Origin of the sequence: Sporosarcina pasteurii (genome assembly GCF_041295575.1) — a bacterium.
GTDB classification, from domain to species: domain Bacteria; phylum Bacillota; class Bacilli; order Bacillales_A; family Planococcaceae; genus Sporosarcina; species Sporosarcina pasteurii.
In genome coordinates this window covers 57,672-115,342 of sequence record NZ_CP160452.1, presented here as the reverse complement: position 1 = coordinate 115,342, position 57,671 = coordinate 57,672, and the positions used below count along the sequence as shown (strand labels likewise).

Annotated in this window: 47 protein-coding genes, 6 tRNA genes and 3 rRNA genes (2 of these 56 cut by a window edge); 3 read left to right on the top strand and 53 right to left on the bottom strand. The window is 40.6% G+C overall.

Annotated elements, in window-relative coordinates; genetic code table 11:
- The 21 genes from AB1H92_RS00545 to AB1H92_RS00445 form a co-directional block, all read right to left on the bottom strand.
- A tRNA-Leu gene (locus AB1H92_RS00545) sits at nucleotides 1-34 on the bottom strand (it extends 48 nt beyond the left edge of the window).
- Between the two features lie 27 nt (nucleotides 35-61).
- Nucleotides 62-137: transfer RNA gene (locus tag AB1H92_RS00540), tRNA-Lys, on the bottom strand.
- A 6-nt stretch (nucleotides 138-143) separates the two neighbouring features.
- Nucleotides 144-219 (bottom strand) — tRNA-Thr (locus AB1H92_RS00535).
- A gap of 10 nt (nucleotides 220-229) precedes the next feature.
- Nucleotides 230-305: transfer RNA gene (locus AB1H92_RS00530), tRNA-Val, on the bottom strand.
- 42 nt (nucleotides 306-347) lie between these two features.
- Nucleotides 348-462: ribosomal RNA gene (gene rrf / locus AB1H92_RS00525) — 5S ribosomal RNA — on the bottom strand.
- A 135-nt stretch (nucleotides 463-597) separates the two neighbouring features.
- Nucleotides 598-3,549 (bottom strand): 23S ribosomal RNA (locus AB1H92_RS00520).
- Nucleotides 3,550-3,739: 190 nt separating this feature from the next.
- A 16S ribosomal RNA gene (locus AB1H92_RS00515) occupies nucleotides 3,740-5,293 on the bottom strand.
- The 16S, 23S and 5S rRNA genes sit together here with 4 tRNA genes alongside, the layout of an rRNA operon.
- Nucleotides 5,294-6,063: 770 nt before the next feature.
- Nucleotides 6,064-7,554 carry a lysine--tRNA ligase gene (gene lysS, locus AB1H92_RS00510; RefSeq protein ID WP_115359680.1) on the bottom strand — a complete coding sequence of 497 codons (1,491 nt, stop codon included), beginning with the start codon at nucleotides 7,552-7,554 and terminating at the stop codon, nucleotides 6,064-6,066.
- Between the two features lie 263 nt (nucleotides 7,555-7,817).
- Nucleotides 7,818-8,297, bottom strand: a complete 480-nt coding sequence (folK, locus tag AB1H92_RS00505; protein ID WP_115359679.1) for a 2-amino-4-hydroxy-6-hydroxymethyldihydropteridine diphosphokinase — start codon at nucleotides 8,295-8,297, stop codon at nucleotides 7,818-7,820.
- On the bottom strand, nucleotides 8,294-8,662 hold the full coding sequence (folB, locus tag AB1H92_RS00500; RefSeq protein ID WP_115359678.1) for a dihydroneopterin aldolase: 369 nt from the start codon (nucleotides 8,660-8,662) through the stop codon (nucleotides 8,294-8,296). Before folB ends, folK begins: the two co-directional genes overlap by 4 nt.
- A 12-nt stretch (nucleotides 8,663-8,674) precedes the next feature.
- Nucleotides 8,675-9,526 (bottom strand): dihydropteroate synthase, encoded by an 852-nt coding sequence (gene folP / locus AB1H92_RS00495; RefSeq protein ID WP_115359677.1) that lies wholly within the window; start codon nucleotides 9,524-9,526, stop codon nucleotides 8,675-8,677.
- Complete coding sequence (gene pabC, locus AB1H92_RS00490) at nucleotides 9,517-10,377, bottom strand: aminodeoxychorismate lyase (RefSeq protein WP_115359676.1); 861 nt, start codon at nucleotides 10,375-10,377, stop codon at nucleotides 9,517-9,519. Before pabC ends, folP begins: the two co-directional genes overlap by 10 nt.
- Before the next feature lie 19 nt (nucleotides 10,378-10,396).
- Nucleotides 10,397-11,803, bottom strand: a complete 1,407-nt coding sequence (locus AB1H92_RS00485) for an anthranilate synthase component I family protein (protein WP_243835625.1) — start codon at nucleotides 11,801-11,803, stop codon at nucleotides 10,397-10,399.
- A gap of 159 nt (nucleotides 11,804-11,962) precedes the next feature.
- Nucleotides 11,963-12,889: a cysteine synthase A gene (gene cysK, locus AB1H92_RS00480; protein WP_115359675.1), complete on the bottom strand. Its 927-nt coding sequence runs from the start codon at nucleotides 12,887-12,889 to the stop codon at nucleotides 11,963-11,965.
- Between the two features lie 233 nt (nucleotides 12,890-13,122).
- Nucleotides 13,123-14,046 carry a peptidyl-prolyl cis-trans isomerase gene (locus AB1H92_RS00475; protein ID WP_115359674.1) on the bottom strand — a complete coding sequence of 308 codons (924 nt, stop codon included), beginning with the start codon at nucleotides 14,044-14,046 and terminating at the stop codon, nucleotides 13,123-13,125.
- A complete protein-coding gene (hslO, locus tag AB1H92_RS00470; protein ID WP_115359673.1) occupies nucleotides 14,018-14,911 on the bottom strand; it encodes an Hsp33 family molecular chaperone HslO in 894 nt (297 codons plus the stop codon). Before hslO ends, AB1H92_RS00475 begins: the two co-directional genes overlap by 29 nt.
- 17 nt (nucleotides 14,912-14,928) lie before the next feature.
- A complete protein-coding gene (locus AB1H92_RS00465) occupies nucleotides 14,929-15,693 on the bottom strand; it encodes a type III pantothenate kinase (RefSeq protein WP_115363974.1) in 765 nt (254 codons plus the stop codon).
- A 184-nt stretch (nucleotides 15,694-15,877) separates the two neighbouring features.
- Nucleotides 15,878-17,893 (bottom strand): ATP-dependent zinc metalloprotease FtsH, encoded by a 2,016-nt coding sequence (gene ftsH, locus AB1H92_RS00460; RefSeq protein ID WP_115359672.1) that lies wholly within the window; start codon nucleotides 17,891-17,893, stop codon nucleotides 15,878-15,880.
- A 324-nt stretch (nucleotides 17,894-18,217) separates the two neighbouring features.
- Nucleotides 18,218-18,760 (bottom strand): hypoxanthine phosphoribosyltransferase, encoded by a 543-nt coding sequence (gene hpt / locus AB1H92_RS00455; protein WP_115359671.1) that lies wholly within the window; start codon nucleotides 18,758-18,760, stop codon nucleotides 18,218-18,220.
- Nucleotides 18,761-18,776: 16 nt separating this feature from the next.
- The gene (tilS, locus tag AB1H92_RS00450; protein ID WP_115359670.1) at nucleotides 18,777-20,174 is read right to left on the bottom strand and encodes a tRNA lysidine(34) synthetase TilS; all 1,398 of its coding nucleotides are present in this window, start codon (nucleotides 20,172-20,174) and stop codon (nucleotides 18,777-18,779) included.
- A gap of 75 nt (nucleotides 20,175-20,249) precedes the next feature.
- Complete coding sequence (locus AB1H92_RS00445) at nucleotides 20,250-22,646, bottom strand: SpoIIE family protein phosphatase (RefSeq protein ID WP_115359669.1); 2,397 nt, start codon at nucleotides 22,644-22,646, stop codon at nucleotides 20,250-20,252.
- 178 nt (nucleotides 22,647-22,824) lie between these two features.
- Here AB1H92_RS00445 and AB1H92_RS00440 point away from each other — a divergent pair.
- Both AB1H92_RS00440 and AB1H92_RS00435 read left to right on the top strand, forming a co-directional pair.
- Nucleotides 22,825-22,898 (top strand) — tRNA-Met (locus AB1H92_RS00440).
- A gap of 284 nt (nucleotides 22,899-23,182) precedes the next feature.
- Nucleotides 23,183-23,254 (top strand) — tRNA-Glu (locus AB1H92_RS00435).
- 214 nt (nucleotides 23,255-23,468) lie between these two features.
- Here AB1H92_RS00435 and AB1H92_RS00430 read toward each other — a convergent pair.
- The 21 genes from AB1H92_RS00430 to AB1H92_RS00330 all read right to left on the bottom strand — a co-directional run bounded on the left by AB1H92_RS00430 (nucleotide 23,469) and on the right by AB1H92_RS00330 (nucleotide 45,163).
- Nucleotides 23,469-23,771 carry a hypothetical protein gene (locus AB1H92_RS00430; protein WP_115359668.1) on the bottom strand — a complete coding sequence of 101 codons (303 nt, stop codon included), beginning with the start codon at nucleotides 23,769-23,771 and terminating at the stop codon, nucleotides 23,469-23,471.
- A 100-nt stretch (nucleotides 23,772-23,871) separates the two neighbouring features.
- Entirely contained in the window at nucleotides 23,872-24,303 is a 432-nt protein-coding gene (locus tag AB1H92_RS00425; protein WP_134268513.1) for a hypothetical protein, read from the bottom strand.
- Between the two features lie 218 nt (nucleotides 24,304-24,521).
- Nucleotides 24,522-24,995: an SMI1/KNR4 family protein gene (locus AB1H92_RS00420; RefSeq protein WP_115359666.1), complete on the bottom strand. Its 474-nt coding sequence runs from the start codon at nucleotides 24,993-24,995 to the stop codon at nucleotides 24,522-24,524.
- A 26-nt stretch (nucleotides 24,996-25,021) separates the two neighbouring features.
- Nucleotides 25,022-26,773 (bottom strand): HNH endonuclease, encoded by a 1,752-nt coding sequence (locus AB1H92_RS00415; protein WP_243835626.1) that lies wholly within the window; start codon nucleotides 26,771-26,773, stop codon nucleotides 25,022-25,024.
- Between the two features lie 156 nt (nucleotides 26,774-26,929).
- Nucleotides 26,930-27,271 carry a hypothetical protein gene (locus AB1H92_RS00410; RefSeq protein WP_115359665.1) on the bottom strand — a complete coding sequence of 114 codons (342 nt, stop codon included), beginning with the start codon at nucleotides 27,269-27,271 and terminating at the stop codon, nucleotides 26,930-26,932.
- Entirely contained in the window at nucleotides 27,264-27,971 is a 708-nt protein-coding gene (locus AB1H92_RS00405; protein WP_115359664.1) for a DUF5081 family protein, read from the bottom strand. The genes AB1H92_RS00410 and AB1H92_RS00405 overlap by 8 nt, the downstream gene beginning before the upstream one ends.
- Complete coding sequence (locus AB1H92_RS00400; protein WP_115359663.1) at nucleotides 27,972-28,271, bottom strand: WXG100 family type VII secretion target; 300 nt, start codon at nucleotides 28,269-28,271, stop codon at nucleotides 27,972-27,974.
- Nucleotides 28,258-28,647: a hypothetical protein gene (locus tag AB1H92_RS00395; RefSeq protein ID WP_115359662.1), complete on the bottom strand. Its 390-nt coding sequence runs from the start codon at nucleotides 28,645-28,647 to the stop codon at nucleotides 28,258-28,260. Before AB1H92_RS00395 ends, AB1H92_RS00400 begins: the two co-directional genes overlap by 14 nt.
- A gap of 29 nt (nucleotides 28,648-28,676) precedes the next feature.
- Entirely contained in the window at nucleotides 28,677-33,179 is a 4,503-nt protein-coding gene (gene essC / locus AB1H92_RS00390; protein ID WP_243835627.1) for a type VII secretion protein EssC, read from the bottom strand.
- Between the two features lie 196 nt (nucleotides 33,180-33,375).
- A complete protein-coding gene (gene essB / locus AB1H92_RS00385; RefSeq protein ID WP_115359661.1) occupies nucleotides 33,376-34,596 on the bottom strand; it encodes a type VII secretion protein EssB in 1,221 nt (406 codons plus the stop codon).
- A 39-nt stretch (nucleotides 34,597-34,635) separates the two neighbouring features.
- Entirely contained in the window at nucleotides 34,636-34,887 is a 252-nt protein-coding gene (locus AB1H92_RS00380; protein ID WP_115359660.1) for an EsaB/YukD family protein, read from the bottom strand.
- Between the two features lie 15 nt (nucleotides 34,888-34,902).
- Nucleotides 34,903-35,394, bottom strand: coding sequence for a type VII secretion protein EssA (gene essA / locus AB1H92_RS00375; protein ID WP_115359659.1), 492 nt, complete (start codon nucleotides 35,392-35,394; stop codon nucleotides 34,903-34,905).
- Nucleotides 35,369-38,803 carry a type VII secretion protein EsaA gene (gene esaA / locus AB1H92_RS00370; protein ID WP_115359658.1) on the bottom strand — a complete coding sequence of 1,145 codons (3,435 nt, stop codon included), beginning with the start codon at nucleotides 38,801-38,803 and terminating at the stop codon, nucleotides 35,369-35,371. Before esaA ends, essA begins: the two co-directional genes overlap by 26 nt.
- Before the next feature lie 202 nt (nucleotides 38,804-39,005).
- The gene (locus AB1H92_RS00365) at nucleotides 39,006-39,302 is read right to left on the bottom strand and encodes a WXG100 family type VII secretion target (RefSeq protein ID WP_115359657.1); all 297 of its coding nucleotides are present in this window, start codon (nucleotides 39,300-39,302) and stop codon (nucleotides 39,006-39,008) included.
- A gap of 558 nt (nucleotides 39,303-39,860) precedes the next feature.
- The gene (locus AB1H92_RS00360) at nucleotides 39,861-40,313 is read right to left on the bottom strand and encodes a S1 domain-containing RNA-binding protein (RefSeq protein ID WP_115359656.1); all 453 of its coding nucleotides are present in this window, start codon (nucleotides 40,311-40,313) and stop codon (nucleotides 39,861-39,863) included.
- A 133-nt stretch (nucleotides 40,314-40,446) separates the two neighbouring features.
- On the bottom strand, nucleotides 40,447-40,920 hold the full coding sequence (locus tag AB1H92_RS00355; RefSeq protein ID WP_243835628.1) for a septum formation initiator family protein: 474 nt from the start codon (nucleotides 40,918-40,920) through the stop codon (nucleotides 40,447-40,449).
- Complete coding sequence (gene yabQ, locus AB1H92_RS00350) at nucleotides 40,920-41,387, bottom strand: spore cortex biosynthesis protein YabQ (protein ID WP_115359654.1); 468 nt, start codon at nucleotides 41,385-41,387, stop codon at nucleotides 40,920-40,922. Before yabQ ends, AB1H92_RS00355 begins: the two co-directional genes overlap by 1 nt.
- Nucleotides 41,384-41,680, bottom strand: a complete 297-nt coding sequence (gene yabP / locus AB1H92_RS00345; RefSeq protein ID WP_075526397.1) for a sporulation protein YabP — start codon at nucleotides 41,678-41,680, stop codon at nucleotides 41,384-41,386. Before yabP ends, yabQ begins: the two co-directional genes overlap by 4 nt.
- A gap of 174 nt (nucleotides 41,681-41,854) precedes the next feature.
- The gene (locus tag AB1H92_RS00340) at nucleotides 41,855-42,112 is read right to left on the bottom strand and encodes an RNA-binding S4 domain-containing protein (protein WP_115359653.1); all 258 of its coding nucleotides are present in this window, start codon (nucleotides 42,110-42,112) and stop codon (nucleotides 41,855-41,857) included.
- A complete protein-coding gene (gene mazG, locus AB1H92_RS00335; RefSeq protein WP_115359652.1) occupies nucleotides 42,109-43,569 on the bottom strand; it encodes a nucleoside triphosphate pyrophosphohydrolase in 1,461 nt (486 codons plus the stop codon). Before mazG ends, AB1H92_RS00340 begins: the two co-directional genes overlap by 4 nt.
- Nucleotide 43,570: 1 nt before the next feature.
- Entirely contained in the window at nucleotides 43,571-45,163 is a 1,593-nt protein-coding gene (locus tag AB1H92_RS00330; RefSeq protein WP_115359651.1) for a polysaccharide biosynthesis protein, read from the bottom strand.
- A gap of 412 nt (nucleotides 45,164-45,575) precedes the next feature.
- Here AB1H92_RS00330 and AB1H92_RS00325 point away from each other — a divergent pair, with 412 nt between their 5' ends.
- A complete protein-coding gene (locus tag AB1H92_RS00325; RefSeq protein ID WP_115359650.1) occupies nucleotides 45,576-45,722 on the top strand; it encodes an aspartyl-phosphate phosphatase Spo0E family protein in 147 nt (48 codons plus the stop codon).
- A 92-nt stretch (nucleotides 45,723-45,814) separates the two neighbouring features.
- On the opposite strand, the gene spoVT is transcribed toward AB1H92_RS00325, so the two are convergent.
- The 11 genes from spoVT to ispE form a co-directional block, all read right to left on the bottom strand.
- Nucleotides 45,815-46,351, bottom strand: coding sequence for a stage V sporulation protein T (gene spoVT, locus AB1H92_RS00320; RefSeq protein WP_115359649.1), 537 nt, complete (start codon nucleotides 46,349-46,351; stop codon nucleotides 45,815-45,817).
- Nucleotides 46,352-46,442: 91 nt separating this feature from the next.
- Complete coding sequence (mfd, locus tag AB1H92_RS00315; RefSeq protein ID WP_115359648.1) at nucleotides 46,443-49,976, bottom strand: transcription-repair coupling factor; 3,534 nt, start codon at nucleotides 49,974-49,976, stop codon at nucleotides 46,443-46,445.
- A gap of 183 nt (nucleotides 49,977-50,159) precedes the next feature.
- A complete protein-coding gene (locus tag AB1H92_RS00310) occupies nucleotides 50,160-50,393 on the bottom strand; it encodes an anti-sigma-F factor Fin (protein ID WP_115359647.1) in 234 nt (77 codons plus the stop codon).
- Between the two features lie 127 nt (nucleotides 50,394-50,520).
- Nucleotides 50,521-51,078 (bottom strand): aminoacyl-tRNA hydrolase, encoded by a 558-nt coding sequence (gene pth / locus AB1H92_RS00305; protein WP_115359646.1) that lies wholly within the window; start codon nucleotides 51,076-51,078, stop codon nucleotides 50,521-50,523.
- Between the two features lie 216 nt (nucleotides 51,079-51,294).
- A complete protein-coding gene (locus AB1H92_RS00300; protein ID WP_115359645.1) occupies nucleotides 51,295-51,927 on the bottom strand; it encodes a 50S ribosomal protein L25/general stress protein Ctc in 633 nt (210 codons plus the stop codon).
- Nucleotides 51,928-52,014: 87 nt separating this feature from the next.
- Complete coding sequence (locus AB1H92_RS00295; protein ID WP_115359644.1) at nucleotides 52,015-52,974, bottom strand: ribose-phosphate diphosphokinase; 960 nt, start codon at nucleotides 52,972-52,974, stop codon at nucleotides 52,015-52,017.
- 17 nt (nucleotides 52,975-52,991) lie between these two features.
- Nucleotides 52,992-54,362 carry a bifunctional UDP-N-acetylglucosamine diphosphorylase/glucosamine-1-phosphate N-acetyltransferase GlmU gene (gene glmU / locus AB1H92_RS00290; RefSeq protein WP_115359643.1) on the bottom strand — a complete coding sequence of 457 codons (1,371 nt, stop codon included), beginning with the start codon at nucleotides 54,360-54,362 and terminating at the stop codon, nucleotides 52,992-52,994.
- A 522-nt stretch (nucleotides 54,363-54,884) separates the two neighbouring features.
- Entirely contained in the window at nucleotides 54,885-55,172 is a 288-nt protein-coding gene (gene spoVG, locus AB1H92_RS00285) for a septation regulator SpoVG (RefSeq protein ID WP_115359642.1), read from the bottom strand.
- A gap of 394 nt (nucleotides 55,173-55,566) precedes the next feature.
- Nucleotides 55,567-55,944, bottom strand: coding sequence for a RidA family protein (locus AB1H92_RS00280; RefSeq protein ID WP_115359641.1), 378 nt, complete (start codon nucleotides 55,942-55,944; stop codon nucleotides 55,567-55,569).
- Nucleotides 55,945-55,946: 2 nt separating this feature from the next.
- A complete protein-coding gene (gene purR, locus AB1H92_RS00275) occupies nucleotides 55,947-56,774 on the bottom strand; it encodes a pur operon repressor (protein ID WP_115359640.1) in 828 nt (275 codons plus the stop codon).
- Between the two features lie 70 nt (nucleotides 56,775-56,844).
- Nucleotides 56,845-57,671, bottom strand: the 3' portion of a protein-coding gene (ispE, locus tag AB1H92_RS00270; RefSeq protein WP_115359639.1) for a 4-(cytidine 5'-diphospho)-2-C-methyl-D-erythritol kinase. Its footprint extends 25 nt past the window's final position; the window shows 827 of its 852 coding nt (coding positions 26-852); its start codon lies beyond the right edge, outside the window — the gene reads right to left on this strand; it ends in the stop codon at nucleotides 56,845-56,847.

The following is a 57,671-nucleotide window of genomic DNA, read 5'->3' as shown; positions in this document are numbered from 1 at the left end:
AGTCTAGCGTGTCTGCCAGTTCCACCACACCCGCAAATATTCATGAAATAAGGTCATAAAATGGTGAGCCATACAGGATTCGAACCTGTGACCCTCTGATTAAAAGTCAGATGCTCTACCGACTGAGCTAATGGCTCGAAAGATGGTGCCGGAGAAAGGACTTGAACCCTCAACCTACTGATTACAAGTCAGTTGCTCTACCAGTTGAGCTACTCCGGCATTCATAAAATGGTGGAGGATGACGGGATCGAACCGCCGACCCCCTGCTTGTAAGGCAGGTGCTCTCCCAGCTGAGCTAATCCTCCATATTAAAGTTCATATTTATGTTTATGAAGTGAATTTCACAAGACTGGCAACGTCCTACTCTTGCAGGGGCTAACCCCAACTACCATCGGCGCTGAAGAGCTTAACTTCCGTGTTCGGTATGGGAACGGGTGTGACCTCTTCGCTATCGCCACCAGACTTGGTTGTCCATTAGTTAAGGACACTATTCATTATAACAGCATTTTAAAATAATGCAAGCACTATTTTTTATTGAGCTTGTTCACTCAAAACTGGATAAACAAAACATTGAATACAACAAACTGCAATGTATTTAAGGATAAGTCCTCAATCGATTAGTATCCGTCAGCTGCACATGTCGCCATGCTTCCACCTCGGACCTATCAACCTCATCATCTTTGAGGGATTTTACTTACTTGCGTAATGGGAAATCTCATCTTGAGGGGGGCTTCATGCTTAGATGCTTTCAGCATTTATCCCGTCCATACGTAGCTACCCAGCTATGCCTTTGGCAAGACAACTGGTACACCAGCGGTATGTCCATCCCGGTCCTCTCGTACTAAGGACAGCTCCTCTCAAATTTCCTGCGCCCGCGACGGATAGGGACCGAACTGTCTCACGACGTTCTGAACCCAGCTCGCGTACCGCTTTAATGGGCGAACAGCCCAACCCTTGGGACCGACTACAGCCCCAGGATGCGATGAGCCGACATCGAGGTGCCAAACCTCCCCGTCGATGTGAACTCTTGGGAGAGATAAGCCTGTTATCCCCGGGGTAGCTTTTATCCGTTGAGCGATGGCCCTTCCATGCGGAACCACCGGATCACTAAGCCCGTCTTTCGACCCTGCTCGACTTGTAGGTCTCGCAGTCAAGCTCCCTTATGCCTTTGCACTCTACGAATGATGTCCAACCATTCTGAGGGAACCTTTGGGCGCCTCCGTTACTCTTTAGGAGGCGACCGCCCCAGTCAAACTGCCCGCCTGACACTGTCTCCTACCCCGCTAAGGGGCATGGGTTAGAATTCCAATACAGTCAGGGTAGTATCCCACCGATGCCTCCACCGAAGCTGGCGCTCCGGTTTCAAAGGCTCCTACCTATCCTGTACAGACTGCATCAGAATTCAATATCAGGTTGCAGTAAAGCTCCACGGGGTCTTTCCGTCCTGTCGCGGGTAACCTGCATCTTCACAGGTACTATAATTTCACCGAGTCTCTCGTTGAGACAGTGCCCAGATCGTTACGCCTTTCGTGCGGGTCGGAACTTACCCGACAAGGAATTTCGCTACCTTAGGACCGTTATAGTTACGGCCGCCGTTTACTGGGGCTTCGGTTCAAAGCTTCGCTTGCGCTAACCTCTCCCCTTAACCTTCCAGCACCGGGCAGGCGTCAGCCCCTATACGTCACCTTACGGTTTTGCAGAGACCTGTGTTTTTGCTAAACAGTCGCCTGGGCCTATTCACTGCGGCTCTCTCGGGCTTTAACACCCTATCAGAGCACCCCTTCTCCCGAAGTTACGGGGTCATTTTGCCGAGTTCCTTAACGAGAGTTCTCTCGATCACCTTAGGATTCTCTCCTCGCCTACCTGTGTCGGTTTGCGGTACGGGCACCTCCCGCCTCGTTAGAGGCTTTTCTTGGCAGCGTGAAATCAGGGACTCCGGGGAAAATTCCCCTTGCTATCACAGCTCAATGTTATAGAAACGGGATTTGCCTCGTTTCACACCTTACTGCTTAGACGCACATTACCAACCGTGCGCTCACCCTATCCTACTGCGTCCCCCCATTACTCAAACGGCGGGGAGGTGGTACAGGAATATCAACCTGTTGTCCATCGTCTACGCCTTTCGGCCTCGACTTAGGTCCCGACTAACCCTGAGCGGACGAGCCTTCCTCAGGAAACCTTAGGCATTCGGTGGAAGGGATTCTCACCCTTCTTTCGCTACTCATACCGGCATTCTCACTTCTAGGCGCTCCACTAGTCCTTACAGTCTAGCTTCGACGCCCCTAGAACGCTCTCCTACCACTGACACCAAAGGTGTCAATCCACAGTTTCGGTGATTCGTTTAGCCCCGGTACATTTTCGGCGCAGCGCCACTCGACCAGTGAGCTATTACGCACTCTTTAAATGGTGGCTGCTTCTAAGCCAACATCCTGGTTGTCTGGGCAACGCCACATCCTTTTCCACTTAACGAATACTTGGGGACCTTAACTGGTGGTCTGGGTTGTTTCCCTCTCGACTACGAATCTTATCACCCGCAGTCTGACTCCCAAACAAAAATCATCGGCATTCGGAGTTTGTCTGAATTCGGTAACCCGGGATGGGCCCCTAGTCCAAACAGTGCTCTACCTCCGAGATTCTAACGTTTGAGGCTAGCCCTAAAGCTATTTCGGAGAGAACCAGCTATCTCCAGGTTCGATTGGAATTTCACCGCTACCCACACCTCATCCCCGCATTTTTCAACATACGTGGGTTCGGGCCTCCAGTAAGTGTTACCTTACCTTCACCCTGGACATGGGTAGATCACCTGGTTTCGGGTCTACGACTACATACTAAAACGCCCTATTCAGACTCGCTTTCGCTGCGGCTCCGCATTCTCTGCTTAACCTTGCATGTAATCAGTAACTCGCCGGTTCATTCTACAAAAGGCACGCCATCACTCAGCTTGTTTCCGAAGAAACAGCATCGAGCTCTGACTACTTGTAGGCACACGGTTTCAGGATCTATTTCACTCCCCTTCCGGGGTGCTTTTCACCTTTCCCTCACGGTACTGGTTCACTATCGGTCACTAGGAAGTATTTAGCCTTGGGAGATGGTCCTCCCGGATTCCAACGGAATTTCACGTGTTCCGTCGTACTCAGGATCCACTCTGGAGAGAATACACTTTTGATTACGGGGCTATTACCCACTATGGCAGACCTTTCCAGGTCGCTTCATCTAATGCATTCCTTTGTAACTCCGTATAGAGTGTCCTACAACCCCAGGAAGCAAGCTTCCTGGTTTGGGCTGTTCCCGTTTCGCTCGCCGCTACTCAGGGAATCGATTTTCTTTCTCTTCCTCCGGGTACTTAGATGTTTCAGTTCTCCGGGTGTGCCTCATATACGCTATGTATTCACGTATATGTACTGTTCCATTACGAACAGTGGGTTTCCCCATTCGGAAATCTCTGGATCAAAGCTTACTTACAGCTCCCCAGAGCATATCGGTGTTAGTGCCGTCCTTCATAGGCTCCTAGTGCCAAGGCATCCGCCGTGCGCCCTTTCTAACTTAACCTTAAAACCAACGTTGTATAGCGATATACAACAATTGATTCATACATTACTACATTTGTGTTTATTTCAATGTCGTTTTATCCAGTTTTCAAAGAACAAGTAATGAAAGTTCAAATGAATGAACCCTCAAAACTGAACGCAAAACGTCAAGTTGAAGAGAACTTTCTCTTCATTCCGTTAAATATCCTTAGAAAGGAGGTGATCCAGCCGCACCTTCCGATACGGCTACCTTGTTACGACTTCACCCCAATCATCTGTCCCACCTTCGGCGGCTGGCTCCCAAAAGGGTTACCCCACCGACTTCGGGTGTTACAAACTCTCGTGGTGTGACGGGCGGTGTGTACAAGACCCGGGAACGTATTCACCGTGGCATGCTGATCCACGATTACTAGCGATTCCTGCTTCATGCAGGCGAGTTGCAGCCTGCAATCCGAACTGGGAACGGTTTTATGGGATTAGCTCCCCCTCGCGGGTTGGCAACCCTCTGTACCGTCCATTGTAGCACGTGTGTAGCCCAGGTCATAAGGGGCATGATGATTTGACGTCATCCCCACCTTCCTCCGGTTTGTCACCGGCAGTCACCTTAGAGTGCCCAACTGAATGCTGGCAACTAAGGTCAAGGGTTGCGCTCGTTACGGGACTTAACCCAACATCTCACGACACGAGCTGACGACAACCATGCACCACCTGTCACCGCTGTCCCCGAAGGGAAAGGTATATCTCTATACCGGTCAGCGGGATGTCAAGACCTGGTAAGGTTCTTCGCGTAGCTTCGAATTAAACCACATGCTCCACCGCTTGTGCGGGTCCCCGTCAATTCCTTTGAGTTTCAGCCTTGCGGCCGTACTCCCCAGGCGGAGTGCTTAATGCGTTTGCTCCAGCACTAAGGGGCGGAAACCCCCTAACACTTAGCACTCATCGTTTACGGCATGGACTACCAGGGTATCTAATCCTGTTTGCTCCCCATGCTTTCGCGCCTCAGCGTCAGTTACAGACCAGAAAGCCGCCTTCGCCACTGGTGTTCCTCCACATCTCTACGCATTTCACCGCTACACGTGGAATTCCGCTTTCCTCTTCTGTACTCAAGCCTTCCAGTTTCCAATGACCTTCCACGGTTAAGCCGTGGGCTTTCACATCAGACTTAAAAGGCCGCCTGCGCGCGCTTTACGCCCAATAATTCCGGACAACGCTTGCCACCTACGTATTACCGCGGCTGCTGGCACGTAGTTAGCCGTGGCTTTCTAATGAGGTACCGTCAAGGTACAGGCAGTTACTCCTGTACTTGTTCTTCCCTCACAACAGAGCTTTACGATCCGAAAACCTTCTTCGCTCACGCGGCGTTGCTCCATCAGACTTTCGTCCATTGTGGAAGATTCCCTACTGCTGCCTCCCGTAGGAGTCTGGGCCGTGTCTCAGTCCCAGTGTGGCCGATCACCCTCTCAGGTCGGCTACGCATCGTCGCCTTGGTAAGCCGTTACCTCACCAACTAGCTAATGCGCCGCGGGCCCATCCTGCAGTGACAGCATAGCCGTCTTTCAGAGTTCCTTCATGCGAAGGAACTGATTATTCGGTATTAGCCCCGGTTTCCCGGAGTTATCCCCAACTGCAGGGCAGGTTGCCCACGTGTTACTCACCCATCCGCCGCTAACAAAGGAAGAAACAAGTTTCTTCCTTGTTCGCTCGACTTGCATGTATTAGGCACGCCGCCAGCGTTCGTCCTGAGCCAGGATCAAACTCTCCATAATAGAGAAATTCGATTAGCTCGATTTCTTTGCTGGCATCATTAAGATGTCCAATTTTGAATCCGAAGATTCTTTTCCTACAAACCAACAAGTTGATTTGTAGTTGTTATATCTTGACGTTTTGCTGTTCAGTTTTCAAGGTTCACATTAAAGAAGAAATCTTTCATCGTTTCTTCCGGCTGCTTCTTTCGTTCTCCCGAAGCAACTCTTATATCATATCAAGTATCAAACTCGATGTCAACAACTTTTTAAAATTTCTTTTTAGTTGTTTTTGTTATTTGTGTTGCTCGAATTGGCAACGTTAATAACTATACCACCTACCATTTTAGAATGCAACCCTTTTTCTAAAAAAGTTTCACATTCTATCGTTAGACGATAATAACCGCTACTACCAGCCTCTTTTGATTAAACAAATCCCCTTAGTTACCTAAACATTTCATCTTCCTGGAATGATCAAGTCGATATAAACGGGATATCTCTTCTTCTTTTCCGGTAACGAAATGACTTCGTTCATTACACTACTCTACTTTTAATAGACATCTTATAGTAGTGACATGATTACTATAGAAGGTGTTAATTAAATAACGTTTTCCCTAATCGTGATCTACCTATTTATTTATATCTATTATTGTTATTTCACAAACCTTAACATTCCCGTAAAAAAATCGCCCTTATAATGAAGGAAAGTTACTGATTGTCCACGCCATTTATTTGTATCCATAAAAAAGCCTTGTGAACCAACATTAATTCGATTCACAAGGTTTCTATATATGTTATTCTTTAGGGCGCATCTGAGGGAACAATAGAATATCACGAATAGATGGAGCATTCGTTAGTAACATGACAAGACGATCGATACCGATTCCAAGTCCTCCTGTTGGTGGTAGTCCATATTCTAACGCTTCAATGAAATCTTCATCCATATCATGCGCTTCGTCATTACCTTGTTCTTTCTCAACAAGTTGCGCTTCGAAACGTTCACGTTGGTCAATTGGGTCGTTTAATTCTGTAAATGCGTTTGCATGTTCACGACGAACAATGAACAATTCGAAACGATCGGTAAATCTTTCATCTTTCGGATTCTTCTTCGCAAGTGGAGATATTTCAACTGGATGACCGTATATAAATGTTGGTTGCACTAGCTCTTCTTCAACTTTTTGTTCGAAGAATTCATTGATGACATGTCCTACTTCCATCATTTCAGCGACTTCAACATTATGTTCTTTCGCTAATGCATGTGCTTCTTCTTTCGTCATCTCTTTCCAGAAGTCAACGCCAGTATATTCTTTTACCGCATCTACCATATGCAGTCGTTTCCAACCAGGGGCTAAATCAATGACATCGTCACCATATGTTACTTGAGTTGTGCCAAGAACATCCTGTGCGATATGTGCCACCATATTCTCCGTTAGCGCCATAATATCCTCGTAATCCGCATACGCTTCATATAATTCGATCATTGTAAACTCAGGGTTGTGGCGCGTAGAGATTCCTTCATTACGGAAAACACGACCAATTTCATATACCTTTTCTAATCCGCCTACAATAAGACGTTTTAAATGTAACTCAATTGCGATGCGCATATAAAGCGTCATGTCCAAAGCATTATGGTGCGTGACAAATGGACGCGCTGTTGCTCCGCCAGCAATCGCATGCAGCATCGGTGTTTCAACTTCAAGGAATCCCTGGTCATCTAGATAACGACGCATAGATTGGATAATTTTACTGCGTAAAATAAACGTTTCCTTACTACCTTCAGTAGAAATTAAGTCTAGGTAACGTTGACGGTAACGCTGTTCGATATCTTGTAAGCCATGGAACTTCTCCGGCAAAGGACGAAGCGCTTTTGTTAAGAACGTAAACTCCTCTACTTTAATAGATAATTCGCCAACTTTTGTTTTGAATACCGTCCCGCTCACGCCTACGATATCGCCAAGGTCCGTTGTTTTATATAATGCATAAGCCTCTTCACCAATTGCATCTTGTCTTACGTAAATTTGAATTTGGCCACCCAAATCTTGAATATGCGCAAAACCAGCTTTTCCTTGCCCTCGTTTTGTCATAAGACGGCCTGCAATCGTTACCTTGTAAGACGCTTCTTCAAGCTCCTCTTTTGTAAGTTCTTCATACTCATTTCGAACGGCATCAGACAAATGCGTCCGCTTAAATTTTGAACCAAATGGATCGAGACCACTTTCTCTAATATCCGTCATCTTCTGGCGTCTCACCAGAAGTTGGTCGTTTAATTCGTCAAGATGAGACATTTCATACACTCCTCCAGTTAAGTCTATTCGTATATTCTAACTGCATTACACAGAATTTCCTAATTTAAATCGACTGTATCTATTGTACACAAAGAAAAGAGCTATCACAATTCGCGACAGCCCAACATTCAAAATCAACGCGCGTGAACGTTTACTGCCCTACGTTCACGCTTCATCACTTCTTCAGCAAAGCAATAAAACAGACCTCTTAATTCGACTTCTGTTTTAATTGTACCATTGACTTTCATTTTAAGGTCGTAAATTCATTGCCAAATCCGTACGCCCTTATCATGCATCGCTGCCATTTCTGAAAATCGTTTTCCACTGACAGGATCCACCATATCAGGTGCAATTTCAAGAAGCGGAATAAGAACAAAAGCGCGTTCACCCATACGTGGATGTGGCACAATTAAGTTCTCCGTTTCAATATTGTCTTGATTAAAGAGTAAAATGTCAAGGTCTACAGTTCGAGGTCCCCAACGAATTGTGCGTTCTCGCCCAAGCTCTAGCTCGATTTGCTGGCAAGCAATAAGCAATTCATGTGCGGAAAACTCAGTTTTAACGGAAACAACAACGTTTAAAAAATTAGCCTGGTCTGTATAACCAACCGGCTCAGTTTCATATATAGAAGAAACCTTCTCGACCGATACCTTGTCCAGTTCATCTAACGCTTGTATGGCACTTCGTAAATAAATATGACGTTCTCCGATATTCGAGCCGATTGAAATGAACGCTTCAGTCACGCAAAATGCCCCCTAGTAATGTCAATTGCTACAGAATCATAATGCCCTGCAATTGGCGGATCCGGTTTAATTAACTGTACACGAACGCCTGAGACTTTATCGGCATAGTTAAACAATATGCGATCCGCGATATTTTCCGCAACCGTTTCAATTAATTGAAACGGAGGGCCTTCCACGATTCCTTTACATAATTCATACACTTCCGCGTAATTCACTGTTTTCGACAAATCATCCGTCTTGCCTGCTTCCTTAAGGTTTGTAGCAAGTGAAACAGTGACACGGAACCTTTGCCCAAGCTTTGTTTCTTCTCGCAAAACCCCGTGATACCCATAAAAAGCCATCTCATTTAAATGAATATAATCCATTTGTTGATCCCCCTACCCGCTGAACTTTGCTTTTCCTACCAATACATCCATCATTTTTGCCGCACGGGCGATTTCTTTCACATCATGAACACGCATAATATGACAGCCTTTTTCAATTCCATAACAAACCGTTGCACTTGTACCTGCCAAACGTTCTTCTACCGGCAAATTCAGCACATTTCCAATAAGTGATTTACGAGACGTCCCAAGTAACACCGGGTAACCCATTCTTGAAATCACTTGTAAACTTTGCATCGCGATAATGTTTTGAGCCGTGTCCTTAGCAAAACCAACACCCGGATCTAACCAAATATTTTCCTGCCGTACACCTGCGGCTAAAGCAATATCGATACTCTCCTGTAAATCTTTTTGCATTTCTTCAGGCAAAGTAGTTTCATATTCAGCAACTTCCCGGTTATGCATTAATATAATCGGAACGCCGTACTTAGCTGCAATTTCAGCAATTTTCGGTTCTCGCTTTGCACCCCAAATATCATTAATTATATGCGCACCTGCTTGAACTGCCGCCTCAGCAACTTCAGCTTTATATGTATCAATCGAAACAATGCAATCGAATTCACGTGTAATTGCTTCAACTACTAGAACCGTTCTTTCAAGTTCTTCTTCCAATGAAACCGGCGCATGACCTGGACGCGTCGATTCACCACCAATATCGATAATTTTCGCGCCATCACGAAGCATTTCTTCTGCATGTTTTAAGGCCATATCGATATGCCCATATTTCCCTCCGTCTGAAAACGAATCCGGCGTGACATTTAATATACCCATTATGATCGTTTCATGTCGAAAGTCTATTTCTTGATTCCCAAGTCGATAAATATCTTTTGCAAACGCTAATTCCATTCTTTAAAACCCTCTCTCTCTTCTATTGCTTTGTGATAATGCGCAATCAATCTTCTATAATAAGGACCCTCAGCACCAGGCATTTTCACTTCTGCAATGCTATGTAACGGAACCAGTTCTTGAATTGCATTCGTCACAAACAATTCATCAGCCGCTTCTACATCTTCCTTCAAATAAAAACCTTCGTGAACAGGTACCCCAATACTTTCTGCTATACGCATCACGAACTTCCTCGTTGTGCCAGGCAAAATGCCAGTTTCTATACTCGGAGTATACAACTCACCATCTTTCACCCAAAACACATTAGACGTAACGCCTTCCGCAACAAAGCCAGCTTTCGTAAGAAATAATCCTTCGTACTCCTTTAAAGAAGGTAACTCTAAACGTCCGCCAATATTGTTTAAAAAATGATGGGATTTATGACGTACAGAACTTTCTGGTTCATTGCGCGGTGTAGTTAACCAAACACCTTCTTTCGAAGCCTCTTGCTTTACATTCGGCAACTCTTTTCGAAAAACAATCACATTCGGCTTCGTATAAGCGTTTGGGGCAAGCCCGATATCATGGACACCAGCAGAAACATTTAACCGAAAATAACCATCTCGACCGTCTGCTGCTTCATCCAATTTACGAATCACCGTTAATATCTCATCATCTTCGTAAGGCATCGCAATTCGATAATCTGCCAGCGCCTGTTTTAAGCGATTCATATGTTCTGTAAATAAAAACACATGTCCTTCATATGTTCGAAACGTCTCAAAAAAACCTGCCCCATACAAAAAACCATGATCAAAAGGGGATATGCTCAACTCATCAGCAGGCATATAAGCACCATTCATCCAACATAACACGAACGCCACTTCCTCTACATTACCTTTTATTCAATTCCGCAGTTGCTTTTGCTTGCCAAAGCGCCCGCCCTTTCGCAAGGGATTCAATATATTCATTTTTCGGAACGGAATCAGCAACCAACCCTGCTCCCGCTTGAATATGAACAACTTCATCTTGAATAAACGCCGTTCGAATCACGACATTTAATTCAAAATCACCATTAAAACCGAACCAGCCGATTGAACCTGTATACAAACCTCTCTTTTCCGGTTCAAGTTCTTCAATAATCTCCATCGTACGAACTTTTGGCGCACCTGTAATCGTACCGCCAGGAAAAACTGCTTTCACAATATCCGCATTTGTTTGACCTTCCGCTACAATACCTCTTACATTCGAGACGAGGTGCATAACATGCGAATAGCGTTCTACAACCATAAATTCATTTGTTTCTACAGTTTCTGGTTCACAAACACGAGAAAAATCTTCTTTTTCCAATTCCACCAGCATGATATGTTCGGCTTTTTCTTTTTCATCCGATAACAAATCATTCTCATTCTTCAAATCCTCTGCTTCCGACGCGCCTCTTCGTCTCGTTCCACCAATTGGACGAGTTGCAAGCTGGTCTCCTCGTTTTTTTACTAATAATTCAGGTGAACTCGAAGCAACTGAAAACTTTTCAGCTCCAATAAAGGCCATATACGGCGACGGATTCACTTGTCGCAATGCCTCGTAATAGGTCAACGGCATTACATGGAGTGGTTTTGATTGTCGAACAGATAAATTCACTTGAACCACATCCCCTTTTTCAATATACGCCTGTACAGCTTCTACCATTTCCTCGAATTCCGGCCCAGTAACTGACACTTGCAAGTCGTCTGTCGGCACTTCTTCCTGTGATTTAAATACATTGTGTTCCGCTACTTCAGCAGCATCCAGCCATTTTTTAGCCACTGTCTTCGTATCGATCGCACTTTCAGGAAGCGCCATGAAATAAGCTTTTTCTTTTTGGATGTCGAGCACCGCCCATTCATCAAATAAATAAAAATACAAATCAGGCGTCTCGGCGAACTGCTTTGTTAAGTTCGGTAAACTTTCATAACGGCGCACGTAATCATAGCTAATAAATCCAATAACCCCACCTTGAAAAACAGGTAACTCTGGTATCGCTTCAATCTTGTAAGACTGAACGAGTTTCGTTAGGTTCTCTAATGGATCACCTTTTAAGACCTCTTCTTTTCCGTCACGCCAAACGACTTGTAAAAGTTCTCCGTCTAGCGCTTCTATTTTTGCAAGTGGATTTACACCAGCGATAGAAAACTTTCCATCACGCCCACTTTCCAATAAGATGTGTTCTTGCTCATTTTGAGCGAGTTGCTGATATGCATCAAAAAATTGTTCTTTTGACATTTCTTTAGCCGTATAGGCCGGTACTTGTTGCTTTTTCATGTATGTCCTCCCGGTACCGATAGTACTTTCATTTTACCGTACAACAGACCTTTTATGCACGACAAAAGTTGAGGGAATTACAAATAAACAAAAATGCGAGGACACTTTATTTTAGAAATCAAAAAAAGAAGGCATTATCGCCTTCTCTTGAATGTATTATTATTCTTCTTCAAATGCATATAACGGTGTACTTAAATAACGTTCTCCGTTGGATGGAAGAACAGCTACCACTTTCTTCCCTTTTCCAAGTTCTTTCGCAACTTGAAGCGCTGCATAAATGGCAGCCCCTGAAGATACACCACCAAGAATCCCTTCTTCACGTGCTGCACGTCTAGCTGTTTCATAAGCGTCTTCTCCTGAAACTTGAATGAGCTCATCATAAATATCCGTATCTAAAACTTTCGGTACGAAACCAGCCCCGATTCCTTGAATTTTATGTGGCCCTGGTTGCTGACCAGATAAAACAGCAGATTCTTCCGGCTCTACTGCAACAATCCTCACATCTGGAAAACGCTCTTTTAGAACTAAACCTGCTCCCGTAATTGTCCCACCAGTTCCGATTCCTGAAACGAATGCATCAACCCTATCTAGCGCATCTGCAATTTCAGGTCCCGTCGTTAAACGATGGACTTCCGGGTTTGCTCCATTGTTAAATTGTTGCGGCATAAACCATCCATTTTCTTTCGAAAGTTCTTCCGCCTTAGTAATGGCACCTTTCATTCCCTCTACTCCAGGCGTTAACACTAAGTCCGCACCATAAGCACGAAGCAAATTTCGGCGTTCTAAACTCATTGTATCTGGCATCACAAGAACTGCTTTATAGCCTTTCGCAGCAGCGATCATCGCAAGTCCAATCCCTGTGTTTCCGCTCGTCGGTTCGATAATGGTACTATCTTTTTGTAGCTCCCCCGACTTTTCCGCCGCTTCAATCATTGCAAGCGCAATACGATCTTTTACACTTGAACCAGGGTTAAAATATTCCAACTTTAAATAAATATCCGCGTCATTTTCACCATTTAATCGATTTACTTTCACAAGAGGAGTCTTACCAACCAAATCCGCTATTGTATTCCCAACGATTGTCATGTGCCTCTCTCCTAATCCCTACTATTTTGGTATGCTTTAATGTATTAATCTTACTATTAAAACGTGCCGGTTGTCAATCTTTTATATGGTTTTTGTAACAATATTTATATCAATAACACTCTTAAAACACGTTAAAATGACTCAAGCTTAGCCTCCACTTATTTCCCAGAAAATAATTACACAAAATAAAAAACACCTTAAACGAAACGAATCGTTTAAAGTGTTTTTTGTCATTACTCGTCATAAAACCACTTTGCATCAAAGTCTTTCCAAAAAGTTTCCGGACTCACCGTTTGCGGCAACTGCGCTAATGCAAGTTCACGTTTAATATGTTCTTTTACTTCTTTCAACTTGAAGTTTCGACCTTTCAATTTATCACTCACATAGATAACCGCATATGTGCCATCTTTTAACGCCACGGGTTCACTTATTGTATCTTCCATTAACTTGGACGCGGCTTGAACGATAGAGGCGTCAACAAAATCCGTCGATTCATTAATATATCCTATATCTCCACCAAGATTCGCCGAGGCCATGTCGATAGATCGTTCTTTCGCCAAAACCGAAAAACTTGAACCTTCCTTCAACTCTCTCAATGTTTGGTTTGCCTCATCTATTGTCTTTACTATGATAATTGAGGTTCGATTGGCATCTTTAGTGTTATATAACGCTGCATTCTGTTCATAGTTTTCCTGAATCGCCTTATCTTCAATTACAATATCTTTCGTTAACACCTTTGTTAATATAAGATTTGACCGGATTTTTTCACGCTCTTTGTCCGTATCCAAACCTGTGTAAGCCTGATTATCGCTTGCGTGAATAAGCGCCAGCTCCAGGTCAATTTCTTTCTCGGATACTACAATTCCATATTCTTTCGCCGCTTCCTCCATTACTTTATCGTTTATTAACTCTCGTAACGTTTCGCGTCCAATTTCCCCTTCCATAGCGGCCATCCATTCTTCGCGTGTAATTGCATTATCATTGACAGATGCAACTTCTTCGTTACTTTTTTTAGACCCTGAAGGAATAAGCCAAGCAATAAACCATAGAAGGTTGCAGACGAAAAGAATGCCAATGATGATTAGCAACGGCTTCGTTTTCAGTCTGCGTTGTTGAGGTAGAGTCGGTTCACTCTTTCGATTGTGTCCGTATCTCATCTAAGAAACCTTCCAGCTCTTCTTTTGGATAAACGTATGTCTCCAAACAGAAATGGCAATTCGCCTCGGCTTGTCCTTCATGTTCAATCATCTCGTTAATTTCTTTTTCTCCAAGACCAATAATTGCATTGCCAAAACGTTCTCTTGAACAGTTACATGAAAATTGAACGTCCATTTTATCTAGAACTTGCACTTGTTCAGCACCAAGCACTTCATTTAAAATTTCTTCCGGTGTCAAACCGTTATCTACCATTTTTGAGATTGGTTCCATATTAGCAATTTGCTTTTCTAACGTGCTAATTGTTTCTTCAGTAGCCCCCGGCATCACTTGAATAATAAAGCCGCCAGCCGCTTTTACAGTATTATCTGGATTCACAAGAACACCCAGTGCAACCGCAGAAGGAACTTGCTCCGAAACAGCAAAGTACTCTGTAAAGTCTTCAGCGATTTCGCCTGAAACAAGTGGCACTTGTCCCGTAAAGAAATCTTTCATATTTAAATCTTTAACAACCGTTAACATACCGTCTGTTCCTACAACACCACGTACATCTAATTTACCAACTTCATTTAAATCAACATGTGTTTGCGGGTTGGTTACGTAACCACGAACTTCACCGTGTCCATTGGCATCTACGATCATTGCACCAATTGGACCGTTCCCTTCAATTTTCACCGTTAACTTATCGTCACCCTTGGACATAGCACCCATCATCACAGCCGCAGTCATCGTTCTTCCAAGCGCAGCTGTTGCAGTTGGCCATGTAGCGTGACGTCGTTGTGCTTCCGCAATCGTTTCCGTTGACCGAACAGCATATGCACGGATTTCCCCGTTATAAGCAATCGCTTTTACTAAATAATCTTCCATAGTATATTTCTTCTCCTTTATTTGTTTCTCTTGTAAATCAGATGAAGTCCTTTCAGTGTTAGGAAATTATCAACGACATCAATTGCATTGGACTCACTTGCAATTAAATCTGCCATACCACCTGTTGCAATTACTTTAGGCTCTTCCTTACTCTGTGCTTTTAGACGCGCAACAATCCCTTCAACTTGACCAACATAACCGAAGACGATTCCCGATTGCATTGCTGTCACCGTATTTTTACCAACAACATTGTCAGGTCGCGTTAATTCGATTCGCGGTAACTTCGATGCACGGTCAAATAACGCCTCCATTGAAATGCCAATCCCTGGTGCAATTGCACCGCCCATATAACCACCATTTTCATTAACATAACAATAGGTAGTTGCCGTTCCAAAGTCTACAATGATTAGCGGGCTTCCGTATTCTTCAATTGCTGCAACCGCGTTCACAATTCTGTCCGCTCCAACTTCACGTGGATTTTCATACTGAATATTGAGCCCCGTTTTAATGCCTGGCCCAACGACTACCGGTTTTATATTAAAGTACTTCTGACACATTTGCTCAAGCGGAAACATTACCGGTGGGACAACGGATGAGATAATAATTCCATGAATATCCTCAAAACGTAGACCGACATGTGTAAACAACGATTTTACCTGCATTGCATATTCATCTTCCGTTTTATGTCTATACGTTTCCATACGCCAATGATATTTAAGTTCATTTCCCTCATAAACACCGAGGACAATATTCGTATTCCCTGTATCCATCACTAGTATCATATTCGATTCCTCGCTAACTTCGACATTTTCCCATATCATACCACACTTATGGAACGAAAAAGAACCGACTGCTTCAAAAAAGGAAACAGTCAGTTCTCTGGTCAATCACGCCCTCGTGTGATTGCGTTTGTTTGAATTGTGCAAGCAGATTACAATTCAAATTTTTATCATTTGTTGAATTAAATTAATCTCTACGCTCTTCCTGAATAGGGTTAGATGGCTTATCACCATCGAACTCTTTTGGTAGGTCACCAATGGACGGATCATTTGGTGCACCTGTTGAATCGGGCATAGTTTCTTTCTGATCAACTTCGGTAGACGAATCAATCACTTTCCCGTTTCCACCATTATTATCATAAGAACGTTCAGGTAATGTACCGTGATCTTTCAAATGATTAATTTGCTCCGCATCGAGCGTTTCAACTTCAAGTAATGTTGTTGCAATCAAGTCTAAAAGATCTCTTTTTTCCGTCAGAATTTCTTTTGTTCGGTCATACTGCTCTTTAATAATACGTTGCATTTCTTGGTCAATTTCATACGCTATAGACTCTGAATAGTTTTGTTCAGAACTAAAATCACGGCCAAGGAAAACTTCACCTTGAGACTGACCAAATTGCAATGGACCAAGTTTCTCACTCATTCCATATTCAGTTACCATTGAACGTGCAATTCCTGTTGCGCGTTGGAAGTCATTATGTGCACCTGTCGAAACTTCACCAAGTGCAATTTCTTCCGCAACACGTCCACCCAGTAAACCAGCAATCTTATCTAGAAGCTCCGGCTTCGTCATGAAGTAACGGTCTTCTTTCGGAAGCATAACCGCATAACCGCCGGCTTGCCCACGCGGAACAATCGTTACTTTATGGACGATGTCTGCTTCGTCAAGTGTAAGGCCGATAACTACGTGTCCCGCCTCATGGAAGGCAACGATATTTCGTTCCTTTTCTGATATGACCCGACTCGTTTTAGCTGGCCCCGCGATCACACGGTCTGTCGCCTCATCGATATCGGCCATATCAATCTTCACTTTATTTCGTCTTGCCGCAACTAACGCAGCCTCGTTTAATAAGTTTTCAAGGTCTGCACCTGAGAACCCAGGCGTACGTTGTGCAAGCGCTTTTAAGTTCACTGAATCATCTAACGGTTTGTTTCTCGCATGTACTTTTAATACTGCCTCTCTACCTCTTACATCTGGGCGACCAACAGTGATTTGACGGTCAAAACGTCCCGGACGTAAAAGTGCAGGGTCTAAAATATCTGGTCGGTTCGTAGCAGCTACGATAATAATGCCTTCGTTTTCACCAAAACCATCCATTTCAACAAGAAGTTGGTTAAGTGTTTGCTCACGCTCATCGTGTCCGCCACCAAGTCCTGCGCCACGTTGACGACCAACTGCGTCAATCTCGTCAATGAAAATAATACAAGGTGAATTCTTCTTCGCATTTTCAAAAAGGTCACGTACACGTGATGCCCCGACACCTACGAACATTTCAACAAAATCAGAACCTGAAATTGAGAAAAACGGTACACCCGCCTCACCTGCAACTGCACGTGCTAACAACGTCTTACCTGTTCCAGGAGGTCCTACGAGCAAAATCCCTTTAGGAATACGAGCACCGACTTCTATAAATTTACGTGGGTCTTTCAAAAAGTCAACGACCTCAACGAGTTCTTGTTTCTCTTCGTCTGCTCCCGCGACATCTTTAAAGCCAACCTTCTTCTTATCGTCCGTGTGGAGTTTCGCTTTACTCTTTCCGAAATTCATCACACGACCGCCGCCCCCGCCTTGCGCTTGGTTAAGCAAGAAGAAGAACAAGATAAATATAATGATGAAAGGGACAAGTCCAGTAAAGAACGATACCCATGCGCTTGTTTCTGGCGCTTTTAAAAACTCAACTTTAGTATTAGTCGACGAGGCAATATTACGAATATCTCCTAATAACGCTTCATCATTTTGTGGAATATTAGTGAGGAACTCTTCTCCCTCTTCATACCCCTTCATTTCACCTCTTACTACATAGACGAGCTGATCAGGCTGGAAGGTCGCATTCGTAACTTCTCCCTTTTCCAACGCAATAATAAACTCATTGTAAGTAAGTGGCTTCGTTTTTGGATTTGCACTGTTCAGCGAACCAAATATCCCCATAATTGCTAGGAAGATTAGTCCGTATAATAGAAAGTATCGAAGTATCCGATTCATCCCAAAGCCTCCCCATTTCAATCAATTACGCCTCTTTGTTATTGTTTCCTAAATTCGAATGTAGCTATCATACTGCATGCCCATTCAAAATTTGCGGAATCTGCCGGAGGCTTTACAATAATTCAGCAGTGTTCATTCAAGCCTTTTGCTGAATAAAAAACTAAGTTGCATTCAATATACAATTCCTTAAAATCATTACCTTCTTTTATAAGAAGTTAAACAGAAAACTATTGTAAATCTTATCATAGGTCTGATTCAATCTACAACGAAAATGCCTTATATTCATAACGTTTTTTATAAATAGATAGGGTTGCTAGAGCTCTTTTAAAAAGAATAAATCTCTTTCTTCAACACACCGATGTAAGGTAAATTTCTATACTTCTCTGCATAGTCTAGTCCATAACCTACTACGAATGCATCTGGAACATTAAAACCAATGTAGTCTGCTTCCAAATCCACTTTCCTGCCACTCGGCTTATCAAGAAGCGTAACAATTTTAATAGAGTTTGCCTTTCTATATTTCATCAAGTCAACAAGATAACTTAACGTCTTACCGCTATCAATAATGTCCTCAAGGATTAAAATATCTCTACCTTCTACGCTTGTGTTTAAATCTTTTATGATTTTCACTTCACCAGAGGAAACTGTTGCATTTCCATAACTAGATACGTCCATAAAATCCAATTCAATATGCGCATCTATTTTCTTAATTAGATCACTCATAAAAGGAAGTGCTCCTTTTAGCACACCAATTGCAAGCGGAAATTTATCTTGGTATTCCTCTGTGAGGATTGCACCAAGCTCGTTTACTTTTTCTTGGATTTCTTCCTCAGATATTAAAACTTCTTCAATGTCATTCGCAAGCATCAAAATTCCTCCTAAATTAATTGTTCCCTACAACAAATATGTATTTGCTATCGGCAGTTTGCTGCTTTGTAAATTTATTTCCATACCTTAAACTCGGTACGGCGCATACTTCTTCCTGTTTCGTTACAATAACAGGTAATTGGTCACGTAAAGTCCGACTCACTTTTTCATCAATAAACAACCTCGATAACCGTTTCGCTTGTGTCATCCCTTGCAATAAGATTCGATCCCCCTCTTTTCTCGGGCGAACCGACAGGGGTAACGATTCCTCTGGCAAATCGAAAAAAGTGACTTCTTTCGCGCTTAAAAGTATATCGTTATTCACATCTGATATTTTCTCCCAATACAACCATAAGTAATCATCCCAGTAGACCTTTTCTCCTCTTAGCAAAGGAATTTGTTGCGGTTGTACGGCATGTTTGGATCTTAATGTAAATTTATCGTATTCACGGAGAAAATGGAAACCATATGGTAGATCAATGGATACATTCCCATCTTGCGAATGGAGATGTTCCAGAAGTTGACGAATGAGGTCAGATTTATAAAATAAAGCACTATTTTCCTGATGATAAAGATAATCTAATAGTAGAGGAATCACCCGTCTTTGTAAAGCAGTTGGTATGCTTTGAAATGTCTTTACATTCATTGAAGGGAAGCCATCATGAGTAAATTCCACATGCAGTTCCACTTGCTCTTTTGCTAATTGTTGTAACAACGCTTCATCTTCTTGAAGTTCGTCTGTTAAAGGGACAATATTTTTAACGACAGATTTATTTTCGCGCACCATATAGGGGACTATATAACGCCTAAAACGATTCCGCATATAATCATCACTTTGATTGCTCGGGTCTTCATGATATGGGACTTCACGTTCTTTCACATATTGATAAATTTCGGCTTTATCTACGGATAAGAACGGACGGATGAGCGTGCCTATTGTAAACCTTCTTTTAATCGGCATACCTAATGGACTACTTCCTTTTGTCACTTGCATAAGAACTGTTTCAAGCTGATCTTCCGCATGATGTCCAGTCGCAAGATATTCATAACGGTGTTTGCGCATAACTTCATCAAAAAATTCATATCTACCCTCACGACAAACTGTTTGGACATTTCCGCCTGTTCGCTTTAAGATAGCTGGTACCGGAACGTTGCCGCCGTAAAAAGGTATTCCAACACCCTCACAAAACTTTTCAACAAATTTACTTTCCGCAGCAGATTCTTCTCCCCGTAACATATGGTCCACGTGAGCGGCCCCTATATCGATCTGAAGCCATTTTCTATTTGTTGCAAAAAAATGAAGTAGCGCCATAGAGTCGACACCACCCGAGCAAGCAATAAGGATCCGACTACCTGGTTGAACTAACAAATGTTCTTGGATGAACTGATAAACTTTTTTGTCGAATCCTTGCATCGCTCTCCCAACTCCTTTTATTATGATTTAAATCAATCTTTGCCAATTACATTTCACTAATTTAATTTATATTATTTATGAAGAAAGCACTCTTGAGTAGGGTGTAAAACTCGACCACTCCGGAAGAACATGATCGATTTTCAACACTAAAACTGTTCGGTCGTCCTCCACAGACTGAAAACGACGTTCTAGTTCATTCACAATTCGTTCGGCAATCTCTTCACAGTTTTCTGAACCATATTTCTCTAGTATACCGTATAATGCTTTTTCTTGTAACTGTAACGAAACCTCACCATTGAAGATTCCGTCTGTCATCATGACAAGAATATCCCCTGATTTCAGTTGTTCACTTTTCGCCTCAATCGATGGTGAAGGTAAAAATCCGACAGGCACCGATTGACTATCTAATCTTAGGAAGTCTTCCCCACGTTTAATGTACGTACTCATTGACCCTGCTTTCCAGGACCATAATCGACCATCTTGCAAATCAATTAGGGCAAGATCTAGCGTGGCATACATATCGTCCAACCCATTTAGAGACATCATGTAATGTAACGTATGCATCGCTGTTTCTGGATTCATCTTTCGATTGAGACATTCTCTCATTAAACGTATGACTTTACGACTCTCATGATACGCATTAATATCTTGTCCCATACCATCGGATAAAAGAACCGCTGCCAATCCCTCATGAATATAAAACACTTCGTAAGCATCGCCTGCTTGAAAAGTTTGATAACCCGATGCCATCATGACGCCATAGTCAAACGAAAACCTTACAGTGGATTCCAATGTAACGCGAACATGTGAAAAAGGCTCTTGCTTCACAGCTGACTTTGTTACCTTGAAAGGCTCTTTGTAATATTGCTCAAGTATCGGTAAAATAAACCGTTCCGCCAGTGTTGTATCTGTTTCAAAATCGGATTTCTTTTCAGGAATACAACAAACAACCCGTCTGCTTCCTGGTTCTTCCGATAAAATATCAATTTGAAAATACTCTAGTCCTTGCTCTTCAAACTGTCTCGCAATCTCTTCCTCAGCAGGTTTGTAAACAGATAAATCTTCTTTTATATCATTCATCACTTTATCTAAATGAGTACTCATATCACGCAACTGTAAGGCTAACATCTTCCGACCATGTAAGAGTTGACCATTTAATAACCGTCCCGCTGCTTGCTCCTCTAATTCTTCTACTAGACCCGCATGACGAATACACTTATATTTCATTTTCTCTTCCACTCGACGTCTGGCTGATTTTTTAGTTAAGGAATACGTACTCTCCCACTCTCGTGTAAGCTGAATCATATCACTCTCTCCACTTTCCCAGCACTTTGAATACCGGAAACACGATTGGCATACAGTCGGAATTGACATCGTGAGTCCATCTTGCCCTCCTTGTTCAGTCCCTTTTCCACTGACCAGCGTCGACATGAAGTCCGCAAATTGTTGAAAATCTTGTAATTGCTCATCCAACCGTTCAGCGAGCCATTTTTGTCGCTTCCCCTCTACATCATCCTTCGAAGCAAACACCCGCTTGAGCGGCTCTACTTTCTTGGAAGGAATTAAGAAAAATAACAATGTACTAACCCCAATTGTTACAAAATGCGTAGAGTCTAACGGCAATGTCAAATCATATAAGAAGAAGAAAAGAGAGACAGACGCTGCGCCTACAGCAATCCCTAACTTTCCGAATTTACGAAAAGCACCTGCAAAAAAGCCAGTCATCCCGTAAACAGCCATCATGCCCGTAAATGACAACTCCGCCAATCCGATAATCGCAGCGACTATCATTGAAACAGTTGTAGCAAATGGTAACCCTCCTATGAGTGCTGCTAACAAAATAATTAAATGGATAAAAACACCCGCTACAGAGACATGCCCAATCATTAATCCTTGCATACCCGTTATCGCCATGACACCAATAATACACGCGGCCCCTAATCGTTCAGGCGTCCACTCCCCAAAGAAGATACGATCGGCAGAAGGAAATGCTAGAAACAGAAAAAACGTCATAAACAACGCCAAAATCACTTCAAACCCAATGAAAAACTGAACATCTAGTGGCAATTGACCAGCATGCATCAAAAGTTGCCATAAAAGTTGAACGAAAAGGACACATCCAGCAACTGTAAATTGAATCGATTTCCTAGCAAACGGATACCGAATAATCATATGGAAAAGACCAAGTTGTAATAAATGAATGACGGCTTGTCCAAACCCTAGAAATGCACTTCCCGCCATCCCTCCTATAAATACCCACACCAAATGCTTTCGAAAACGCGCACTCGCTAACGCCCAAACTGGTAAGAAAAATGGTACCGCTGCATCAAACAATACGGCTTGTGCCAAGAAAAATGAACCAACTAAAAAGAAGATTGTAATCACAATGTCCATTCTTTTCCTTCTAATCTCCTCAAAAAACGTTCGAATCGGTTGCATCATCGGTCTTTCCATATTACTCGTTAATTTCATTTTCCATACCCCCTATGTCAACGTACTGTTGAGTATACATAGAAAGTCGGAAAGAATTTGTCTGTTCGTGACAAGAAACTATTAAAACTTTTCGACGCATTCCGAACTATTTTTCTATTTGCCGAAGTATTGACTTTATTTCAATAGATATGTAGTATAGTAAATGTTGCTTCAACACGGCGGCGTAGCTCAGCTGGCTAGAGCGTCCGGTTCATACCCGTAAGGTCGGGGGTTCGACTCCCTCCGCCGCCATTAAAGAAAAGCTGAAACGGTCTGGGAGACTCGACAGGCATAAGACGAATTGGCGAAGCGGCGCTTTTTGTCGCATAGACAATTTGGCTTATGACCCGAGAGTCTGACCGTTGAAGCTAGACAGTTAGAAATGCTGAAAAGCCCGGGTAGCCCCGACAAGCACAAAGCGTTTTGCGAGGAGGCAGTTCTTCAGCCACCACAGCAAAACGAATTGTGACTCGAGGGGCTGGGCTTTGAAGCTAGACAGTTAGAAAAGCTGAAGGCAACTTATTGTTTATTCTCAAGGCCCCTTGGTCAAGCGGTTAAGACACCGCCCTTTCACGGCGGTAACACGGGTTCGAATCCCGTAGGGGTCATTAATTCTTTAAAAACCTATACTTTACCATCTTATTTAACTGTTAAGCAGAACTCTGTTTAACAGTTTTTTTATTTTTTAAGTATATTAATCCATTAAAATATTATATTTTTATCTTCCCTCCTGGCGATTAATGCAAAAATGAAACGACAAATATTTAACAGGTTTTGTCGCTTATCGTTGAATGGGTGGATTGAGGAGTGTTTTTATTTGGGTTAAGCTAGATGACCATAAATCGTGTAATGATAGCCGACAATTAACCCATCTGTAATAAGATCTCCTCTACCTTCTTGATCGGGTTGCGTTCCACCGTAAGCAATAACAATTTCGCCAGAAGGATCTTGTAAGGCATAGCCGGAAAAACCTGATTTTGGGTCGATGAATTGGTCTATCACTTTTGCGTTGTACATTTTTTCAAAATCAACTTGATTGATCCTACCTTCATCGTATCCATAAATGCCTTGCCTCGCTAAAGTTAACATTCCAACGTCCGTGGTTAAAATGTAATCTTTGCCCATCTCGCTCCCCCCTATTCTTCATCTTTCATTTGATTATACTTTTCAATTGGATTGTCATTACCACTATTAAAACTTACGCCAGAAAAGAAATGATAATCAATTATTTCCCCGTGATTATCGTGGTTCTCCCAACCAATACTAATGTCAATATCAGTGACAAAAGGATTTTTCTCATCGTACTTTCTACAACATGCGTGTTATCCGCTGACCGTTTAACAACACCGCCATCAAAGGCGAATTCTGTTTTGGGATTAAATATTGTCTTCGTATTGGTAAACGTTTCGTCTACCACTTTAGCAGCATCAATCGCCTTGTCGGCAAGTTTATTCGGTATTTCTTTAACACGCTCTTTTACAACTGCGCTGGCATTTTTCTGTCGCATGGTCGCCTGTTGTGAGGCGGTCACCACGGCATCATTAATTTGAACGACTTTTGTTTCTACTTGCTTCATGTTTCTTTTAACGTTAATGCCAAGGTCTTTGAAACTACTTCCTGCACGGGTAGTTCGGGCAGCGCCGCTAAAGCCCCTCACGGCTGATGCCGCCGGGAGAATGTCTATTGGTGCAAACATATGAATCCTAATACAATACTATGGTAAAGGTAGGATAACAAAAACACCCGATGCCTTGAGGAGACAATCGAGTGCTTTATGAGTAGATATTAAATGTTATTCATAAAGTTTTTTAACAAAAACAAAAACGCTTAAAATAGACGAAAGTAAGTAAATAACTATGGAGACTAAAAGAAGGGTTATTCTTCTAACATTCCAAGAAAATCACTTACATTATCCGCAATTTTTTCTGTAACAGGTTCAAATTCATCCGATTCTTCGTTATACCAGATACAAATCGTTGGTTCTTTTTTATTTTCACTATAATCCAGGCATACAAAATTTCCAGCAAATAGGGCTGCAAAAGGTACCAATTCAGCTCCAGTAGCATCTCCATCTGAAATAATTCTTTCATCTAGTTGGCTAAATACGACTTTTATATCATACATACCTTTATCATTTACTCCTGGCTGATCCAGCAAACAAAGAAAGCGATCTACTACATATCTATTAGACCCGTGTCGGAAAAACCTGGTTATTGGAATAGCCCCGTTATTCTTTAAAATAAAATCAATAAAATCTGTTGGAAATTTAATTTCAAAGCTTTCTTCTACCCTACTTATTAATTTATCGTCTGGCGTAGGAAATATAATACTATTATTTTCAATCTTCATAACCCGTTCACCTCTGATTTAATTTTCTATCGTGGTGCATCTGCCCAATGTCCTTTTGTTCTTCCACCATTGTGCTTTGTGATATTATGGATACCGAATGGTACAAGTTCCATCTTTCCATCTACTTCAGAGTGATGCCAAGTTGTTCCTTCAGGTTGAACCTTACCCGGCAACCTATTATTTAGCCATTTAAACTGCACATCATCTGTCGCCAACCATAATTCCCTTGGTAATACGTCATCAAACAGTACTACATCTGCCCCTTTAAAATCGGCATACCCAAATTTTAACCCTTCTACTTTTTTCACTTCAATTTTAGGTATCTCAGAATGTAATTCCAAGGCACGCTCTTTTATCCTTTTTCTTTGATTCGCTGTTAATTTACCAATAAAATCGTCTTGCCATGACCATGGCCTGTTTGCCTTTACAATATCCCCATAAATGAGGGCATAATCATCAAGAACATCATCGAATTTTTTGGTCCCCTTAACAAATCCTTCTATATTTTCTAGATTGGACTTCCCGGCAATATTAGATTTCTTAACAAACTCACCCGGTCCCCCAATATTAACCCCCGGAACCCGACCCACGATATTTCTCATCGTATTTTCCACGGTATGCGTGTTTTCCGCTGTCTGTTTAACAACCCCGCCAACAAGGGCAGGTTCAGGTGTTAGATTATTAAGGATGGTTTTCGTATTGGTAACTGTTTTATCAACAACTTTGGCGGCATCAATCGCCTGGTTAGCAATTTTATTCGGTATTTCTTTAACACGCTCTTTTACAACTGCGCTGGCATTTTTCAATCGCATGGTCGCCTGTTGTGAGGCGGTCACCACGGCATCATTAATTTGAACGACTTTTGTTTCTACTTGCTTCATGTTTGTTTTAACGTTAATGCCAAGGTCTTTGAAACTACTTCCTGCACGGGTAGTTCGAGCCGCACCACTAAAGCCCCTCACGGCTGATGCCGCTGGGAGAATGTCTATTGGTGCAAGCACCCCTCGCAATACACGCTCCCCCGTATCGAGTTCACGGCCGGATACCCAGTCTTTCCCGGTGACGGTCGATGTGAGTTCAGCCGTACCGTATGCGGCACCTAATGCGATACCGGCAGGTGGACAGATAAGCGCGGTACCAACAATGACCACGACTGCGGCAATATTCACCCAAAATTCTTTGTTTAATTGACCGTCCTTAATAGATTCATATCCAAATGCCCGGGTATTGAGTGCAGCGGTTTGGTATTCTTCTTGAGTAATTTCCTGATCCGCGTTCATTTCTTTCCATGCTTCATACTCTAATTTCATTTGTTTGCTGTAAAAGTTGTCTCCGTTTAACAAGTCTTCCATAGTAACTTCTTGTTTTTCGACTTCAGTCCGATAACCTTGGAAGTGTACTGTCGTTGTTGCACCAATTCGGTTTGTCGTTTTTTGATCTAATATTGATATCCCTTGGATTTTTGCTACGAAAGCATCCATATCTTCGTAAAATGGCTGGTCAATTGTGCGATCGACAATCCCCCCGACTTTATTCGTAAACTGATATAAGACATTAAAGTCTTCGTCCAACCCTTTATAAGTTCGCTCTCGATCTAGGTGGGAAAATGAAATAACGCCATCGCTATCGTATTTAGCGATACCCGCCTCGGCTTTCTCAAGATTTTTATTCAGGTTTATCAGTTCACCAATTGTCCCTGCTCCCCATCCGGCCCCAACGACGTTCTTAAGTGCGGACCGCATTTTTTCCCAATCTGCTGAAATATATTTTACATCCATCTTATCACAGCTCCAGTTTTTGCGGTGATTTTTTAAGCTCACCAAAAGTGAAGGTTTCTTCGCTTAACGAAGCGATTGCTATTCTGAACTTAATTCCAACTTAAACCAGTTTTTTAACGAATAAATTATCGTGGGGAACATAAAATTTATTGAAACTTACACTTTTAACTTTGCGATAATTTTTTCCGCAACTTCGGCATCCGTCTGCAGCATTGTGTTTAAAATATCGATGACCAACGTTGAAGCACGGACATAATGATCCTGCAATTCTAATATTTTTGTATTGGCTTCTGCATAGACTTCCATTGCCTTTTCAGCTTTTCCAGCGGTGTAATAATTTAATTCCCCAATTTTTTCAACGTTCGGTACAACATTGCTTTCTAGCTCTGTAATAATTTCTTGTAAATGATTATAAATCGTCGTGATTTCATCAGGATTAATTTCGATTAACGGGGCAGCACCGCCCCCCCCATTATCTATTGCAACTGGCTTAGCCATTTAGCTGCACCTCCTTGTAAGGAAAGTCCATTTCATCAAAGAGCATCTTCAAAAACCAATATTGGCTTGCATGGTAGTACTTTTTATTCACAACATCTACCATCATTAATTTTTCATCCTTCGTGAATACGAACCATTGTTGATAATAACGGGAATTAGATATGGATTTTTCCTTCTCTTCTAAATGAAAGAACTCGATATTCATAAACATTTCTTCAGGCTCAAAACTATCAATTTCTCGCCTTTCCCGATTCGATAATTCTTCTTTTAAAAATGTTTTTTCCTTTTCATCCGGCTCTCTTAAAACAAGCGGAAACCTTTCCCCTAGCAACCTTAAAGCGATTGCTTTGGAAACAACGTATAGCTGGTACGTTTCTTTTTCTTCCACTTCCACTAAAAGGATGACTTCGTCAGCATCTTTCTCCCGAAATGCAAACATGAGATTGTTAATTCGGACATACTTCGCACTTTGATAGTAATGTTCAAGCGCTTGGATGACGTGCGCCCCGCCATCCGTTAATTTACCTTCTGGAGTAAGAATTCCTTTTTCTTTCAACCGTTCATTCGCTTCTTTGAAAATCGCTTCACCTTTGAGTTGATAGATTTCTTTTTCAGGTAGACCGAAAAGCGCATTCCCATCAAATGCCCCGGATAATAAATAAAGTTCAACGACGTTAAATGTCTCTGTTGACGTATTCATTTACAGACTCCTCACTTCTTTCACCGAACTGTCCTGTTGGAAATCGTTAATATAGCCTTCCAAATTATTTAACGCTTTCGTTTGTTTTTCCACTGCATCTATCATTTCTTTGTGATAAGGTAGAATAATTTCTAAATAAGATAAGAAACTATCTCTCGAATTCCCGCTCCAATTAGCTGAACGAACAAAACTTAGTAAGCTCTCACAAGTTTTAGCGGTACTCTTAATCGATGCTTCTATACTTTTCGCCGCGGCTAATGCTTCATCAACTTTTCTGCCGTCAATTTTAACGTTTCCCATAGCCAAAGAAATCCTCCAATGCTTTACGCCTTTTTTCCGCTCTTTCCTCCGCTTCTCTCAGCGCCAAGTTTTTATAATAGACGTAACGTTGATATGCCTGATTTTTCGCGCTGACAAGGTCACTTCTTTTGCGTTTTTCATCGCTTAAATACCTGGATAATTTCCTAGTTAACTCTTCACGTTTTGGATCAAAATCATTTGAAGGGACTTTAGTGTTTGATAAATTTGGAACAGAACCCGTATAGCTCGAGTAGGCTGCTTCTGCTTCAGCGACTATTTTATCGTGCTTATCAAGTGCCCTTTGTAGATTTCCATGCAACTTATTGTACTCGTCTCTTTTTCTATCACTTTCCGTTCTTACGAAAAAGCTAAACAATGTAAATGCACTTCCTCTCTACTACTTAATTAATGGGACGCTGCAATTTTGATCTTTTCCGCATTGCCATGCTTAATATAATAAGCTTCGTAAGGCTCTAAATTTTTCTCTCTATAGGAACGATTCATCACTTCTAATATGTTCTGGTCAGCAATTCTGCCAATCAACACGCCTGTTTTTTGCTTTTTCAGTGCATTTGAAATGTCATCATACAACCTATCGATTGCACCGTGCGCAGCGCCTATAACAAAGTAAATGCCCATTCTTGCTCCGCCTTCGATTAATTTGGCTAATGTCTCTTGACTCGTCATTGAAAGCTCTTCAATGACAAATGAGGCATCCGTAATAAAAGTAATCATTGGGCGTATTTCTTTAAGAAAGTCATTGATTGTTGCGTGCCCATCAGTTGCCGTTTGAACTTCGCGAAATGCGTCTTCTCTTGTCTCAAAAAGATTTTGTAACCGTTCTAAGTAAACGTCGATTTCTCCGCTGTCCTTTGCATATAAGTCCACATGGTCTTTAAATGCACCAAACCTTGTGGATGAATTATCAATCAATCCTACATCAATATGCTCATTACTGGAAATACTCCCCATAAGCATGACAAAAGTTCTTTCTACAGTGTCGATTAAATCCCCTAATATTAACGTTGTCTGATCTTTGACAACAGTTAATTCAACCGGCTCTACGTCCTCCATATCTACCGCAAATGGGATACCGCCGTTTGCAATCATCTCTTTCGTTTCTTTTCTCTTCATAAATTCAGAGAAGGAGACTATTTCAGGCACCATCGGAATTGGTAATGGTAACGCACCTTTCCATGTTACCGTCATCTCTTTGCTTTCCTGTTGAATTCCTTCAATTATTTCTAAAGCTTCCTCGCCTTTCACAGGCAATGCCGTTTGAAAGATTGTTGGTTCTTCAACCTTTACTAACCCTCGGCCTGGTATTTCCTCTATGGTTAATGACGTTCTGCCAACGATGCTTCTTGGTTCCATTTCATCAATCATAAAGAGTGAAATTTGATTTTTAATGTTCGAAAGTAATGGTAGTCGCATAGCGTTTTGACGGCCGGCACTGATTGATAAATGGATGCCGACGCTTCCGCCTTCCCTTGCAATTTGCGCTGTAATTTGCTCGAACTCTTCATTGTATTCAGCGTCTCTCGCGGAATCTATCGTATCGATAATTAATAAAATCGTTGGAACTTCCTCTCCACTTGCACGCTCATACATAAGGATGTTCGCTACACCATATTGGCTTAATTTATGTTTTCGCTCCTTTAATTCATTTCCTAAACGGCGAATGAGCTTTCTTAATTTAACCTCTTCATCCACCATAATTGTATCTGCAGCATGGGGTAAGTCTTTTAAAGGGAGCAGTCCGTTTGTGCCTAAGTCAATTAAATACATATGCAGCCTCTCCGGACTATGCTGCCTAGCCAAATCCATCGCAATTGTTTGAAGGAATGTTGATTTCCCGTATCCCGGACTAGAAAACACTGCCAAATGGCCATCTTTTGAGAAGTCAATGGAAAGCGGTTCTTGCGCTTGCATTTCCGGAATATCCAGTAGTCCTATCGTTGCTACAAGCGGCTTTTTCTCCTCATACCAAGACGTTTTATAGCTCACTTCATGTAGTTCTGGCAAATAAATCATTTCCTCCAACGGCGGCAACCACGGTCTTGGCAGCTGTTCGATTTGTTGAGAAGCTGTATATTCATCAATATGGTCAATTACCGCATCAAGCTCTGTCGGGACTTTTGCAATTTCTTCTTTACCGCCAAGACCGCTTAAATCTTCAGATAAAATGTCGTATTGGCCGAGTTCGTTAATTGCGTAAATGGTTGTGTCGACTAGTTCTTGTTCTTCCTTTTCAGGAATGTAGTCAGCCCCGCTCCAAGCACTTTGGAATAATTCGTAGATTTCATTGTTGCCGACTTGTAAGTACGCTCTTCCTGGCAATGTAATCTCAGCCGCGTCAGGTGTTTTTAAAATTTCATTTGAATCGCTGGCGTCTTGTACTTTAAGTGCCAATTTAAATTTCGAGTTTGACCAGATTTGATCGTCTACAACACCACTCGGCTTTTGTGTCGCAAGGATTAAGTGAATCCCAAGTGAACGACCGATTCGCGCTGTTGAAACGAGTTCTTTCATAAAGTCAGGCTGTTCTGCCTTTAATTCCGCAAATTCGTCTGATATTAAAAATAAATGAGGCATAGGCTCGCTTGCTTCACCTTGTTTATAAAGTTTTTGGTATTGGTTAATATGGTTTACGTCATGTTCACCGAATAGGCGTTGACGTTTTTGTAATTCCGCTTTAATCGAAGCGAGTGCACGCATCGATTGTGCGCCGTCTAAGTTCGTAATTGTCCCTAATAAATGCGGGAGATTTTTGAACAAATTCGCCATTCCGCCGCCTTTGTAGTCAATGAGCAGAAAGCCCACCTCGTATGGGTGAAAGTTAACAGCTAGCGAAATGATATAACTTTGAATAATCTCTGATTTACCCGACCCTGTCGTTCCTGCAACCAAACCGTGAGGTCCGTGTGCTTTTTCGTGTAAATTTAATTTGACGACATCATCTTTTCCGCGTAATCCTAACGGCACAGCTAGGCTTTTGTACGTTTCGTTTTGCGCCCACCGTCTAGAAATATCTAGTTCCTCAACTTTTTCGATACCGTACATTTCAAGGAACGTGACGGTTTCGGGGATTGAGTTTTTCAAGTTTTGTAAATGATTAAGCGGTGCTAAAGCGCGTGATATCGCTTCCTTGTCGAACCCAACCGGAAAATGGTCCGGTGTAAATTGACGGTTGACGAGCTCTTCTCGCTCTAAAATAATGTTTCCAAAGTTTGAATCTCGAATATCAATAACTGTTTTTACATGTTCAGGCAACGACTGCATCACTTCTTGGACAAATACGAGCGACACGCCTAATTCACTTGGATCTTCATTGAAAAATTCCATTACGATATGATCTAAAATCATTTTTTCATCGGTAATTAGGACAACATAATGCGGAGAAAAGTATAATTTCTCATTTTTATTTCCTTTTTCATCAATCGCCTGTTTACGTTCTTTTAAAATTTGATAAAGCGAGTTCAGTACTTGGTCGCGTGAACGCTCATGATAGACAAAACCGCGTACATTAATATCTTGTAAGCTTGCATGAGGCAACCAACGCATCCAATCCCACTCTGCTTTTTCTTCTTCAGGAAAAATGTTAATGAACTGTAAATCATAGTAGCTATGAAATAATGCTGTTTGCATAACAAGTAATTGCAACTGATCTATTACGAGCTTCCGCTGTCCGATATACCCCACCGGACCATTCATTAAATCCGTCACAACCGGCACATCAGTTAAATCGACATACTGCGAACGCAATGCTCGCGCAGCATCCATCAATTCATCTTTTTCTAATGTAAATTCTTCTTCGCTAAAATCGAGTTCAAAACTTGATTCCGTTGAACCTAATCCCACTCGATAGGTGAGAAAGTCGTGGTGAAACATCGTCTTTTCGTAAATTCTTGCATCGACGTTCTGAGCCATTTCACGTAACTTTACAACATCCGGATAGTGGTAATTTAATGCATGGCGCTGCTCTTCCCTAGCACCATATAATTCCGCTGTTTTTTTCTTTAAATAGTCCCGATAACTGACATCACGTTCTTTCATGTCAGCTTTATATTGCTTTACATTTTTCACGTAAGAGATAATTGAATAAATGACAGTCGTTACTGTCATGGAAAGCATGATAATAATATAAATTCCATTCGTTCTTAAAAACGAAACAAGTATCATCGCAGCAATCATAACCAATGGCGGTACAATAACACGACCAAGTTGTTCACTTGGCTTTGTAGGTTTACTTGACGGTTTGCCGATTGTTATTTTATCCTCAGGTTCCCGGTATATAATTCGAGGCGAACGATGATAATCTGGATAGTCCTCGTCTAAATGGTGATTCGTCTGTAAAAGTTGTACGAGTTTCGAAGACACACGATTTTCTGCTGCTAAAATTTGAATATCTTCTTTTCCAACTTCGGCTAGCACACCGTCAAAATAAAAATGATCACCCGGTTCGAGTAAGACATCCTCTGTGACAAGTAAATGATTCACATATATATTTCCACCAAATACTTTTAATGTGAATGGACTGCCTAGCTGATCACGTACGAGCATAAAATCAGCATTTGAATTTTCAATTGTAATATCGTCATAATCATGCACACCAAATGTTACACTCGTTTCGGATGCACAATCGTAAATCGCACACTTACACGCATCCAGTAAATAGAAATGGATAGCGTGGTGTGCCCAACTGATTGTTTTCTGGTCGTTTGCCTCTAAACGTTGACCATCTACATGGCACACTTCACCGTCCCATTCAATCATCAGTTGCTTATCTATCGTTAATAATGTCACAGTGTCTGACCATTCGCTGCCAATTGTCGCTTTTTTTCGTTCATGTAAAGTAAATTGGATTTTATGAATTTGGTCGTTGTAATTTAGCATTAAGATTGCCATCTTACTCTTCCTCTCCAAAACAATTGTTGATTTCCGCCTCAATCAATGAAATCAAACTATTAAATAGATGACTTTGATTTATTTTAATAATTAATAGTGAAGTTAAGGCACCTAATCATCAGTCATCAGTTTTCTTATCCTTATCGGATTCAACTTTTTCTTCAGATTCCTCGGCTTCGTCTTCTCCAGTTTCTTCCTAATCATCCATGTTTTCGTTTGGGTCGTAGTCCGATTCTGGATTTGTTAAATTGTCTTCGGGTAATAAGCCATATTGTTCTTGGTATTTCTTAATTTGTTCTTTCAAATTTTGAACGCGTTCTTCTCGTTCGGATCCGCTTAAGGTCGGATCGTTATTTGCCTGTTCCACTTGTTTAATAAGTCCATAAATAATTAGTACGGGATCATCAATATATTTTGCCAAGTCCGTCGACTTTTCCAAATCTCCTCGGCCATTATAAATCCAATAGAGCAAATAGCTTTTATCACTTTTCAGACTAATATTATTCATAATGGCAGCCTTTTGCTGGTCCCCAATTACTTCAGTGTGCACATAAGCGTAAGCAAGAATATACTTCGTAGCATTCGGTAATCTCTCCGCATGTTGCCCTTCTAAATCATTAATAACTTGCCCGTAATCAGATGCAAGAAAATGTTGGTGTGCAGCTAATAATTTTTCTTGGTAAGGAACTTTCATTAGACTAAAATAGATGAGCGGAATGGCGAGGATGACTGACAAACCTGACATAATAATCGATAATTGTTTAAATGTACGAAACCTTTTACGCGGGACTAGTTGCATACTTTTTTCCGTTATCTTTTGTTCATTTAAATATTGAGTAGTTAGATATTCTTTAAGTGTATGTATATCTTCTATTTCATTAATTTCACGTTCAAATTCTGTATCTTTTGCATGATTTAATGACCCATTGTACAGCTCTTCAAAAGAGTACTTTTTTGAAAATAGCGCAATTGCTAAACATTTGTATTGATAAAGAAATTTTGAGGTATCCAAATCAAAAGGAGGGACAACATTGCGTATCCCTCGATATACGATAAAAGGCATTAAATTATCATCAAAAACTAAATTATTTGGATGTAGGAAAAATGTTATCCTGGTAGATAAGCAGTCTTCAAACCGTGCAACATTGCAAAGCGCACGCAATTTATCATTACGTTCAAGCTTCTGGATATCTTCCCATCTTTTTGTGTTTGGCTGAATATCAAATGAAAAATCCAACGAATCGTACGCATCATTTACTGTCACGGGTACAGAGTAGTTTGATTGCTCCGTCATTAGCGCAAGCTGGCGGATGTCTTTCATATTCGTTTGCGATTTTGGAAGACTAAGCTTCCATTTATCTTTTTCGATTTTAAATTGAATGGTCATTGACTCAAGTTCAATTGTTTTCTCACTCATCCTGTTGACTCCTTTATCAAAATTGAACAGCTCCTCATTCTATAAAACAATGAGTCTGTCTCCGTCTGTTACTTTAAAGTCTATAAGTCGGTCATCATCAGTTAACAGTAAATGCTTTGTCGGTATTTTAATCGCGCATCGAGACATCTTTGACTCATCGAGCTTTAATACATCGACTAAATTAACCAATAATTGTTTGACTGGTTGGTGTGCCGGAATACGTAAATCGTACTCCGGTCCCCCCCAATCGTGAAAGTCAATCGTTACATTGATATGTGTATCTTTTGGCATTGTACCCCTCCCACATTAGCCGAGCACCTTTTGCATGTACGTAAAAATTCCTCCGCACAAGAGAATGACCGTTCCAAGCAAGCCATACAGAATAACATTACTCGATATTCCTTCTTCACTTACCTCACTGTCATCCATTTCAGCTAGCGCTTTAGGTGCCTGATAATCATTTGCAAATAAACTTTTTTTCGTATCCTGTATCGAACTATCTGTTATTTTTGAAGTCTTGAAAAGGATTTTCTCCAGGTTTTCAACTTCACTCTTTAACTCTTGCTGTTTCTTTTCTATTGCTTCTATTGTTTCTTCTTTAAATAAATCGGGGGCAATCTTTTCAAGTTCAGTTTCCTTGTTAGACTGTACGCCTTCTTTCTCCCCAATTCTCTCCGTTTTAAAGCGCATCTTCCCATCACTATTTGTCGTTCCCTCTCCGAATGTTTGGAGAGGAAACATCATGAATAGGCAGATGAATAAACTCCACATACTAGCGCGTTTCAGTTGCCGCTTCATCTGCGATCCCTTCTTTCCATAGAGAACGGTGAATAACAAGCAAGTTTGCAACGACTGCAATAAGCGCTAAACCAATCAGGATGAAAATCATACCTTGATTGTTAGGGATGCCATTCACAACGCTCGTTAATAATGACTCGACATATTGTAATGGTGAGTATTTTCGAATTGTCGCTGCAAGGGATAACTTATCAAAATCAGTTCCCAGTGCTTCGGTTGAGAATAAATACAAACCTAATAAAGTGAGTAGCACAAACATACCAATCATCTTTAATTGTCTCAGTAAATAAGTAGTGATTAGAATCATTGTCAAAGTAATTAAAGTAATTAACGCAATCCATAATAATAATTTCGCTGGATCTATTTGTAATAATTTCCCTGAAACAATCCCTATGATCATCCCCTCAACAAGTCCTATTCCTAACGTTAGGAGCGTAATTGGTGTATTCATTCCCATCAATGTACTCTCTTCTTCGAATGCTCCTCTTTGGACACGTATTCGATCATTTGTTGAAAGAGCATATCCAGTAAATAATGCAACGATGAAACTGATTAAGACTAGGAAATACGGCGTTAACGTATCACCTGCTGAAATGACTCCAGCATTTTTGGTTTGAACTGGATTGGATAAAAAACTATAGAGATTTTCATTCGGTCTTTCGCCAATACGGCTATTCTCTAAAACGCCCGCAAAGTTATTAGCAAAATTTTGATCCTCAATTAGTTTTTCCGTCAAATTGGTTGCCAAAGTATTCGCATCATTTACTAACGTTGTTCCGCCTTCTTGAATGATTCTTGCTTGATTGTCAATCGCATCAAATGATTCATAAACGTAATCCGCAGAACTTAAATTGCCCTTCGCCTGTTCTGCCAATGATTGACTTGCTACTAATAAAGAATTGAATTGACCATCTAATGAAACAAGCGCTACTTGCTCATCGCCCTTACCTAACGAAATACCTTCTTGCTCTTCTAGAAGTTCAATGCTTTTTTCTCTCCATTGTGCTAATTCTCCTAGTAAACTTTCAATATTCGCATTCATTGTACTTGCTTGGTTGGAAGTCTGCCCTATGATTTGGATGAGGTCATCAGATTCATCGTTTGTTTCTTTCACCAGCGCAGTATATTCAAGCATCTGCCTTTGCAGACCTTCTACTTGTTCATGTACCTGTTCGTTAATCGTGCCCGTAATATTTCCAACAACATAGTCCGTAAATAATTGGACAATATCTTTGTTAAATAACTTGTAAAGTGAACTGTCAGTTGCGAAATCATCGGTAGTACCTTCCAATTGCTTGACGAATTCACTGTGATTCACTTTCATATCGACGCCGAAATAAGTCTCGTACAACGTCATTAATTCGCGGTACTCTTTCACAGTGTCAATCGCAGCGCTGGCCAGTTTTCCTGTAGCATCAGTAGTTAAAGAAGACGATACTTTGCTGGAAATCATATGCTTTGTTACGGTAACTTTTTCTGGTTTAGGCATCGGACCAGGCGTTGGGTCAGGGATGACTGCTGGGATTTCAATTTCATTTTCCTCAATGCCCGGCTCTTCTTCCTCATCATTTTCCATTGGCGTTTCTTCAATTTCGTCTTGTTCTATATTCTCTTGCTCCGGCTGTTCATCGGCAGTTAAATTTATCGTTTCAAATGGTTGTTCATCTTGTGCGTCAATCTCCTCAGGGAGTTCTGATTCTGGCACCGGTTCAGGAGATGGTTCCGGATCAACCTCTGGGTCTGGTTGCGGAGCTGGTTCCGGGTCGGGGATAGCAATTCCCCCTTCATCTGTCTGCCTTAACTCCCAGCTCCATGAAATAGGTTGTAAAATATCAACTTCATTTTCTTTGGCATCTAATTTAAAGACAACACGGACTCCGAATTCCCCTTCTTCATTTTTCGGCAGTATAATTGTACCGTTCCTGTAATAACTCCTCGTGTAATTTCGCTCTGTTTTTCCAGGCAACTTTATATGAACTGATGCAACGTTATAGTTGGCTGGTTTCAATAGTTTAAATTCTTGCCCGCGTTTTTTGGTTGCAGGGATTCTAACAGTATCGGTTACCTCAACGCCCGTTTCGATTAGTCCGTATTTGATTTGTTGAATTTTTTTCGTTAACGGCGATTCCCCGTCTTTATTATCAAACGTAAATCCAAATTCGTCTTCATATTCCTTTGTAAGCGTGGTAACGTTTTTCAGTTCATTAATGGTTTGTTTTGATAATCCGAATTCCTGAAGTTCGCTTAGATTGATTGGGGGCAATTCCTCAACTTGATTTTTAATACGCTTACGATAGTCATTGTCCGCTTGTACTAAGAAGCTTTCCAAGTTGCCGCGTTCCTCTCTAAAGATTTCTTCAAATGCTTTTTGGATGCGATCCGTAACATTGCCTTCCAAATCGTTTGCTAATGTTTTGGCGATATCACCATTAAAACTTTCTAGTTTTTGATAGGTCTCTATTAAATACTGTTGAATAACTTTAGCTTCTGAAACAATCGTTGGTGCGCTACCCTCTGCTTGTTTTTGAAACTGTTCATAAATTGCTTTATTCGCTAACTCTAATTCTCTTAATTGGTTCAACAGCTCATTGTCACTCATGCCATTGCTAAAAACAGATAAATGATTCGAGAAATTTTCAAAAGACACTGTATTAACTTCGTGCATTTTTGCAATGTCAGCTAAACTCGTTAAATAGTCTTCTTTCGGTTTAAGTCCATTGACCAAATTCGTTTCAAACATACTTAATATTTCTTGCAGGCCTTCGAAACCTTCTCTTGAATGCTGTGTATTATCTTGAACAGCATCGAATTGAGCTGTGTATTGTGAAAGAGGATTTTGTATTGCATTTTTATATGTGTTTGTATAAATCGTTTCTTTCTCCACGATAGAGCTTATTTTATCTTGGGCCTCTTGTAAGTTCCCGATAATGCTTGCGAAATATACATCAATAATACGTCGGTTAAAATCATTTAATATACCACTAGCTGTTTTTTCTGCTTCCGCTTTAAGTTCAGCACTTCCAGATGTATTTATTTTATAATTTAATAGGATTCTTTCAGGGGCTTCTGCTTCAATTGATAAAGCCCTTTCGGAAAAATCGTTCGGAATAACGATCATCATGTTATAGGCATTATTTTCAAGCCCACTTTCAGCAACACCACGACTTACTACATACCAATCGTGGGTATTATCTTTCTCAATACTCTTAACAAACTCTTTTCCAAAGTCAATTTCAGCCTCGTTAAGCAAAGCCCCTTGGTCTTCATTGACCAAGGCAACTGTCATTTTAGAAATATCCTCGTCGACATTTCCTTTGGTCGGTTGATTTAATGCTAGGTATGTAATCCCCCCCGAAAGGACTAACATTAACGCTAGAAACACTAGTAATTTATAGTTCAATTTCTTCAATGGAGACTCCCCCTTTATCCATTACTCATCTGGATAAAAACACTTTATTATTTTTATAGCTTAAAATATGTAAAAAATATCTATAGATTATTCAAACCACTTGCTTATAACAAATAATAAGCCACACAACATTAGTTGCGTGGCTCATTGTTAGAAATGCGCTGTGACTCGTTATTTTGTATAGCCCAAACAAGGTTATTTATTAACGTAGGCCAAAGTTTCGTGATAATTCTTCGTCTTGTCGAGCTACCGCATCTGCTGTTTTTGTTAATTGTAATTCAATTTGACGCATGAGTTCTGCGAAGTTTTTAACTTTTGGCGTTAGTTCATCAAATTGAACGTCAAATTGTTGAAACGCTTTACCTTCCCATTGTCCTCTTAAATCGCTTTGTAAAGCTGTTAAATCCTTTAATATTTGATCAATTTGATCCCCGCTACGTCCATAGCGTTTTGCTTTGTCCGCTAATTCCGCTGGACTCATACGAATTTGCCCTGACATTCGTCGCCATCCCCTTTTAATAAATTTAATATTGATATAGCCAATAATAACCAGGAAATAGTTTCAAATTCCCGGTAGTTTAAAATAGTTACCTCGTTGCACCGTAATAATAGATGATAGATTTTCACGTGTCAACTAAATTTTCTGATTTATATACAAACAGTAACTTAGTGCTATTTCTGTTATTTTTAACTATTAAACGCTTAATCTAATCATATTTATATTATTTTTCATAAAAAAACTATTCATATAGATAATTTTTTGTTGCCAGCTATTGAATAACTTGGCGTCAAAATAGAAACCCCTTCAAAAATAGTTACTTTCAACTCAGTCCTTTCCTCCTCTTTTAAAAGCCTCTAAAGTGGTATTGTCTATGTGGTGATGATTTCCTCCATGTTCAACAAAGATAGAACTCTCTATTCATGATTGTCATCTTGAAATTAACCTACTCTGCATCTTCTGAGAAAAAAACGAAAAAGCGACGAATTAGAAAGTTCCCTTTCAAATTCGTCGCTTTTTTATATCAGACATTTTTCTTACATTGAATTTACTAGCAAGTTACCCTCTTCTTGCGCCACGGCCACCGCGTTTTGACTCAGTCGCTCTTTTCAGAGTAGAAAGACGTTCTTCACTATCTTTCATGAAACGTGCCATTTTCTGCTCGAAATTTTCCGTCCGATTATGGTTTGGACGTCCTCCACCAGAACGACCACCACTTCCGCCTGGTCGACCACCACTTGTACGAGGACGTTGAGGGCGTTGTGGACGTTCAGATTCAGGTTTTGCTCTTCTAATTGACAACCCAATCTTACCATCGTCACCAACATTCATCACTTTTACTTCTACAGCGTCGCCGACTTTAAGATGTTCGTTAATATCCTTCACGTAACTATCAGCGACTTCACTTATGTGGACAAGGCCTGTCGAGCCATTCGGTAGCTCTACAAATGCCCCGAAGTTCGTGATCCCCGTCACTTTACCTTGTAACTTGCTATCTACTTCAATTGACATAAAAAAAATGCTCCTCCTTAAGATTTAAGCGGGCTTCTCCGATTGGGAAACCTTCTAACCATATTCACAAGTCTTGACAGCAGACTAGGTTCTACCCTCTATTATAGCGAACAAAAAAAGAGTGTCAATAAGACTACTCTTTTTCCTCATCTTTCTTTTTGTCTTTCTCTTCTTTTTTTGGTAATGAGAAAATAATTTCGTTTTTATCTGACAAAAAATACTCTTGTCGCGCTAATTTTGCGATGTATTCATCGTCATTAAGTTTTTCCAGCTGTCTTTTCAGCATAACATGTTCTTCTTCTTTTTCGGCAAGTTCAATTAGCAAGGCTTGCTTTTCTTGTTCTTTAGCCGCCAATGTCTTTTTCTGTCCCCAAAATGTATTTAGAAGGAAACCTAATGAAACAATTGCAATGACAGCAAATACCACTAAATTACGGTATAAGCGTGCTTTTTGCACTTTTTTTCTTTCTTCCTTTTGTTGCAAGGTGCGGACATATTCATTTTTTATTTTAGCAATGTTTGTTGGTGTTTGCTTTGTTTTTTTTCTTACCATGTCAGCGCTCCCCTCCACAACTATCCAATCAATACTACTCCATAAATTATACACTATCTCCACTTAATTTTAAAGAGTTTTCTGTTTAATTTACGGAATATTGAAACGAATGGTTTAGAGAGAAGCGTCAGTATCCATATAATAAAAAGAAAAAGACGGTTAATTACCGAGACGATGGCACGGAAGATCAACCAAATCGGTTTAATAATAACGAGCAAAATTACCTTGCCAACTACACGAAATGGCTTGTGGAAAAAACTTGCATACAGTAACATTCCACTCAATTGCGCGAACGGATCATAAATTCTCCATGCACCGTCTCGAACAGTATATAAAATTGTAAATGTCCAACAGCCCGCAATTATCCATCCGATTACTTCTATGATAACTGCATGCCTTCTAACAAATGACTTTTTTCCAGCATGTGCAGTTCCTGTACCAATCATATCAATCATAGCCGCCGCGACAATGCCCGTTCCAATCATTGCGAGGAGGCTAAAGAACTGTACGGATAGGCTCATCCAAATAATTTATGGAGGAAACCGCGCGACCCAGAATCATCTTCATCATATTGAATGAGACTTACCGTCCCTTCCAATGTAAGAAGTCCTTTATCGACATCTAGATGTACGATGCGTAATTCCTCTCCATGGATTTGCAACAATCCTTGCGAAGTGCGAACGAGAAACTCTTCTTGATCGAAACGATCGATTGACTTAACAGATGTCAAATCCATTCTTTTTCGATTTCTCATTGTCACTACATGATCACCAGATGGTATTGTGTACGTTGGGCTGTCCGTTTGAATTTGCATATTCTTCCTCCTCTGCTTGTACGTTCAAAACATCTTATGCAGAGAAATTCTAAAACATGACCAACTATAATTTATAATACGGAATTTGGAACAACGTTGATTTCCTTTCCGGGCGGACGCTTTCCACCAAAATCAACAAAAAACACCTACATATAACTAGAACTATGAAATAACCTATTTGATTAGCTCTTCACTAACAAGCGCATACATCGATTCCGCTTCCTCTTTTTTCGTAGTATTTTTTATCATTTCCACTTTTACAGTTACAATTTTTTGACCAAAACGGATGGCGATTGTATCACCTACACTAACATTGGAAGATGCCTTTGCGACTTGGCCATTGATCTCGATTCGTCCTTGATCTGCTACCTCTTTCGCCAATGTTCTTCGTCTGATTAGCCGTGAAACTTTTAAAAACTTATCAATTCTCATTGTGGGTTCTCCTTCCGTTTTCCTTGTTGCCAAAATTGCTCTAGTTCATCTAATCTATAATCACTAAAGTGACCTTTGCCTTCTTGTACGCATTGTTCTACGTATGCAAAGCGCGATTTAAATTTCTGGTTGGCATGAATCATCGCCTCTTCCGGTGAGAGCTTTAAAAAGCGTGCGATATTTACAATGGTAAATAAAACATCCCCGAGTTCATCGAGTTGTTTTTCCTTTACGCCCATTTTAACTTCCTCTTGGAATTCGTTCCATTCTTCTTCGAACTTTTCAAAAGCTCCGTCAATATTCGGCCAGTCGAAGCCAACTTTCGCCGCTTCTTTTTGATAGTTAAATGATGTAAGTAGTGAGGAAGCATAACGTTCTTGTCCTTCTAGTAATGACTGGCGTTCTCCTGTTTCGGAGGCTTTTATCTCCTGCCAATTTTGAACAACCTGTTCTGCATTTTCTACTTCACCATCCCCAAAAACATGTGGGTGACGTCGAATCATTTTATCACCAATGGAATGCAAAACATCTTCTATTGTAAAGTAACCATCGTCTTCACCAATTTGAGCATGTAAAAATACTTGCAGTAGAATATCACCAAGTTCTTCAATCATTCCTTCATCATCTTCATGCTCTATTGCTTCTAACAATTCATGTGCTTCTTCTATTAAATATTTCTTTAGCGTCACATGGGTTTGCTCTCGATCCCACGGACAACCTTCAGGCGATCGCAGCTTCGCGATAATCTCTCTAAACGTAGCCCACTCTTTTAAACGTTCTTCTCTTGCTTCCACGGGCGGAACGTAAACCGTCGTTAAATTGTTAATTTCCGTCTCACGATCTAGTTCAAACAGAGGAATCGTCGTTAATTTTTCATCACGAGAACCTGCGGCTGTTACGATTGTTACTGGATGATCATATGGATATTTTTCCATAAGTGATAGTTTTACCTCCGAAGCTACAAACGCATCATACACTTGTCCAATAAGAATGTGTTGACGCATCTTTACATCATCCTTAGAAAAATCCGTGCCGTCTAATAACTGAAAGCCTTCTATCGGATCAATCCGTAAAGCAGCAAATATAGGGTCGAGAAAACTATTACCTCCTACAATATCCAATTCAACATGTCCTTGTTTTTCTTTTTCGATTAATAATTGGATGGTCTGTTCAGCAACCAATGGATGTCCAGGCACTACATAGGTAACTGGTTGACTTTCACTGACGGTTATCAGCGCCTCGACAATCTTTTCATACACCACATGGAATGCATCATGTTGTTCATATATCTCATCAAAACTTTCAATCTTAATTCCTTCACTTCGCAGTTCTGAGATTACAGGATGTTGCTCGGTTCGCGCCATGATCATTGAAGCTTCTTTTAAACTCCGATAAGTCCCAACTGATAATTGTTCAAGGTCTCCCGCGCCGAGACCAATGACAGTAATTTGATGCATATTATTCACCTTTTCTTTGATTAAGTCGTAATTGTATACCCGCTAGGCGTTTACCAAACGGTAATAAATACCATTCTCTCTCTTCCATAATACGAGATTTTAAGATGACAAATAAAAACACAACTGCTCCGATAACAACCGATGTTAAAGCAATAATCGTTGCACTTATTCTTGTCGGTAATCGATCAAATAAGTAGCCATCACCAATCAGCATCCACGGTAAAACGAGTGCGACCATCCCCAACGTCGCTATGAATAGCCACCCATAAAAACGAAATGGTGCCAACTCGATAGACCATATCTTTTTAAAATAAATGAACAAACAAACTGTTATTAGAATAAACCCGACATTACTTGCAAGTGCTGCACCCGTAATCCCATAAAGAGGAACAAGCATGACATTACCGATACCTTTAGTTACCAATCCACTAATGAGTAGCAGGGTCGGAATTTTAATTTTTCCGGCACCTTGTAAAATAGCTGTTAGCGGTAGGATTAAGGATAACCAAAATATTTGGATTGAAAAAATAATGAGGGCAAATGATCCTTCACGTGTTTCAAAAAGCATTTCATTAACATAAGGTAGGATAAGGATAAGTCCAACCGTTGCTGCCCAACCAAATAAAAAAGCCGTTCGGTAGGTCACTCGTATAAACGGTACAGCACCACGCCCGTTCGTTTTGGACGCATGGTGGGCAATTAGCGGTACGATGGCCAGCGCCAACGTTGTCGCAATGAGGATACCCATTTGGACGAGTGGTTGTCCACGATCGTACACACCTTTGATTACCATCGCAGTTTGTTCACTGATTCCCATCGCTACCAGATAGTTTAGTATCGTAAAGGAGTCTACGAGTTGAAAAAGTAACAAAATTAAGGAACTCGCACTTACGCTTAAACTGACAATGGTTAGTTCTTTAACAGTTTTCCATACACAAACTGGTTCAGCATGCCCAATAAACGTACGCCGATAATAAAGTGCTAGTATTAGAACTCCTGTAGCCTCTCCAATAACAGCACCCCACAACGCAATCTCCCCAGCTTTATAAAGTGATGCACCGGATGTAACGGCTAACCATGTTCCAATTAATATAATAATAACGCGACTCGTTTGTTCTCCAACACCTGAAACTGCTACAGGAACCATATGGCCATTCGCTTGATAATTTCCTTTCAATATCGCTAAAAAGGGCATAAGCAAAACAATGTAAGCACTCGCCCTTAACAAAGCGACTAACTGGGGATCTCCCATCGCTTCAGCAAAAAACGGAGCAAATCCTGTCAGTACCCCAAAAAATGTCAGTGATAATAACAATAAGTAGACAAACGCTATGCGCATCATCGTTTTTGCTTGTCCTGGACTTCGGCTGCTCGCTAATAATTTTGATACAGCAACCGCAAAACCGTAAGATGTCCATACAATAAAAATCCCAACAAAAGGATAGACTTGTTGATAAATATAAAACCCCTTATCTCCAACAAGATTTTGATAAGGAACACGATAAACAGCGCTCAGTATTTTAACAATAATTGCAGAGACCGTTAAAATAGACGCACCTTTCATGAAAGTCTTCATATCCCATCGTTGGACCATTCATATACCTCTTCTCTTCGTTACTTCTACTCAGTATACCATCGTTGATTATCATCTGAAACGAATAGAATACTTGATAGTTCTTGTCGAGAAGAAATATATGTTTAGCAATGATCATATTTGGGTATTTACTGTACTAGTTACAACTTTTTAGAATATTTAAGTTCGTCATGAATGTTTACGCTTCTTAATTTTGCAAAGTAAAACAAATTTTGCTAAACAAAAACATGATAAGTATTCAAGTTTCGAGTGATTTATTCCTTCTAATTGTTACAACTTTGTGTAAGTGTAGATTTTGTACAAGATTCGACAACATATTCATTTTGAATGAGGTAGGATAGGTTTTGTGTGTGTTTTAAACATGTGAATTTTATTACAAGTCATCATCAATATAATACGGAGGAAACGAGCTATGCAAAAGTTTATCTTAGAAAGGCAGATAAATGTTATCCGCAAGTGCATGTACGTTATGGCAAAACACCTTGGTTACACTCACCCTTCAGTCGTCTCATGTAGCCAGAGACTAGACACTTTACTTAATAGATATCAAGAAATCTAATTTCACATTCATCTCCAATTTAAATAACGGACTACATCATAACACGCAAATAAACAGCCCACCTGACCACTTTGGTTTCGGTAGGCTGTTTATTATTGCTCCATTTGTTTTGCTAAAAAATTCGCAGCCGTTTCTACTGCTTTTTCTTCAATATCACCTAAGAAATGAACTTTTGATAGTAAATAAACAGCTCCTATCGCATCTCCCTCGGCTATAATTGGCGCGATACAATACGACTTCACTTGTTCAACTTGACCTGGGACCCATTCAACTGTTTTTTCAAGTTTTTCCGTGATAATTTTTCGGTTGGCAATGACTTCCTCAACATCGGACGTTAGTTGACGATTCAAATATTCTTTTTTTGAAACACCCGAAACTGCGATCATTTCATCACGGTCACTTATTAATGCCGGAGTCCCTAGTGTTTCATATAGCGTTTCAGCATATTCTGTTGCGAATTGTCCAAGTTCAGATATCGGGGAGTATTTCTTTAAAATCACTTCACCTTCCCGAGCAGTGAATATTTCAAGTGGATCCCCCTCTCGAATTCGAAGCGTTCTCCGAATTTCCTTTGGGATAACGACCCTTCCAAGATCGTCAATTCTACGGACGATTCCAGTTGCCTTCATACATAATGCCTCACTTTCCAGGAAATTAACATATATCTTCTATTGCTTTCCTAGTATGCTTCATATGTGGGCAAATTATGCAAAATTTCCTTTAGACGGATTTCGATGTAGCTGTTTCCTTGGTAGAACCCGGAAGTAATTTCATTAATGACTCAAGTACATCGAAACCAGTTTGCTTTCCTGTATGCTTTTCATCAATAGTTAACAGAAGTTGGTCACCGTCCATAGAAAAACCAATCGCACGTCCAAATTGCATAGATTCACTTAATAATTTTGCACCGTCTGTTTTAGCTGTCCCTTCAGGCGTGAACCTCACTTCAATTTTTGATCTTTGCTTTTTAATCGACTCCACACCAGCAATGCGCCCCCATACTTTCAACCTTGCAATACGAAGGAGTAATTCAGCTTCAAATGGTAAATCACCGAATCGATCAATCATTTCATCTACAAGCTCATTATATTCCTCTTCGCTATCAATCGCCTTTACACGCTTATACATTTGAATTTTTTGAAAGCTGTCACGAATATATTCTTCTGGAATATAAGCAGTCATGGAAAGGGATACTTCAACATCAGGAATATCCGCTTTAACAACACCAGTTTTTCTCTCTTCAATCGCTTCTTGCAACATTTGAGAATATAAGTCAAACCCAACAGAATCGATAAACCCATGTTGTTGCGATCCTAATAAATTTCCCGCGCCCCTAATCGACAGGTCACGCATCGCAATTTTAAAGCCCGAACCGAGCTCAGTGAATTCCTTTATTGCTTGAAGACGATTTTCTGCCACCTCTGTTAACACTTTGTCACGCTGGTATAAAAAGTAACCATAGGCAACTCGGTTTGAACGTCCAACTCGACCACGTAGCTGATACAACTGAGACAAGCCCATTCGATCTGCATCGTGAACAATTAACGTATTCACATTTGGAATGTCAATTCCCGTTTCAATAATTGTTGTTGTTACGAGGACGTCAAATTCACCTTCCAGGAAACTTAAAATTGTTGACTCTAGCATTGTTTCACTCATTTGTCCGTGTGCATATCCAACCCGCGCATCAGGGACAAGTTGTTTAATTTCATCGACCCTCTTCGTCATATCCTCGACTCGATTGTATAAGTAAAACACCTGACCACCACGCCCCATTTCACGTTCAATCGCTTCTCGCACTAGGGCAAAGTTATGTTCCATGACATAAGTTTGAACAGGGAAACGATCTGCTGGTGGCGTTTCAATAACCGATAAATCGCGGACCCCTAACATAGACATATGCAATGTTCGAGGAATTGGCGTTGCCGTTAGTGTAAGCACGTCTACATTTGTTTTTAATTGCTTCAAACGCTCTTTATGCGTCACCCCGAATCGTTGCTCTTCATCCACAATTAGCAATCCTAAATCTCGATAAACAACATCTTTCGAAAGCAAACGGTGCGTGCCAACAATTACATCCACCGTTCCCGCTTTCAATCCTTTTAATGCTTCAGTTTGTTGTTTTTTCGTCCTAAAACGATTTAGCAGAGATACTTCAATCGGGAACCCCTCAAATCGCTCTTTCATCGTTTCATAATGCTGTTGCGCAAGAATTGTCGTCGGTACTAAAAAAGCTACTTGTTTTCCGTCATTTACGGCTTTAAATGCCGCACGTATGGCCACTTCCGTTTTGCCATACCCAACGTCTCCACATAGCAATCGATCCATTGGACGAATGTTTTCCATATCTTGCTTTACTTCTTCTATCGAACGTAGCTGGTCATCTGTTTCTCTATACGGAAACGCATTTTCAAATGAACGCTGTAAATCATCATCTTTCGAAAAAGCAAATCCTTTTTCGGATTCGCGTTGTGCATATAATTTAATCAGATCATCTGCAATATCTTTAACTGCAGCAGAAACCTTACTTTTTGTTCGCTTCCAAGACGTCCCGCCAAGCTTATGCAAGGATGGTTCTTTTTCACCTGAAGCAATGTATTTCTGGATTAAATCTATTTTATCCGTCGGTACATAAAGTTTATCGTTTCCTTTGAAATGAATTTCCAAATAATCTTTTTCGATGTTGCCTTGAGACATCTTTTCGATACCGATATATTTTCCAATTCCATGATGCGCGTGAACGACATAGTCACCTGGTTTAATTTCAGAATAACTTTTAATCCGCTCCGCATTAGACATTTTTTGTGTACGAGTCCGTCGCTTCGGTTTCGCTTTAAATAATTCAGCATCTGTAAGTACCGCTATTCTATGGAGTGGCAATTCGAACCCATTTGACAAACCACCGTCTAGAATAAAAACTCCGCCTGTCTCCGAAGGGTTTCCTGTTAAGTTTGCCTCTATATCATAGTCTTCAAGTATCGCTTGAACTTTTTTCATTCGTTCTATACCATCAGCAAGAATAAACACATTGTAATTCCCGTTCTGCCATCGTTCCATTTCACTTTTTAACATTTGCATCTGACCGTGAAATTCTTGCATCGGTTTACAAGAAATTGTCATCGTCTTGCTCACAGTAATTCCTGGAACCGTACGAATAAATAAAGATAAGTAAAGCTTGCTTTGCGACAGCATTTTATTGATTTCATCAAAAGTAAATGATAATTTTGCGGAATGAACAATTTTCCCTTCTTCAATAAGCGAAATAGACCATTCCTCTTCTTCTGCCTCTAATGACCCAAGCACTTCTGTAATACGCCCAATTTCATCAAATACGACAATCCCATCAGTGGAAAAATAAGTCCCTAATGATGTCGGTTGTTCTTCTGCAAAAGAAGCGTATTTTAATATATCCTCAGGAACGTTTCCCTCTTGCATTAATGCTATGTCGTTTGAAATATGCATCGTTAAAAGTTCTTTTGATTCTTCGTTTTTTATCTTTCTCAAACTTACCGAAAGCTCTTGTTCCAACCTGTCCGCAATGGACTTTAAATCACCTTCAGTCCAAACAAATTCTGTTGCGGGTAGTATAGAAACGGATTCTAACTTTCCAATAGACCGCTGATCCTCAGCAGAGAATATTCGGATTGAATCTACATCAGTATCAAATAACTCTATTCGAATTGGATTTTCAAGATGAAGTGGATATAAGTCTAGTATCCCACCACGTAAAGCAAACTCTCCAGGTGCTGTTACCATATCCTGTCTTGTATAATTCATTGCAGTTAGTTTTTCAATCCATAGATCTATATCGATTGTGTCATCTATCTTTGTCGACAAACGATTTTCTAACCAACGCTTCTTATGTGGTAATAATCTACGCATCCCTGCAATGGGTGTAATATATACACCTTTTCCAACACGGACCATATGATCGATCGTTTCAATTCTTTGCGCGCGCAATTCATAGCTCGATACAGAAAACTCTGCGGCTACCAATTCTTCCGCAGGATAAAGGTGCACATACGAATCGCCAAACATCTTTACCAAATTCTCGTATGTACGTTGTGCCTGCAAAAGATTAGGCGAAACAATAAGGATTGGTTTTTCAATCGATTGCTGAAGCGACTGAAGAAATACTGGCTTTGCACCACCCGATAATCCAGCGATTAATTGACCATCGTTCCCACTCTTCAATTCTTCTACGAGTTTATGGATGTCGTTTTGTTGTTCGTAATATTTAATAAGTGCTTTCAAGATTTCACACCTGTCTTTCATCTTTCTTATTCGTTGATGCCTTATGTTATCTAGTAATCTGGTAATCTATTTGACTTTATAATAAAGAGGTGAAATTCGTTTATTTTAATGCTCTCCGTACACCTTTGGATGAATTAGTTAAGCAGAAAAAGCTTTGAACGCCCTTAGCGTCAAAGCAAATACCTATTGTAACCACTTTTTAAGCGTATAATAGCTTGGTGACTGTTGTAAGATTTGCTCACACTGCTCACAAATACAACGTACAGTTAATGTGCCATCGTCCTTGTAGGCTAGGAATCGTTCCTCCTCTTCCTCTGCGTCCATCTTTTTTATAAGCGCGAGTGCTTCAGCCGCTGATTCAAATGGAAGTGAACCTACTTCGGTATCGCAGTGTCTACAATGATAATGAATCTTCACTTGACCACCTACCCCTTTTCTTTTCAGTATAGGCAGTAAAGGATTATTTTATTCTTCTAGAATACGTTGATGGGATCTTTAAAGATCGAAATACATTCTAATTATAGAAATTCAATCAACAATCATTTTAATTAAATTGATTCATGACCTCTAGGAACGGAGTTTTTAACCAATTCATACATGCATCTGCACTTTTATCGACCATTTCGTTAATCAGAGGAAGCTCTTCTTTTCCGAATGAAGACAATACGTAATCAGATACTTTCATCCCATTTGTTGGTCGACCAATTCCTAGCCTGATTCTTTTAAACTTGTCGGTTCCTAGATGTGCAATGAGTGATTTCATCCCATTATGTCCTCCAGCACTTCCCTTTTGACGAAGCTTCAATTCACCTGGAGCAAAATCTAAATCATCATAGAGAACGATGATATCCTCTACCTCAACATCGTAGTAATCCATTAAGGGACGAACGCATTCACCGGATAGGTTCATATAGGTAAGTGGCTTTACAAGCATGACTTTACCTTCTGGCTGGTGGACAATCGTATACATCCCATTAAACTTAGATTGCATAGAAGTGACGCCTAGTCGGTCTGCAAGTTCGTCAATTACATGAAAACCAATATTATGGCGTGTACTTTCATATTGCTTCCCTGGGTTTCCAAGTCCAATAATCATTTTCATATATTTTCTTCCTTTATATCAAATTATACTTGCTATAGCAGAAATACACTGCCCCGCTTTCATATAGCTTTAAATAGAAAGCATTCCTATTAAATCAGTCTACGTTACGAGCGTTCCAATACCTAATCTCACTGAAAAGTCCTAGTATCGAAACTGCTATCAACTTATGAAATAACAGAAAAGAGGCGCACGGAATTCCGTACGCCATTGTCTTGCTTATTCTTCTTCTTTTTCACCAATAACTTCTGGCTCTGCGCTTGCTTCTTCAGTCACTTCGTCAAGTGCTTCAAGCTCTTCTTCAGAACGTGGAGCTGTAACTGTAACAAGTGCAAAGTCATCTTCACTTAAAATCTCATACTTAGATTTTTCGCGAATATCAGCAACTGTAATTGTTTCACCAATGTTTAATTCTGTAATGTCAATGTCAAACGTCTCTGGAATATCAGATGGTTTAACTTTAATATCGATTTCCCAGTTAGGCTGCTGGACGATGCCGCCATCTTTTTCACCAACTGATTCTCCAACCAGGTTAATCTGTACGCTTACTTCAAGTTCTTCAGCCATATCGATTTCAAGGAAATCAGCATGGGTAATCGTCCCTTTTAAAGCATCTGCCTGATAGTCATTTAACACAACGTTCAATTTATCTTCTCCTAGAAGAAGTTGCATAACACCATTACGGCCCGTTACGCGTAACGTTTTAATTAGATCCCTCTCGCTAACAGAAATAGACGTTGCATCTGTCTTATATCCGTAAACTACTGCAGGAACAAAGCCTTTATTTCTTAGTTCTGTAAGTGTTGATTGCTTTTCAGCAACCCTCAAATCTGACTGTATTGTTGTACTCATTACATAATCACCTTTCTAAATAAGCTGTTAAGTAAATTTTGTAACATTTTCGGCTAATTATTACGTTACAGCATCCCGGATACCTTGTCAATCAAAGAGGGTGCTAACTGATTTCTTTTCAAATACACGAATGATTGCATCTGCAAGTAATTTTGCAATAGAAAGTTGTTTGATTTTCGGCGAACTCTTCTCTCCTGACAATTCTATCGTGTTTGTGACAACTAGTTCTTTTATCTTGGAGTTATCAATACGCTCAATTGCTGGGCCTGATAAAACAGGATGTGTACAACAAGCATACACTTCTTTTGCGCCGCTTTCGATTAATGCATTCGCTGCAATTGTAATCGTTCCTGCAGTATCAATAATATCGTCTATTAAAATCGCTGTTCTACCTTCTACTTGACCGACAATATTCATTACTTCAGAAACGTTTGGACGTGGACGACGTTTATCAATGATTGCGATAGGCGCCTTCATCCGATCCGCCATTTTCCGAGCACGTGTTACTCCACCATGATCCGGTGATACAATGACTAACTCGTCCTTAGAGAAACCTTTGCCTTTGAAGTATTCAGTCAAAATTGGCTCTGCAACTAAATGGTCAATCGGAATATCGAAGAACCCTTGAATTTGAGGTGCATGAAGATCAATTGCAATCACTCTAGTTGCCCCAGCAGTTTCGAGTATATTTGCAACGAGTTTAGCTGTGATTGGTTCACGTGAGCGCGCTTTTCGATCCTGGCGCGCATATCCGTAGTAAGGTTTTACAACATTCACTGTACGGGCTGATGCACGTTTTAATGCATCAATCATAATTAGTAATTCCATCAAATGCTCATTGACAGGGTTTGACGTTGACTGGATTACATATACATCACAGCCACGGATACTTTCTTCAATATTAATTTGGACTTCTCCATCACTAAATCTTGTGACGGAACATTCGCCCAGTGGGATTCCAATTTCTTCAGCAACTTCCTTTGCTAGTGGTTCATTGGAATTCAAAGAGAATATCTTTAGTTTATTATTCGGATAATGATTAGCCATCATGGTCCCCCTGTTTATTAGTTGAGTTTTAGTTTTGAAACGTAGCCATCTTTATTTTCTTGTCGTGCGCGACCGATTGCTAATGAATCTGCTGGAACATTTTTAGTCACAGTCGATCCAGCTGCAACGTAAGCACCTTTTCCGATTTCCACCGGCGCAACTAGATTCGCGTTACAGCCAATGAACGCTTCATCTTCTACTGTCGTTACATGCTTTTTCTTACCATCGTAATTGACGACAATTGTGCCGCATCCAAAATTCACATTTGAACCGACATTCGCATCACCGATGTAACTTAGATGCGCCGCTTTACTGCCTTCTCCAAAAGTTGATTTCTTTACTTCAACGAAATTGCCAATTCGCACATGATTACCAAGGTCCGACTCTGGACGAATATGCGCGAACGGCCCTACAGTTGTATCCATACCAACTTTACTATCTATCACAACAGAAGAATGAATCTTCGTTCTATCGCCAATGGTGCTGTCTGTAATTTGGCTATTCGGTCCGATGATGCATCCTGAACCAATCACCGTGCTACCCTCAATCATAGATCCTGGTTGTAAAACAGTATCACGACCTATTTTTGCGTCTGCACTGATATACGTATTTTCCGGACTAATGATCGTTACACCGTTTCTCATATGACTTTCTGCGATACGTAGGCGCATCACTCGCTCAGCTTCAGATAAAACAACTCGGTCATTGATACCTAGCGTCTCACTAAAATCTTCAGTCGCATAAGCCGTAACCAATGCCCCTTCTTCCCGGAGAATACCCAAAACATCAGGAAGGTAGTATTCACCTTGCGCATTATCATTCCGCACCTTCTTGAGCGCTTCAAATAATGCCTGATTGTCAAAACAATAAGTCCCAGTATTAATTTCTTTTACTTGTTGCTCTTCTATCGTTGCATCTTTCTGTTCAACATTTCGGAGCACTTGACCATTTTCTCCACGGATGATTCGACCATACCCAGTCGGATCTTCTGTAAACGCTGTTAGAATTGTAGCTTTCGCTGCCGACTGCTTATGGTGTTCAATTAACTTCTCCATTGTCGTTGAGCGAATCAAAGGTGTATCTCCACAAACTATAATCGTAGTACCTTCTAGATCACCAATTAGTTTTTCAGCTTGTTGAACTGCATGTGCTGTGCCAAGTTGTTCTTGTTGAAGCACATATTCACTTGTACTTCCCAGTGTTTCTTCAACTTTTTCAGCTCCGTGTCCAACAATTGTCACAATACGATTTGCACCGAGGTGACTAATGTTATCTATTACGTGTGCGACCATCGGTTTCCCACAAACAGGGTGAAGTACTTTGTATAAGTCAGACTTCATTCGAGTACCTTGACCTGCTGCTAGAACGATGGCGTATGTATTCGACATGTTCTTTCCTCCATCAATGAGGGACGAAGATGAATCCCTTAGTCTTTTCTCTATATGACTATAGCGGAAAACCAGCTATTTTTCAACCTTATCTACTTGACATTTCGATAACAATCTTTTATTATTGTTCGTTTTTTTTAAAATAACCATTTTTAGCAAGATGAGGTTGCAACGGAATAAAGTGTAGGGATGTCGTTGATGTAAATTCTATCTCCGCTTACCGTCAAATTAATTCGCTAAGAAGACTCGTGATTTCAGTCACGAGATGTTCAAATGAATCCACTTTAACATTGGAGATGAACAGTGATGATTACTGAGGCTGTTTTATTGCTAACGTGGTACCGTCTGTATGACTTCGAGGATATTGTAAAGAATTATATAATTGGATAAATGATTTTCACCCTACGATATTAGATTATTTCCAAATAAACCGTGTCTAATGCCCCCTTTCCGCTTAAGAATTATCGCTCTAGGGGGCACAACTAAGCATCCTCAAGTTATTTTGAGAGAGCGTTCAGTTTATTATATACCCGCTTCTTCAAGATCCATTTTTTCTTCGGTGGCTACACGATAAGCGTCCAGTACTGCGTTTTGAATTTTTAATCGTGTATCTGAATTGATTGGATGTGCAACATCACGGAATTCCCCATCTGGTGTCCGTTTACTCGGCATCGCAACGAACAACCCTTCATTGCCATCAATTACTCGAATATCATGAACAACAAATTCCTCATCAAAAGTAATTGATGCAATCGCTTTCATTCTTCCGTTTGTCTCTACTGTTTTTAATCTTACGTTTGTTACTTCCATTCTTTTTCTCCCCTTCTCTATCCCTACGTAATATTATCTATTCTACATCCATGACTCTTTCCCTTCTTTATTTGTTAATTATTTTAAAAATTTTATACATTAGTACGTGAATAAGGGTTGGTTAGCGTATAATTGTTTGAACACTTGGTTGATTAGATCGATGTCCATCAAAATCTACATCAATTTTATCAACCCTCTACTTCGAAAGATATATAGAAATTCATTAAACAATCGTTTCAAGGATCCACCTTATTACTAAAAATCTTGTGCCTACCAGTTCGAATGCCCAATCAATATGCATCCCCCTTAATATACCACGCAGACTAAGTACTTTTAGTTCTCGACAAAACGAAAAGCTATGGACCACTATCCATAGCTTCTCATGTCTAATTGATTATTCATTAATTAGCGCAATGACTTCAATTTCAACTTGTACGTCTTTCGGTAATCTCGAAACTTGTACGCATGAACGAGCTGGCGTATGAGAACCAAAATGTTTCGCATAAATATCGTTTACAACACCAAAGTCATTCATGTCTGTAATAAATACAGTTGCCTTCACAACTTTGTCTAATGATGAATTTGCCTCTTCTAAAACTGCTTTTAAATTCTCAAAAACTTGCTCTGTTTGATCTTCAATTGTTCCTTCTACAAGTAATCCGTCCGCCGTTAACGGAATTTGACCGGATGTGTATACCAATCCATTCACTGTGACAGCTTGTGCGTAAGGACCAATTGCTGCTGGTGCTTTGTCTGTAGCTACATATTCCATAACTATTGTCCACCCTTCTCAAAATAATTCCCTTCGCTAATTTCAATTGTACGACTTCTTTCATTCACTTTGCAAAGTTTCGCAAGCGATAAGTACTCATCTACAAGCACTTCCTCGTGATGCTCCGCTTCTACAAGTACCGCAATACCGGCAAGTTCGCACTCGAATTCATCTAGCAGGTTTTTCATTCCAAGCATCGTACCGCCAGCTTTCATAAAGTCATCGGTTAACAAAACCCTTTGACCTTTTTGCATGCTCCGCCTGGACAGTACCATCGTTTGAATTCTTCTAGCTGAACCTGAAACATAGTTAATGCTAACTGTTGAACCTTCCGTTACCTTACTATCACGACGAACAATCACAACAGGTACGTTTAGATGCCTTGCAATTGAATGGGCAATTTGAATACCTTTTGTTGCAACTGTCATGACGGCGTCAATTTTTTCCTCGGCAAATCTTGAAGCAAATACTTTACCGATTCTATCCATTAAAATAGGATTACCAAGTAAATCTGCCATATATAGATAACCACCTGGCAACAGACGGTCTTTTTCACCAAGCTTATTCATAAGCTCGTCTATCACTTCTTTTATCGCTGTAGCCGCCATTTGTGGTATGTATTTCACACCACCCGCCGCTCCCGTTACAGTAAGTAATTTTCCATTTCCTTTTTCCTCGAACGTTTCTTTCACGATTGTCAAGTCTTCACTTATCGAAGACTTTGCCGACTGATAACGTTCAGAAAAGAAAGTCAACGGGATAAGTTCATGTGGATTATCCAACAGATAACACGTTATATCAACCAATCTCTCGCTTCTCTTCCATTTCATAAAACCAGCTCCCAAACACGAATGTTTATAGTAAGATTATCACGAACGTCCGCACCTAATCAAGAACGTACTATTCGCCCATCATTCGAATCGCATAAACTTCACGACAAAAACCTTTTAATCCATTATAAATACGCGGTACTCTTGCTTCATTTTCAACAAGACCAAACACCGTAGGCCCACTACCGCTCATGAGCACCGAGTCGGCACCAAATTTCTTCATTTGCTCTTTAAGTACAACTACTTCTGGATAAAGCGCCATCGTCACGGGCTCTAAAACATTTTCTAGCGTTTGGCACATCTGAACATAATCTTTGTTCTCAAGTGCTTCAATCATCGCTTGGGTATTTGGATGCGTATACCGACCTATTTCTAAGTTCCCATATATACTCGCAGTAGATACCGAAATAGCCGGCTTCACCAAAATAACCCAACAGTTTGGGGGCGAGACAAGTTTTTGGATTTTTTCTCCACGTCCCGTCGCTAAAGCTGTCCCTCCATAAACACAAAAAGGAATATCTGAACCGATTTTTGCGCCAATCTCCGCTAGTTCTTCGTTTGATAACCCAAGTTTCCATAATCGATTTAACCCACGTAGCGTTGCCGCGGCATCTGAACTTCCGCCCGCTAATCCTGCCGCTACAGGAATGCTTTTCTCTATTGTGATTTCAACGCCTTCTGTCACGCTATACTTTTGCATCAGAAGCTTTGCGGCTTGATAGGCTAAATTCCTCTGGTCAGTTGGAATAAAATAATCAGAAGTTTTAATCGTAATCTTTCCATCATTCGTTGAACGCAACCAGATTCGATCCGCTAAATCAACCGTTGTCATGACCATTTCTACTTCATGAAAACCATCGGATCGCTTATGTAACACATCAAGCGTCAAATTTATCT

What these genes read in the sequence shown, in the direction of transcription:
- lysS (WP_115359680.1), bottom strand. Translation starts at nt 7,554, where the DNA reads ATGTCTCATCTTGACGAATTAAACGACCAACTTCTGGTGAGACGCCAG.
- folB (WP_115359678.1), bottom strand. Translation starts at nt 8,662, where the DNA reads ATGGATTATATTCATTTAAATGAGATGGCTTTTTATGGGTATCACGGG.
- folP (WP_115359677.1), bottom strand. Translation starts at nt 9,526, where the DNA reads ATGGAATTAGCGTTTGCAAAAGATATTTATCGACTTGGGAATCAAGAA.
- AB1H92_RS00485 (WP_243835625.1), bottom strand. Translation starts at nt 11,803, where the DNA reads ATGAAAAAGCAACAAGTACCGGCCTATACGGCTAAAGAAATGTCAAAA.
- cysK (WP_115359675.1), bottom strand. Translation starts at nt 12,889, where the DNA reads ATGACAATCGTTGGGAATACAATAGCGGATTTGGTTGGTAAGACTCCT.
- AB1H92_RS00475 (WP_115359674.1), bottom strand. Translation starts at nt 14,046, where the DNA reads ATGAGATACGGACACAATCGAAAGAGTGAACCGACTCTACCTCAACAA.
- hslO (WP_115359673.1), bottom strand. Translation starts at nt 14,911, where the DNA reads ATGGAAGATTATTTAGTAAAAGCGATTGCTTATAACGGGGAAATCCGT.
- AB1H92_RS00465 (WP_115363974.1), bottom strand. Translation starts at nt 15,693, where the DNA reads ATGATACTAGTGATGGATACAGGGAATACGAATATTGTCCTCGGTGTT.
- ftsH (WP_115359672.1), bottom strand. Translation starts at nt 17,893, where the DNA reads ATGAATCGGATACTTCGATACTTTCTATTATACGGACTAATCTTCCTA.
- hpt (WP_115359671.1), bottom strand. Translation starts at nt 18,760, where the DNA reads ATGCTTGCGAATGACATTGAAGAAGTTTTAATATCTGAGGAAGAAATC.
- tilS (WP_115359670.1), bottom strand. Translation starts at nt 20,174, where the DNA reads ATGCAAGGATTCGACAAAAAAGTTTATCAGTTCATCCAAGAACATTTG.
- AB1H92_RS00445 (WP_115359669.1), bottom strand. Translation starts at nt 22,646, where the DNA reads ATGAAATTAACGAGTAATATGGAAAGACCGATGATGCAACCGATTCGA.
- AB1H92_RS00430 (WP_115359668.1), bottom strand. Translation starts at nt 23,771, where the DNA reads ATGGGCAAAGATTACATTTTAACCACGGACGTTGGAATGTTAACTTTA.
- AB1H92_RS00420 (WP_115359666.1), bottom strand. Translation starts at nt 24,995, where the DNA reads ATGAAGATTGAAAATAATAGTATTATATTTCCTACGCCAGACGATAAA.
- AB1H92_RS00415 (WP_243835626.1), bottom strand. Translation starts at nt 26,773, where the DNA reads ATGGATGTAAAATATATTTCAGCAGATTGGGAAAAAATGCGGTCCGCA.
- AB1H92_RS00410 (WP_115359665.1), bottom strand. Translation starts at nt 27,271, where the DNA reads ATGGCTAAGCCAGTTGCAATAGATAATGGGGGGGGCGGTGCTGCCCCG.
- AB1H92_RS00405 (WP_115359664.1), bottom strand. Translation starts at nt 27,971, where the DNA reads ATGAATACGTCAACAGAGACATTTAACGTCGTTGAACTTTATTTATTA.
- AB1H92_RS00400 (WP_115359663.1), bottom strand. Translation starts at nt 28,271, where the DNA reads ATGGGAAACGTTAAAATTGACGGCAGAAAAGTTGATGAAGCATTAGCC.
- essC (WP_243835627.1), bottom strand. Translation starts at nt 33,179, where the DNA reads ATGGCAATCTTAATGCTAAATTACAACGACCAAATTCATAAAATCCAA.
- essB (WP_115359661.1), bottom strand. Translation starts at nt 34,596, where the DNA reads ATGAGTGAGAAAACAATTGAACTTGAGTCAATGACCATTCAATTTAAA.
- AB1H92_RS00380 (WP_115359660.1), bottom strand. Translation starts at nt 34,887, where the DNA reads ATGCCAAAAGATACACATATCAATGTAACGATTGACTTTCACGATTGG.
- essA (WP_115359659.1), bottom strand. Translation starts at nt 35,394, where the DNA reads ATGAAGCGGCAACTGAAACGCGCTAGTATGTGGAGTTTATTCATCTGC.
- AB1H92_RS00365 (WP_115359657.1), bottom strand. Translation starts at nt 39,302, where the DNA reads ATGTCAGGGCAAATTCGTATGAGTCCAGCGGAATTAGCGGACAAAGCA.
- AB1H92_RS00360 (WP_115359656.1), bottom strand. Translation starts at nt 40,313, where the DNA reads ATGTCAATTGAAGTAGATAGCAAGTTACAAGGTAAAGTGACGGGGATC.
- yabQ (WP_115359654.1), bottom strand. Translation starts at nt 41,387, where the DNA reads ATGAGCCTATCCGTACAGTTCTTTAGCCTCCTCGCAATGATTGGAACG.
- yabP (WP_075526397.1), bottom strand. Translation starts at nt 41,680, where the DNA reads ATGCAAATTCAAACGGACAGCCCAACGTACACAATACCATCTGGTGAT.
- AB1H92_RS00340 (WP_115359653.1), bottom strand. Translation starts at nt 42,112, where the DNA reads ATGAGAATTGATAAGTTTTTAAAAGTTTCACGGCTAATCAGACGAAGA.
- mazG (WP_115359652.1), bottom strand. Translation starts at nt 43,569, where the DNA reads ATGCATCAAATTACTGTCATTGGTCTCGGCGCGGGAGACCTTGAACAA.
- AB1H92_RS00330 (WP_115359651.1), bottom strand. Translation starts at nt 45,163, where the DNA reads ATGGTCCAACGATGGGATATGAAGACTTTCATGAAAGGTGCGTCTATT.
- AB1H92_RS00325 (WP_115359650.1), top strand. Translation starts at nt 45,576, where the DNA reads ATGCAAAAGTTTATCTTAGAAAGGCAGATAAATGTTATCCGCAAGTGC.
- spoVT (WP_115359649.1), bottom strand. Translation starts at nt 46,351, where the DNA reads ATGAAGGCAACTGGAATCGTCCGTAGAATTGACGATCTTGGAAGGGTC.
- pth (WP_115359646.1), bottom strand. Translation starts at nt 51,078, where the DNA reads ATGAAAATGATTATTGGACTTGGAAACCCAGGGAAGCAATATGAAAGT.
- AB1H92_RS00300 (WP_115359645.1), bottom strand. Translation starts at nt 51,927, where the DNA reads ATGAGTACAACAATACAGTCAGATTTGAGGGTTGCTGAAAAGCAATCA.
- AB1H92_RS00295 (WP_115359644.1), bottom strand. Translation starts at nt 52,974, where the DNA reads ATGGCTAATCATTATCCGAATAATAAACTAAAGATATTCTCTTTGAAT.
- glmU (WP_115359643.1), bottom strand. Translation starts at nt 54,362, where the DNA reads ATGTCGAATACATACGCCATCGTTCTAGCAGCAGGTCAAGGTACTCGA.
- spoVG (WP_115359642.1), bottom strand. Translation starts at nt 55,172, where the DNA reads ATGGAAGTAACAAACGTAAGATTAAAAACAGTAGAGACAAACGGAAGA.
- AB1H92_RS00280 (WP_115359641.1), bottom strand. Translation starts at nt 55,944, where the DNA reads ATGGAATATGTAGCTACAGACAAAGCACCAGCAGCAATTGGTCCTTAC.
- purR (WP_115359640.1), bottom strand. Translation starts at nt 56,774, where the DNA reads ATGAAATGGAAGAGAAGCGAGAGATTGGTTGATATAACGTGTTATCTG.